This window comes from Carboxydocella thermautotrophica, from assembly GCA_003054495.1.
Classification (GTDB): domain Bacteria; phylum Bacillota.
Window position 1 is genome coordinate 284,297 of the sequence record CP028514.1, and the last position, 56,470, is coordinate 340,766.

The following is a 56,470-nucleotide window of genomic DNA, read 5'->3' on the forward strand; positions in this document are numbered from 1 at the left end:
GGTTCAGGGTACAGCCGAACGCAGCCAGGCGCCTCAGCAGTGGCAGCAGAAACAGCAACAGCAGGCAGGACAGGGAAGACCCTGGCAGGAAAAAAAGGAGGTTTTGTTAAAAGGGGCCGGAGGGCAACTGGCATCCCTGAATTTAACCACTGCCAATCTGGAGTGGCGGCTTTACCTGGAATTGTTGCGGGAATGGGAAAACGCAGGTCGACCGGCCCTGGTTTATGCTACTCCTGCCAATATGGAGTTATTGAAACAAAAGTATAAAATTGATGTACAGCGCTGGGAAAAGGAAAAGCAGCAAATACTGGCTGCAGCCCGGCGGCACAACTGCCGTTCCCTGGACTACAGCCAGCTGATAGAGAGTAATTGGTTTACTGATGAGATTCACCTCATGGCAGAAGGTAACCGGAAGGTAGCGGAGCATCTGGCTCAGGAGCTGGCCAGTTTGCCTGCCGCCCGGGCCAGTTTGGCCGGGATGGGCAACTGATAGGGGCATTTCTCCTGACACTGGCCACAGGCCTGACACTGGCTGGCTGGAACGGGGAGGGCGGCATAGCGCTCCTGGGCCCATTCCTTGAGATCATAACGGTCATAATAGCCTTCCAGTAGAAAAACCATGGGGATATCGATTTGCTGGGGGCAGGGCAGGCAATAGCCGCAGCGGCGGCAGAACTCCTGGCCAGCTGCCTGGGCCCAGGTCAGAAGTTTCTCTTCTTCTTCAATACCAAGAGCACCCTGGGCCAGAGCCTGGACATTAGCAGTGACTTCTGCAGCAGAAGCCATTCCCACCAGCAGGCAATCGACAGCTGGATCGGCGGCTAACCAGCGCAAAGCCTGATCTGCCGCAGGGATAAAACCGCCAGCCAGGGGCTTCATGGCCAGAGTGAGAAGGCCATGCTCCCGGGCTGATTGAAAGAGGCCCCGGTTTTGTTGTTCTACCACATTGTAGGGGAACATCATGCTGGCGAAAAGGCTGGACTTGATGGCCTGGGCCATGATTTCCGCTGAATGAGAAGTTACTCCAACCCAGCGGACCCAGCCCCGCTCTCTGGCCAGAAACAGGGCTTCCAGGGCTCCGCCGGGGGCGGTGACCCGTTGCCAGTCCGCAGGAGTTCTGAGATTGTGTAACTGGTAGAAGTCAAGATAGTCGGTTTGTAATAGGCGCAAACTGGTTTCAATATCTTTCAGCATGGTTTCCCGCTCCCGGGCCATGGACTTGCTGGCCAGCAGAAAACGGGAACGATAGCCTTTCAGGGCCTGGCCCAGCAAGGTTTCACTGGCACCATAACCACGGGCGGTATCGATAAAGTTTATGCCGTGGTCAGCGGCGGCAGCCACTAGATTGGCTACCTGTTCAGGTTCTGCCTTTTGCAGGGGAATGCCGCCTAAGCCCAGGCGGGAGACAGCGATATCTGTTCCTGAAAGTTGACGATATTCCATATTATCACCTCAAAGGACTTAATTCCACATCGATGCTAAAAATCCTGTCTGAGGAGGTAAGCGGCTTGGCAATCACAGCAGAACGACTACCCCGGGAGTTTGTACAGAGGCTTGAACCCTTGCTGGGAGAGGAATGGCCGGAGTTCCTGGCCGCCCTGGCGGGAGAGAGTCAGCACGGCCTGCGCCAAAATCCCTTGAAAATTCAGCAGGCTGAGTGGGAAAAAATCGCTCCTTTTCCTCTGGAGAGGGTGCCCTGGTGTCGGGAAGGTTATTATTTACAGGAAGAAGAGCGACCGGGGAAACACCCTTACTACCATGCCGGACTTTATTATATCCAGGAACCCAGTGCCATGGCGCCAGTGGAAGCTCTGGAGGTTCAGCCAGGGGAGAAGGTATTGGATCTCTGTGCAGCTCCGGGGGGCAAAACCACCCAGATTGGAGCCAAATTGCAAGGAAAAGGGATTCTGGTAGCCAATGATAATAATCCCCAGCGCATCCGGCCCATGGTTAAATATGTTGAGACTTTTGGTTTAACCAATTGCCTGATTTTCAACGAACGACCAGAGCGGCTGGCCCGCCATTTTCCCGGCTATTTTGATAAAATTCTGGTGGATGCACCCTGTTCAGGAGAAGGGATGTTCCGGCGGGAGCCGGAGAGCATGGGGGCATATCAGAAGTTTGGTCCGGAACGCTGCCGGCAGATGCAGAGGGAGATCTTGCGGGCAGCTGCCCGGATGCTGAAACCCGGGGGAGTAATGGTTTATTCTACCTGTACCTTTAATCCATATGAAAACGAAGGGACAATCCAGGAGTTTTTGCAGGAACATTCCGAATTTCAGCTGGAGCCGGTGCCTCAGGCCCATCTCTATAGCCCGGGCCGCCCCGACTGGGTGGTAGGGGGCAGGCCGGAACTGGCCCTGGCTTGCCGGATCTGGCCGCATAAAAACAGAGGAGAAGGACATTTTCTGGCCAGATTGCGCAAAAATAACAATGGAAGCAGATTGGCTGGAGCAGGCAGACCCGGTGGTACTGATCCCTACCTGGCCGAAGGAGCCAAGGAACTGGCCTCCTGGCACCGCTTCCGCCAGAACTATTTAAAAACAGAATTGAATGGGCGTTACTGGTTGAATGGCGGGACCCTCTATCTTGTACCCCCGGAATTGCCGGTATTGCAGGGATTAAAACTGATTCGTCCCGGATTGACCCTGGGTAATCTCTATAAAGGCAAATTTTATCCTGATTATGCCCTGGCGATGGCTTTAAAACCGGAACAGTTTGCCCAGCCGGTCTATTTCACCCTGGATGCTCCGGAGCTGAGGAAATACCTGAAAGGCGAGACCTTGACGGCTGGAGCGGCAAAAGGCTGGCATTTGCTCTGTCTGGACCGGTGGCCACTGGGCTGGGCCCTGGCAGTAGATGGCTATTTAAAAAATTATTATCCTAAAGGCTGGCGACTTCAGAGTTAGTTTGTCCGGGAAAATTCCCGGAGTTTTTTTTATATTCTTTACCTCCAGGCAGGAAAAGAAACAATACTATCGAATATAATAAATTGAGTACTTACTCGAAAAGGAGGGAGGGGAAGTGGCCAGAACCCGTAAAGGAGAAGAAACCAGGCAGCGGATCCTGGCAGCAGCCCTGAAGCTATTCAGTGCCAGAGGTTATGCCGGTACTTCTACAAGAGAGATTGCCCGGGAGGCAGGGGTGGCAGAGGGTACTATTTTTCATTATTTTCCTACCAAAAAAGCTCTCCTGCAGGGTGTACTGGAACCGATTATGATCAGCAGTCTGATGCGAACCTGGGCGGAGACCGAACAATTGCCCCTGGCCCAGGCGCTGGAGAAGATTCTGCGGCAGCGGCTGACTATCATCGAGAAGAATCAGGAGCTGTTCAAGCTGATTTTGCTGGAAGCAGCTCTGCAGCCAGAATTGAGGGAGTATTTGCTCAAGGAAATAATCTTGCCTCTACGGGCAGCAGTACTGGAATTTCTGGAGAAGAAATTGGACAGAGAAAAGCTGAGGCCTGTAAATCGAACGGCCCTGGTTCAAATATTACTGGGGGCGATGGTTTCGTCTTTAATGTATAAGGGCTTGCTCAAGCCTGCTTTGCCTGAAGAACCGGAGATGGATAAGATGATAGCTGAAATGATAAAAATTATCATGGAAGGGGTGACTAATGATGAAGGGAGTTAGAATTGTGGTGGTCCTGCTGGTGCTGGCAGGACTGGGCTGGTATGGCTGGCTGAAACAGCAGGGAAAACCAGCAGAAGATGTTTATAACGGCTGGGTTGAAGGCGAGGAATACCGGGTAGTGGCGGAAACGGCCGGCAAGGTCAAGGAGGTACTGGTAAAGGAAGGGGAGCTGGTCAAGGCTGGCCAGGTAGTGGCTAAACTGGATGATGAAGCGGCCCGCCTGCAGCTGGCGCTGGCGCAGGCTAACCGGGCAGCGGCCGAAGCCAGGGCTGGTGATGTGAAAGCAGGTAGCCGTCCGCAACAAATCGCCCAGGCCCAGGCCCAGGTACGGGCTCTGCAGGCTTCTTTGCAGGGAGCTCTGGAGAATTTGAAGCGTTTGCAAAGTCAGCGCCAGGATGTAGAGGAGCTGGTCCAAACCGGGGGAGCTACCGCTGACCAGCTGGAAGCCGCAAAAGCGGCAGAAGCCAGTGCCCAGGCCGCTGTAAATAGCCTCAAGGCTCAGATTGATGCTGCCAGGGAGCAAGTCCGCTTACTCCAGGCGGGAGCTACCTCCTATTCCCTCTCTGCCCAGGACGCCCAGGTGGAGGCAGCTCGTCAACAGGAGGCCCTGGCCCAATTGCAGGTGAATAAGGCCCGGGTAGTAGCTCCGGTAAGGGGAGTGGTTCAGAATATCCTTCTCAAGGTGGGGGAGCTGGCCAATCCCGGTTCTACCCTGTTAAATCTGGTAGATCAGGACCGCCTTTATGTAAATATCTTTGTACCCCAGAGCCAGCTGGACCGGGTGCAACTGGGAAGGAAGGCGATAGTGGAGGCGGAAAATGGCAAGCTCAAAGGGGAAGGCAAAATCGTCTATATTTCTCCCCAGGGGGAATTTACACCTAAAAATATTCAAACCAGGGAAGAAAGAGCCACTCAAGTCTTCAAAGTAAAAGTTGAAATCACTTCCTGCGGGTCCAGTGGCTTTAAACCGGGCCAGGCGGTGGAAGTCAGGCTGAAATAGGGGGAGTGGCCAGTGGAATATGCCATCAAGGTAGAAAACCTGACCAAGATTTTTGGTGACCGCAAGGCAGTAGATAACCTTTCCTTTGCCATCAAGCCGGGACAAATTTTTGGCTTTCTTGGCCCCAATGGTTCCGGCAAATCCACCACCATCCGCATGTTGTGCGGAATTCTCACTCCGACCTCAGGCAAGGGGACAGTGCTGGGCATAGACCTGAAGGATGGGGAAAAGATTAAACAGCATATAGGCTATATGTCGCAGAAGTTTAGCCTTTATGAGGATTTAACTGTCAGGGAAAACATGCGCTTTTATGGCGGGGTATATGGGTTAAAGGGCAAGAAACTGGAGGAGCGTTACCGTTATCTCCTGGACTTGACCGGTTTGGGGGACCGGGAGGAACAGCTGGCGGGTACACTATCAGGGGGCTGGAAACAACGACTGGCCCTGGCCTGTGCCCTTTTACATGAGCCCCAGCTGCTGTTTTTAGATGAACCTACTGCCGGGGTTGACCCCTTGTCCCGACGCATTTTCTGGCAGTTGATTCACCGCCTGGCAGAAGAGGGAGTAACAATCCTGGTCACTACCCACTATATGGATGAGGCAGAACAATGTGATGTCCTTGGCTTTATCTTTCAAGGGCGTTTGCTGGATTTCGGTGCCCCGGCGGAAATCAAGGCCCGGCACGGAGGACAATCAGTGGAGGATATATTCATCAATTTTGTGGCTGGGCAAGAGGCTAAGGCGGGTGAAAGCCGATGAGCTGGGTGCGACTGAAAGCGATAATATGGAAAGAATTTATTCAAATCAGCCGGGACCGACCCAGTTTGGCCATGATTTTTGGGGTACCGGTTATGATGATGCTGCTTTTTGGTTATGCCATCAGTACTGATGTGGAAAACATCGCGACCCTGGTCTGTGATCAAAGTAAAACCAGAGCCAGCCGGGAGCTGGTGAGTGCCATGGCCAATACCGGTACCTTTGATTTACGCTACTGGACCGAAAATCCCGGGGAAGTCCGCCGTTATCTGGATGGCGGGATAGCCAGGGTGGCTCTGATTATTCCTCCAGATTACAGTAAGCGTTTAGCCCGGGGAGAAATGGCCCAGGTTCAGGTTTTGCTGGATGGATCTGATCCGCTGGTGGCCCGCACTGCCCTTTCGGCAGCCCAGATGCTGGCCCAGTCTCTAAATCTCAATCTGGTTACCCAGCGTCTGGAACGGCAGGGAGCCGGGCCGGGGTTGAATTTGGCTCTGGATATGAGGACGAGAGTTTGGTATAACCCTAATCTGGAAAGTCTGCGGTTTAATATCCCGGGGCTAATGGGTCTGGTTTTGCAGAACATAACAGTGATTCTCACCGCTTTTGCCCTGGTGCGGGAGCGGGAACGGGGGACTCTGGAGCAAATCATTATTACTCCCATCAAGCCGGTGGAACTGATTATCGGCAAACTGGTTCCTTATGTATTTATCGGCTTTTTTGATCTCTTGCTGGTACTGGCGGTGGCGGTTTTCTGGTTCGGGGTGAAAATTTCTGGCAGCGTGGCGTTGCTGCTGGCGTTAGCTACTATCTTTCTGGCCTGTGCGCTGGGGATGGGTATGTTTGTTTCTACCGTTGCCCGAAACCAGCTGCAGGCTATGCAGATGGCCTTTTTGATTCTGTTGCCCAGTATTCTTTTGTCCGGGTTTTTGTTTCCCCGGGAATCCATGCCTAAAATCATCTATTGGATTGGGCAGGTTCTACCATTAACCTACTTTTTGCAGATTGTCCGCGGCATCGTGCTGCGGGGAGCGGATTTTTCCCATCTCTGGCAGGTATCATTCTGGCTGGCTGTGCTGACGGCAATCATCTGTACTCTTTCCGTTTTGCGCTTCCGTAAACGGCTGGATTAAAAGAGATTGAGCAAAGCCTCTACCACCCTGGCGTCAAAGCGGCCGGCAACCGCTTCCTGGCGCAAGAGGTGGTAAATTTTTTCCCTGGGCAGGGCAGCCCGATAGGGACGGTCATCAGCCAGGGCCTGATAATAATCAGCTACTGCCAGGATACGAGCGGGCAAGGGCAGTTGGTCTGCCCGCAGACGGGAAGGATAGCCACTGCCATCCAGTTTTTCGTGATGAGCGGCGGCCCAGAAGGCCAGCTCCTCCAGACCGGGGATTTCCATCAACAGCCGTTCGGTATAATAGGCGTGGGCAATGATGCGGCTGTATTCCTGGGGGGTGAGCTGGTCTGGCTTATCCAGGATAGCCGAGGGGACAGCCAGCTTGCCCAGGTCATGTAAGAGACCAGCCAGATAGAGCTGACGGCACTGAGCGGTTGGCAGGCCCAGGGTCTGGCCCAGGTAGAAGGCGGTATTGGCAACCCGGCGGCTGTGGGTGGCGGTATAGGGGCTTTTGGCATCCACCAGGTCAGCGAAAAGGAGGGCTAAATGTTCCAGGGATGCTAGCTGGATATCCTGTTCAAAAACCTGGCTGCGGCGGCGGATGGCCTGGGCTAAATTGCGATGGGCCAGGTCATAATAAACACGAGGTTCCTGCAAAAGTTCCAGACAGGCATCGGCTACTACAGGAGCCAGGCGTTTGCCTTTTTCCTTTTCCACAAAGGCGACAATCCGTTCCTGCACCGGTAGCAGGTCATAGTCCTGGCCAAACTGGTTTTCAATCTGATCGGCCAGGAAAAGGAGCTGGGCTTCTATGGGAATCTCCTCACCGCTCAAGCCCAGTGGGAAACCGCTGCCATCCCAGGCTTCGTGATGAGCAGCGATAATAGGAGCGATTTCAGTTAACAAAGGGAGCTGGGTGGACCAGCGGGCCCCGGCCAGAGGGTGAGATTCTACCGGGAGCTGAGCATTGACTTTGCCGATATCATGGAGCAGACCGCCATAAAAAACCAGGCGCAGGCGGTCAGGAGCAAGTCCCAGTTTTTCGCCGGTGCGTAAGGCCAGATAGGCTACCCGCTGGGCGTGCTCCAGTTTTTTGTTTTCCGCCAGGTCCAGGGCCAGGGAGAAGGTACTGATTAAAGTGAACAAAGATACTTTCCAGCTATCCATTTTTTTGCCACTCCTTTGCAGGTATTTGCTGCCTGATGAAGAATATCTTAACATAAAAACTTTTGACAATCTATGATTTTTTCTATATGATATAACTAATAATAATTCCTAATAAGCTAAAATGCAAGGGGGTATTTTAAATGGACAGAGTTGGAGCGATCAAAATAAAAGAAGGGATTTACTGGGCAGGGGCCCTGAACCCGGATTTAAGGGTATTTGATATTGTGATGGAAACAGCCCATGGCACTACATATAACTCTTATGTTGTCAAAGGGGAAAAGATAGCGGTATTTGAAACTGTCAAGGAGCGCTTTTTCTCCGAATACCTGGCCCGGCTGAAAGAGGTAGTGAACCCTGCTGATATTGATTATATTATCGTTGACCATACTGAACCGGATCATGCTGGCAGCGTCTTTGCTCTGCTGGACCTGGCTCCTAATGCCAAAGTGGTGGGGTCCAAATCTGCTTTGCGCTTTCTGAAAGCCATTACCAACCGGGAATTTCCGTCGATTGAGGCCAAAGAGGGCATGACTATAGACCTGGGAGGGAAAACCTTGCAGTTTATTATGGCCCCTTTCCTGCACTGGCCGGATTCTATGTATACCTACATTCCCGAGGATAAAGTGCTGATCACCTGTGATAGTTTTGGCAGCCATTACAGCAGCCCTATGATTTTCGATGACCTGGTCGGGGATTTCAGTTCTGACCTGCGTTATTACTATGATGTAATCATGAGTCCTTTCGCCAGTTACGTGCTGGAGGCCATCAATAAAATCCGCAATTTGCCCATAGATGTATTCTGCCCGGGACATGGTCCTGTTCTGCGCAGCAAGGGCTGGGAAATTGTTGACCTCTATGAACAGTGGAGCAAGCAATTGCTGGCAGAGCAGCACCAGGGTCCGGTGTTGATCGCCTATATTTCAGCTTATGGCTACACCAAGGCGATGGCTGCAGAGATCGCCCGGGGGATTGCCAGTGTCAATAGCTGTGAAGTAGAAGTGGTGGATATTACCGAAATACCGCTGAGCGAGTTGAAGACAAAAATAGAACGAGCCCGGGCTTTTCTGGTCGGCTCCCCTACCATTAACAGGGATGCTGTCAAACCCGCCTGGGATTTGCTCTCGGTGGTATGTCCCATCAAGAATAAAAACAAACCTGTTGCCGCCTTCGGTTCCTATGGCTGGAGCGGGGAGGCAACCAGAATGCTGGAGGAACGGATGAGTGCCCTGGGCCTTAAGGTAGTGCAACCGGCATTGCGGGTCAACTTTAAACCCAGTGAGAAGGAGCTCAGGGATTGTTTTGAGTTCGGGGTTGCCTTTGCTCAAAGCCTGGGCAAAGATGAAACCGGTCGTTAGAGGAGACAGGAAAGGGGTATGGCCTATGGCAATAGTAATTTTGGGCGGCGGGGTAGCTGCTGTCAGTGCCATAGAAGGCATTCGCCAGCAGGATAAGGAGCAACCGGTTACGCTGGTAGCAGCGGAGAAGTACCCACCTTATTACCGCTTGCGCCTTTCCTTTCTGCTGGGCCAGGAGTTTGAGGTGGAAAAGTTTTTGTTAAAACCTCTGGCCTGGTATCAGGAAATGGGTGTGGAGCTAAGGCTGGGAATAAAGGCGGAAAGGATTGATCCCGCTTCCCGTCAGGTGCGGTTAGAAGACGGAAGTGTCCTTTCCTATTCATCCCTGATTATAGCCACCGGAAGCCGGGCCTTTTTGCCGCCGGTACCGGGCAATCAGCTGGCAGGAGTTTTTACCCTGCGCACCGCTGAGGATGCCCAACGAATCAATGAATTCGCCCGGCCAGGCCAAAAAGGGATCATCATCGGAGGGGGACCGCTGGGGCTGGAAGCGGCCTGGACTCTCAGTCAGCGCGGTATTCAGGTGGCGGTATTAGAACACAATCAGCGTTTGTTGCCTCGCCAGGTGGATGAAAAAGCTTCAGCCTACCTCCACCGGGCTGCCCAGAGAGCGGGGATTGAACTGGTGCTGGCTGCCCAGGCCCAGGCCATTACCGGCACGGAAAAAGTAGAAGCTTTGCAACTGGCCGATGGCCGACAGCTGCCGGCGGATTTTATTCTCTTTTCCACCGGAGTACGGCCCAATCTGGAAATAGCCCAGGCTGCCGGACTTGCCTGTCAGCGGGGGATTGTGGTCGACCGGTATCTTCGCACTTCCCAGGACCAAATCTGGGCTTGCGGGGACGTGGCGGAATACAATGGCCAGGTCTGGGGGCTGTGGCCAGTGGCTCAGGCTCAGGGGCGGGTAGCCGGGATGAATGCTGCTGGCGCTGAGGAAAAATATGTAGAGGTGCCGCCGCCATCGATTCTTAAAGTCATGGGCACATCCGTCTTCTCCATAGGCAACTGGGCTGAGAGTGGTAGCCAGAAAGTCAAGGCAGACGAAGAGGGTTTTTATTGCAAATTGTGTTTCCAGGGCCGTCAGCTCACTGGTGCCATAGTCATTGGAGATGAGGGCCTGGCCCGGCAGTTAAAACGGGCGGTGGAAAAAGGCATGGAAACGAACCCGGAAGCAGATTTTTCCCGGATTCTGGCGGATCTGGGACAGGGATAAAAAGAAAGGAGATGTTCTTATGGAAAAATACGTCTGTGTTATTTGCGGCTATGTCTATGACCCGGCAGTTGGGGATACGGATAATGGGATTGCTCCTGGCACTCCTTTTGAAGCTCTGCCGGCAGACTGGGTTTGCCCCATGTGTGGCGCTGGCAAGGAAGATTTCGAAAAAGAGTAAGGCTTTTGGCCCCGGGAAAGCCCGGGGCCTTTCTGGCAAGGAGGATTAGATTAGCATGCGCAAGCTATTGTTGCTTGTAATCGTATTGCTGGTCATCATTACTGGCTGTGCCAGACAGACTACCTCTCCTCCGCAGCTGGATAATAAAACGGCGGCCATAGTGAACGGCGAAAAGATCAGCACCGTTGACTTTGAACGCCGGGTAGAGAAGAAAAAGTTTGTCCTCACGGCTCAGGGCACGGATTTTAGCGGGCCCAGCCGGGAGCATGCCCTGACCATGCTCCGGGAAGAGGTAATCGCTGACCTGGTCAGGGAAACTTTATTAATGCAGGAGGCGACCAGACTAAAGCTGATAGCTACTGATGCGGAAGTAGAGGCGGTTATCAAGGAAATCCGGGCCAATTTTCCCGATGAGGCCACCTTCCAGGCTACAATTCAGGCCCGGGGGCTGACAGTGGAGGCGATGCACAAATATAACCGGCTTCAGCTGACACGACAGAAGCTGGTGCAATACTGGGGCGGGGAGGATAAACTGCAGGAAAGTTTGGCAGAGGTGGAAAAAAAGGCGAAGATCCGTATTAATGATCAGGTAGTGGAACGGATATTGCAAGAAATTTAAATATAATTCCCACTAACTATATTGACATACTCAGATATACATGCTATTGTTATACTACACAAATAAATAGGCGACTCTTATCGCGAGTGGTGGAGGGACTGGCCCGATGAAGCCCGGCAACAGCCGCCTGAAGGCGGAAATGTGCCAAATCCTGCAGGCAAAAGCCTGAGAGATGAGAGGGAAGCATGGTTATGCCAGGCGCCTCTCGGGCGCTTTTAATTTTTTCAAGAAAGGGGAAAGGATAATGAACAAAAAACCAGGCTTTGATACGATTGCACTTCATGGCGGGCAACAACCTGATCCTGCTACTGGAGCCAGGGCTGTGCCCATTTATCAGACTACATCCTATTGCTTCCGTGATTCCCAGCATGCGGCCGACCTGTTTGCCCTGAAGGAAGCGGGCAATATTTATACCCGGATTATGAATCCCACTACTGATGTGTTTGAACAGCGGATGGCCCAGCTGGAAGGAGGAGTAGGGGCACTGGCTGTTTCCTCCGGTCAGGCGGCTATCACTTTCTCCATCCTTAACCTGGCCCAGGCCGGTGATGAAATCGTAGCTTCCAGCAGTCTTTATGGCGGGACCTATAACCTGTTTGCCCACACCCTCCCTAAACTGGGGATCAAGGTGATTTTCGTCGACTCCCGGGATCCGGAAAATTACCGACAGGCTATTACCCCTAAGACCAAAGCCCTTTATGGAGAACTGATCGGGAACCCGCGCCTGGATGTGCTGGATATAGAAAGGGTGGCGGAAATCGCCCATGAAAACGGGATTCCCCTGATTGTGGACAACACCCTGGGGACGCCTTACCTCTGCCGGCCCATAGAACATGGAGCGGATATAGTGGTCCATTCGGCCACCAAGTTTATCGGGGGCCATGGGACTTCTATTGGCGGGGTCATTATTGACGGGGGCAAATTTGACTGGTCGGCCAGTGGTAAATTCCCCGGTCTGACTGAACCCGATCCCAGCTACCACGGGATGAAATACCATGAAGCCCTGGGGCCGCTGGCTTATATCGTTAAGGCCAGAGTGCAGTTATTGCGGGATCTGGGTTCCTGCTTGAGTCCCTTCAACAGCTTCCTTTTCCTGCAGGGTCTGGAAACCCTGTCCCTGCGCATGGAGCGGCATAGCAGCAATGCCCTGCAAGTAGCCCGCTGGTTGGAACAGCATCCCCTGGTAGAATGGGTTAACTATCCTGGTTTGGCAAGCAGCCCGGAATACGCCAGGGCACAAAAATACCTGCCCCGGGGCCAGGGAGCTATCCTGACCTTTGGCATTAAGGGCGGTCTGGAGGCAGGCCGGAAATTTATCGATAGCCTTGAATTATTCTCCCATCTGGCCAATGTAGGGGATGCCAAATCCCTGGTCATTCATCCGGCCTCTACTACCCACCAGCAATTAACTCCGGAACAGCGACTGACAACCGGGGTAACGGAAGAAATGATCCGCCTCTCCATTGGTTTGGAAGATGTCAATGACCTGATCGCTGACCTGGATCAGGCCCTGCAAAAAGCCCAGGCCTAAGGCCTGGGCTTATTTTTGCAGTAATAGACGGGCACCGATAACCAGGAGCAATAGACCGGCCAGGTGGGTCCAGTGGGGCTGTTTGGGCGTAAGACCGGCCAGGCCCAGATAATCCAGCAAGGCGGCGGTGCTGACCTGGCCGACGATAATTGCTGTAGTTGCGGAAATGGCCCCCAGGCGGCTAATGCCCAGCACGACGGTAGCAATAATGGCTACATTGATAAAACCCCCCAGATAGGCATACCAGGGGACTGTACTGATTTTCCCCCAGGTTGGAAAACCGGTACCGGTAAAAATCAGCACCGCCCCCACTCCCGCCAGTCCCAGCAAATGTACCAGCAGGGTGGCAGGCCAGAGGCCGAGGTTTTTGTTGAGCAGGGTGTTAAGTACCCCTTGTACAGCCATCAGGGACCCGGCTGCCACCGGAATCAACAGTGCAGTCCAATTGCTCATTATCTCCCCTCCCGTGTCGAAAAAGATAATTACATTTATTATTCTGGCTATTAATGTAATGTTTTATGTAAAAAGAGGATTTTTTTGCAGCAGGGAGAATACAAATAAATTATTAGATAGCAGGCAGAATAACTCGGGCTCATAGCGGAGAAAGGGGCTTGGGGAGATGAAACTGAATCTGAGGACCAGGTTAACGCTGATTCTAGCGGTGCTTGTCTTCTTTTCCTGTGGTCTGACGGGCTGGCTGGCGGTCTATCGGGCTAAATCAGTGATTGAAGACGAAATGCTGGACCAGGTTAAACGGATATCCTTGCATTTGGACAAAAAAATAGAAGGGGATTTTGAAATGATCATGGCCCGCCTGGGAGTAATTAATGCTGCCGAAGGGACCAAGTGGCAGGAACTCAAGGCGGAATTGCAACGGCTGGTCACTGCTGAGCTGGTAGGCAGCGCAGATGAGATGGGAGCAGCCTACCATGTGGAAGGTCGGGACTGGCTGGTGGCGGTAAAGGAACCGCCGGGCGGAGAACTGTTTTTGCGCCAGTTATTGCGCAGGGTACATCAGCTGGAAAACAAAAACATCTGGGAAGAACACCTTTTTACTGAAAATGGTGTACAGATGATTGTGCGTCCCCTGATCCGTAATGACCAGATAATTGGTCATGTCTTTGTCTGGCGAACTATTGAACCCATTGAAAATCTGGTCGATAAACTGAAAACCGAAATTTTACTGGTTTTTATTTTAACCTTTGTTATGGGCCTGGCGGGGGTTTTCTGGTTATCCCGGGCCCTGCTGACAGATGTAGACAAAATCAAGGAAGGGATTCAGAGGTTGAAATTTGATTTGCATTCTCCTCTGCCCAAAGTAGGAAGTGAGCTGGAGGAGATTGCGGCTGCTATTGAAACCCTGTCGGTTTCCCTCCTGAACTTGCAGGAAGCCAGCAAGGGGCTGGTGGCTTCCCGCTATCTGGACGAAACCCTGCAACGAGGCCTGGAAATGATAGAAAGAGTATTCGGGGCCAAATATGCCGCTATTTTCCTGTATGATGAAAAGGCTGATGAGCTGAGCATTAAAGCATCCATTGGCTTAAGCAGGGAATATGTCAAAACCGTAAGGATGAAAAAAGGGGAAGGTTATAGCGGCAGGGTCATGTTGACCGATTTGCCATCTGCAACCGATGATTTGCGCAGGGATGAACGCACTGTCTGGGTGCAGATGGTACGCTTTGAAGGGATCGTTTCCCTGCTGGTGGTACCTTTAAGGGGCAAGGGGGGGCTGCTGGGAACCATTGAGGTCTATACCAAACATAAACACACTTTTACCCCCAGTGAGATCAGTCTGCTTTCATCTCTGGCTCACCAGATCGGGTTATCGGTGGAAAATGCCATGCTCTTTGAGGAAATGCAAACCAGAGCAATTACCGACCGTTTAACTGGTTTATATAACCAGAAGCAATTTTATGAACTACTGCAATCAGAGATTGCGGCTGCGCAGTTATATAAAAAGCCTCTTTCCTTGTTGATGCTGGATGTCGACTTTTTCAAGCAGTACAATGATACCTTTGGCCATCCGGCCGGGGACCGTCTGTTAAAGGAATTTGCCCGTATTCTGGTGGAGAATGTGCGACCTGATGATATTGTCGCCCGTTACGGGGGTGAGGAATTTGCCATTATCCTGCGGGAGACTTCCCTGGAACAGGCTCTGGACATTGCGGAACGCATACGCCAGAAAGTGGCTGATTCCAGGTTTGAAGGCCGGCTCCAGCAACCCAGTGGACGGATAACCTGTTCCATCGGGATTGCCCAGTATCCCGTTCATGCCAAAACCCTGGAAGACCTGGTCAAACGGGCAGATGAAGCTCTGTACCGGGCCAAGTACAATGGCCGTAACCGGGTGGCTTACCACCTGACCTTTATGGATGCTCTGCTGGAGTCTCTGCCGGCGGAAGAGAAAAACAAGCTGGAACGGCTAAAGACTATGATTACAGTCATCAATGCCCGGGACCGCTATACTTTCGGGCATAGCGAACGGGTGATGATGCTGGCCTGTAAAGTAGGAGAACGAATGGGTCTGACGGCAGAACGCCTTAATCTGTTACAACTGGCAGCCTATTTCCATGATATTGGTAAAATGGAAGTAACCAAGGAGATTTTGTGCAAAGAAGGCGATTTAACAGAAGCAGAATGGGAACAGTTAAAACAACACGCTGTTGCCGGTGGGGCAGTGGTCAAGACCATACCGGTTCTGGCAGAAGCAGCCCTGATTATCCGCCATCACCATGAACGCTATGATGGTTCCGGATATCCTGACGGATTGGCGGGAGATAATATACCTCTGGAGGCCCGGATCCTGGCGGTGGTGGATGCCTGGGATGCCATGACCAGTACCCGGGTGTTCCGGGAAGCCAAAGGTCCGGAACAGGCTCTGTTGGAAATCAGGGAACAGAGCGGGAAACAGTTTGATCCCCGAATTGTAGAAATCTTTACTGCCCTGGTTGAAGGAGGTGAGCTAAATGGCCCAGGTAGTCATCAATGTCGAGGGCATGAGCTGCGGCCATTGTAAAATGGCAGTGGAAAAGGCGCTGAAGCAGGTTGGTGGGGTCACTGAGGCTGTAGTGGATCTGGCAGCCAAACAAGTGACAGTTACCTATGATGAAAATCAAACTGGTTTAGCTGCTTTGCATGCTGCCATTGAAGAGGCCGGCTATGATGTAGTCAAGTAAGTAAAAGGGCAATACCTGAATACGGGTATTGCCCTTTTACTTTTTTGGCAGAATATAACCTGAGGTGGTAAGATTTGTACAGCAGAGTGGATCGTACCGGGGAAATAGCCTGGAAAATAGCCAATTACCTCTGGCGTTACCGGCATTTGCGGGAATTGAAGGCCATTGGCGAGGTGGTCAGGGGTTTGCTGCAGGAACTGGGTCCGACTTTTATCAAACTGGGACAGGTAGCCAGTACCCGGCCGGATCTTCTGCCGGAAGAATTGTGTCAGCAGTTGCGGGAGTTACAGGATCAGGCCGGCTTGATGAGCCCTGAAGAAGTAAAGGTTCAGGTCCAGCGCGGCTTAGGCCGCTCGGTAGAAGAGCTTTTTGCTTATTTTGACTGGCAACCTCTGGCCTCTGCTTCCATCGCCCAGGTGCATTTTGCTATTTTGCCCAGCGGGGAAAAGGTAGCTGTTAAAATCAAGCGGGCCGGGATTGAACGACAGATCAACGGGGACCTGGTTGCCCTGGAGCGGCTGCTGCCTTATCTGCAAAAAGTGAGAGTAATCCAGGAGACGCTGGATAGTGAGCAGCTTTATCAGCAATTCCGGCGCATTATCCGACGGGAACTGGATTTCTCGGCAGAAGGACTGGCGGTAGAACATTTTGCCTTTCTCTATCGGGAATGTCCCTGGCCTGTGCGCTTGCCCCGGGTTTTCTGGGAATATAGCAGTAAGGATGTACTGACTATGGAATATATCGCGGGAGAAAAACTATCTGTCCTGGCTGAGCGGGAGGAATGGGAACAAAGACGGCAGCTGGCACGGCACTGGCTGGGGGTTTTTCTTTATCCCCTGTTTAATGCCGGGGTTTTTCATGCCGATCCTCATCCCGGCAATATCCTGGTGGATGGAGAGGGCAAAATAGTTCTGCTGGATTTTGGGGCTGTAGGCCGGTTTGATCAACAGTTTCGGGAACAGGTAGCACAGCTGATGGTAGCTTTATGGCGGCAACGGACTGATGAGGTAGTGGAATTAACCCTCAAGATGGGTCAACCCCGGGGCCGGGTGGATTTTTACCGGTTATTCGAGGATCTGGCCTGCCTGCTGGAGCGAACCAGGGGCATGGGGAGAGGGAAAATCTCCTTTGGCCAGATCATTCAGGGCATGGTGGGAATTGCGGTTAATCATCAGATTCGCATGCCGCCTCCTTTTTTTCTGCTGGGTAAGGCTCTATTGCTGGCTGAGGGGCTGGCGGTTCAGCTGGATCCGGAAATCAATATCCTGGAGGTAGCGGAACCCCTGGGCCGTCAGGCTCTGGTCCGGGAATGGCAGGGGTGGTGGCAGGATTTGCCCCGCTGGTGGGGGGAATGGCAGAAACTGAATCGGGACCTGCCCCGACAGATGCATGTAATTCTGGAGCAATTGGCCAGGGGGGAAATGCGCTTTATTTTTCATCACCGTAATTTACAGTGGTTATATGATATGCTGGAAGTTATATCCAGTCGGTTGGCTTTGAGTATGATTGTAGCGGCCATTACTGTTGGTTCGGCCCTGATTTTGCATGCCGGTTTTGGCCCCAAGGTATTTGGCTATCCTGTTCTGGGGGTATCCGGTTTTCTGGTTTCCACTTTATTTGGCGCCTGGATGGCCATGATTTTACTGAAAAAGGTAAAATAGGGGTTGTAGAGGTACTGACCCAGCTGTTATAATATACAAAAGTAAAAATCAGCTGTTATAAAGGGGAGGGAGTGGCTTGGATAAAAACATGGAAAGGGAAATTCTTGAGCTACTGGAACAGAATAGCCGCTACACGACGGCGGAAATAGCAAGCTTGCTGGGAGAACCGGAGGTGGAGGTGGCCCAGGCTATCGCCCGACTGGTGGCGGACAGGGTAATTGTCAAATACCATACCATCATTAACTGGGAGAAATTCGGTGATGATGCTGTTTCCGCCATGATCGATGTCAAGATCACTCCCCAGCGGGATAAGGGCTATGATGCCGTAGCCCGGCGCATCTACCGCTATCCGGAGGTCAAGTCGGTTTTTCTGATGTCAGGTGCTTATGACCTGGCGGTACTGATCGAGGGACGCACTCTGAAGGAAGTAGCCCTGTTTGTGGCGGAAAAACTGGCTACTCTTGAAGATGTGCAGAGTACCACCACCCATTTTGTGTTAAAAAAGTACAAACAGGCCGGTGTAATTCTGGATGAGGATGCCGGTGATGATGAGCGGCTGGTGGTGTCACCGTGATTGAGAAGGTGGCCACTCTGGTCCGGGAGCTTCCGCCTTCCGGGATCAGGCGCTTTTTTGACCTGGTAGCAGAAACTCCAGGGGTGATTTCCCTGGGGGTAGGGGAACCGGATTTCGTCACACCCTGGGCGGGCCGGGAGGCCTGTATCTGGGGTCTGGAAAAGGGAAAAACCCATTACACCAGTAACCACGGCTTGCTGGAACTGCGGGAAGCCATTAGCAGGGATGTGGAAGCAAACCTGGGAGTAAAGTATGACCCCAGACAGGAGATTATGGTGACAGTTGGGGTCTCGGAGGCACTGGATGTCGCCTTAAGGGCCCTGCTCAATCCCGGGGAGGAAGTAATAATCCCGGAACCCTCATATGTTTCCTATCAGCCCTGTACTTTACTGGCAGGGGGGCAACCGATAACGGTAGCGACCCGCTGGGAAGACGGATTTCGGCTGACTCCGGCGGCGCTGGAGCGGGCCCTCACCCCTCGTACCAAAGCATTATTGCTTTGTTATCCCAACAACCCTACCGGTTCCACCCTCAGTCGCCAGGACCTGGAAGGGATCGCCGAAATCGCCCGGGCCCGTGATCTTATCGTTATTGCCGATGAAATTTATCATCATCTGACCTATGGGCGGCAGCATTTCAGTATCGCGGCTTTACCGGGCATGAAAGAGCGTACCATTTTGCTAAATGGTTTCTCCAAAGCCTATGCCATGACAGGCTGGCGTCTGGGCTATGCCTGCGGTCATCCTGATTTGATCAATGCCATGGTGAAAATTCACCAGTATACCATGCTCTGTGCCCCGATTACAGCGCAGCTGGCCGCACTGGAAGTGCTGAAGAGCTGCCGGGGGGAAATGGAGGCAATGGTACGGGAATATGATCGACGGCGGCGACTGGTAGTGGCTGGATTGAGGGAAGCAGGCCTGGAGTGCCATGAACCGGAAGGGGCCTTTTATGTCTTTCCTTCCATTCGCAGTACAGGACTAACTTCCGAGCAGTTTGCCACCGAGTTGCTGCGGGAGCAAAAGGTGGCGGTAGTGCCGGGGTCGGCTTTTGGGGCAGCCGGCGAAGGCTGTATCCGTATTTCCTATGCCTATTCCCTGGCCCAGTTACAGGAGGCTTTAAAGCGTATCAGGATGTTTGTGCAGTCCAGGATGGCAGGATAGTAGAGCTGAGCATGAGCAGGAAGCCAGGAAAGAGCAGAACGGAGGTATGGTAGAATGATGAAATGGGTGTTGCTGGTTCTTTTTGTTTCAATCCTGATCGGCAGTGGTTGGTGGGCGCGCAGCAAAAACAGGACACCGGGAGACTTCTTTCTGGGAGGCAGGAAGGTCGGGCCCTGGATGACTGCTTTTGCTTATGGTACCACTTACTTTTCTGCCGTTCTTTTTGTTGGTTATGCCGGTAAAGTAGGATGGGGGTTTGGTTTAAGCGCTCTCTGGGTCGCTCTCGGCAATGCCCTGCTGGGCAGTTGGCTGGCCTGGAAGGTGCTGGCCCGTCCCACCAGGCAAATGACAGAGCGCCTGGGAGTGATGACTATGCCGGAATTTTTCCGGGCCCGCTATCAGAGTCCGCTGATGAAGGTACTGGCATCCAGTTTGATATTTGTTTTCCTAGTGCCTTATTCTGCTTCCGTTTACATGGGCTTAAGCTACCTTTTTGAACAAATCTTTGGTCTTCCCTACGCCCTGGTGGCCTGGCTGATGGCTGCCGTGACGGCAGTATTTCTTATTCTGGGCGGTTATCTGGCAGTAGCGGTTACAGATTTTATTCAGGGGATTGTCATGCTGGGGGGAGTCGGAGTGATGACCTGGTATATCCTCCATGCTCCCCAGGTAGGCGGTCTGGCTACCGGTATCAGCCGGCTGGCAGAGAAGGGGAGCCAGCTGGTCAGTTTTTTTCCCCAGGGCCCGGGTCTGGAGCAATTGCTGGCCCTGGTCTTGCTTACCAGCTTTGGTACCTGGGGGATGCCCCAGATGGTGCAAAAATTCTGTGCAATTCGCGATGAGAAAGTGGTCTACACCGCTACTCGTATCACTACCTTATTTGCCCTGTTGATTTCCGGAGCAGCTTATGGCATCGGTGCCTTCAGCCGCCTCTTTTTTGACCAGATTCCCCTGGATCCGGTCACAGGGAAACCTTCTGCCGACCTGATCATGCCCCTGATTTTAAAACAGGCCCTGCCGGAATGGGCAGCAGCGGTCATCTTGCTGCTGGTCTTATCCGCTTCCATGTCGACTCTATCTTCTCTGGTACTGGTGGCCAGTTCAGCCCTGACCATGGATGTGATCCATAGCTGGCTGGCCCCTGGTTTAACCCCCCGTCGGGTTTTGCAGCTGTTGCGTTTGTTCAGCCTGGTTTTTGTCGGCTTTTCCCTCTATATTGCCCTGCAAAAACCCGCAATTATCCTGACCCTGATGGCTTTATCCTGGGGGACGGTGGCCGGGGCTTTTCTGGGACCCTATCTCTGGGGGCTGTACAGCCGCCGGGTCAATCAAACGGGGGCTCTGGCCGGGATGGTGGCAGGAGCGGCATTCTCCATTATCTGGGCCTGGTATTTTCAGATGGATGCCAAATATATACCTCTAGGCGGTTGTCTGGCCATGTTGACCTCTGTCCTGACGGTACCGGTGTTCAGTCTGGTGGGTCAACAATTACCGGCGGATCACCTGGCCCTGGTATTCGGTGAGGAAGGTGGAATCAACCAGGGAGAGGAAGGAGCAATGGTGGATGTGGGATAAGGAAGAGAGCTTGAACCGGGAAGAGCTGCAGGCAATACAGCTGGAACGTTTACAGGCAACAGTGAAAAGAGCCTATGAACGGGTACCCTATTACCGGGAACTGCTGGATGAGCAGGGAGTAACTCCGGCGGATATTCGGAGCCTGGAAGATGTGCGTTTGTTGCCTTTTACTACCAAGGATGTTTTGCGGGAGCAGTATCCCTATGGTCTGTTTGCCGTACCGCTGGAGGAAATCGTGCGTTTGCACGCCTCCTCCGGTACTACCGGCAAGCCTACTGTTGTCGGTTATACCAAACAGGATCTGAAAACCTGGGCCAATCTGATTGCCCGGATTGTAACCATGGCCGGAGTTGAGCGGCGGGATATCGCCCAGATCTGTTTTGGCTACGGCTTGTTTACCGGTGCTTTTGGATTGCATTATGGTCTGGAAGAGGTGGGGGTTACCATAGTGCCGGCTTCTACCGGCAATTCCGAGAAACAGATAATGTTGATGCAGGATTTTGGCACTACAGTGCTGGTCAGTACGCCTTCCTACGCCCTTTACCTGGCGGAAGTAGCCCGGGGGATGGGGGTTGAACCCCGTTCCCTGGGCTTAAGAATCGGCCTGTTTGGCTCCGAGCCCTGGTCGGAGGAAATCAGGCAGCAAATTGAGGCGGAATGGGGCCTGTTTGCTACTGACAATTACGGATTAAGTGAAGTGATGGGACCGGGTGTAGCGGGGGAATGCCAGGCGCGCCAGGGATTGCATATTAATGAAGACCACTTTCTGGTGGAACTGATCAATCCCGAGACCGGTGAACCGGTTGGTCCGGGTGAACAGGGGGAACTGGTGTTTACTCCGCTGACCAAAGAGGCCTTGCCTATTTTGCGCTATCGGACCCGGGACCTGGCTACCCTTGACTATGCTCCCTGTGCCTGTGGACGTACTCTTGTGCGCATGAGCCGGGTTTGTGGCCGTTCTGATGACATGCTGGTGATTCGAGGTGTCAATGTTTTCCCCACCCAGGTGGAAAGCGTTTTGTTGACTGTGCCGGCCGTAGCCCCCCATTACCAGCTGGTGGTACGGAAAAAGGGATTTCTGGATGATCTGGAGGTTCGGGTGGAAATAAAAGAAGAATACTTTACTGATGATTATAAGAAACTGGTGGAAATCGAAGAGGAAATTCGCCACAAGTTGCAAAATGTTTTATCTATTGGCACCAAAGTCAGTCTGGCAGCACCGGGAAGTATTGAGCGTTTCACCGGCAAAGCCAGAAGGGTGCTGGATTTACGGCAAGAGGGGAAGGGGAGAAAGAATGAAGGAACTGCTGACAGGCAATGAGGCCATTGCCCGGGGAGCTTATGAAGCCGGGGTTGTGGTAGCTGCCGGTTATCCGGGCACACCCAGTACAGAGATTCTGGAAAACATGACCAAATACCCGAACATCAAGGCCCAGTGGTCTCCCAATGAGAAGGTGGCCCTGGAAGTGGGGGCAGGGGCGGCTATTGCCGGGGCCCGCACGATTGTGACCATGAAACACGTTGGGGTTAATGTGGCTGCTGACCCCTTGCTGACTCTGGCTTATACCGGTGTTAATGGTGGCTTTTTGCTGGTAGCTGCTGACGACCCGGGGATGCACAGCTCCCAGAATGAGCAGGATTCCCGCTATTACGGGCGTCTGGCTAAAATTCCGGTATTAGAACCGGCAGACAGCCAGGAATGCAAGGATTTTGTCCTGCTGGGACTGGCTCTCTCCGAACAATTTGATACCCCGGTTATGCTCAGAACTCATACCCGTATTGCCCATAGCCAGACGCTGGTAGAGCTGGGAGAACCCCTGGTTATGGAAGTAAAACCCTACCAGAAAAACCCGCAGAAATATGTGATGATTCCTGCTTACGGACGGCAGCGCCATCTGGTAGTGGAAGAAAGAATGCGCCAGTTGGCTGCCTGGGCGGAAACGGCGGAGATTAACCGCCTGGAGTGGGGAGACCGGGATATGGGTATTATCACTTCCGGTATTTGTTATCAGTATGTTCGGGAAGCTTTTCCGCGGGCAACAGTGTTGAAACTGGGACTGACCAATCCCCTGCCGGTAGAAAAAATAAAGGAACTGGCCGCTGGGGTGGAACAGGTCTTCGTTGTGGAGGAACTGGATGGTTTGATTGAAGAACAGGTCAAGGCCATGGGGATTATGGTGCAGGGCAAAAAGCTCTTCCCGCCGGTGGGGGAATTGAGCGCAACCCTGGTGCGGCGGCAAATCCTGCTGGCTTGTGGGCGGCAGGAGGAGGCAGAATATTTGCCCCGGCAACCGCAAGACCAGGAAGTGTCCAATCGGCCACCGGTATTGTGTCCTGGTTGCCCGCACCGTGCTACCTTTTTCATGCTGCGGGAATTGAAGCTGCGGGTGGCCGGGGATATCGGCTGCTACACCCTGGGAGTATTGCCGCCTCTCAATGCCATAGATACCTGTATCTGTATGGGTGCCAGTATCGGCGCGGCCCTGGGGATGGAAAAGGCCAATCCGGAAGAATTTAAAGGGCGGACGGTAGCGGTGATCGGGGATTCCACCTTCCTGCATTCCGGTATTACCGGTTTGCTGGACCTGGTTTATAATGGCGGAACCGGCACGGTGCTGATTCTGGATAACCGGACGACAGCCATGACGGGACACCAGCCTCACCCTGGCACTGGCCAGCGGCTGAGCGGGGAAGCGGCTCCCCAGGTGGACCTGGCGGCGATTGCCCGGGCCTGTGGGGTTAAAAGAATAGCTGAAGTGGATCCCTTTGAACTGAAAGCATTCCGGCAAATCCTGAAGGAAGAACTGGCTGCTGCTGAGCCTTCAGTAATAATCGTACGGCGCCCCTGTGCCCTGATCGTCAAGGAGAAAAACCCGCCTCTGGTTATTGACCCGGAAAAATGCCTTAACTGTGGGCGCTGTATCTCCCTGGGTTGTCCCGCCATTAGCAAGGGAGAGGACAAGCCGGTGATCGATCAGGCTTTATGTAATGGCTGTGACCTCTGTGCCCGGGTATGTCCGGTGGAGGCCATCAGCAGCAAGGGGGGCGAGGCATAATGGCAGATATACTGAATATATTGCTGGTAGGAGTAGGTGGTCAGGGAACCATTCTAGCAGCCAAAGTTCTGGCAGCGGCGGCCCTGGCCCAGGGGCTGGATGTAAAGATGTCGGAAATCCACGGCATGGCTCAGCGGGGGGGAAGTGTGATCACTCATGTTCGGGTAGGGGAAAAAGTTTTTTCACCCCTGGTGGAAAGCGGGGAAGCCGATATCATTGTAGCCTTTGAGGAACTGGAAGCCCTGCGCTATGCTCATTATTTGCGGCCCGGTGGAATAATCATTGTCAATCAACGGCAAATTCCCCCGCTACCGGTGGTAATCGGGGCGGCCCCGTATCCGCAAGAAGTTACCGGGAAACTGGCAGCCTATGGGCAGGTGCAGGTAATAGCGGCCGAGGAACTGGCCGGCCAGGCGGGTAACCCCCGGGGTGCCAACCTGGTTTTGCTGGGGGCCCTGGCAGCCCGGTTGCCCTGGGCTCTGGCTGACTGGGAAGCAGCCATTCAAGCGAGAGTTCCAGCCCGTTTCCTGGAAAGCAATTTAACAGCCTTTCAACTGGGTTTCGCGAAAAATGTCGATTAATGTCGAAAAAGGACTTGGCAAATTCAAAAAGTTTTGCTATTATGTTAGTGGTTATGCATAACATCTTTTCAGTCCCCCTTGAAACCGGGTATCATAAACAATGATACCTGGTATTTTTTTTAGCTCGGGTGAGGTGATCAGGGTGTTAACGGTGAAAATTCAGCTGCGCAGTTATCAGCAGGAAAAAGGGGGAGAATATAGCGGGGGAGAGTGGGAAACCACTGGCTATTATCTGAGGGAAAACAACCAGTATCGCCTGTTCTATCAGGAACCGGCGGAAACAGGGCTGGATACCCGGACGGAAATCACGGTGGATGGGGAGGAATTGACAGTTCGCCGCCGGGGAGCTGTGGAAATGGAACAGAGCTTTTGCCGGGGGGGACATTGCCGGGGGAATTATCGCACTCCCTACGGACAGTTGGCCCTGGAAACCAGAACGATTCAGACAGAGGTAAACTTGACAGAGACCGGTGGAAATATTAAGCTAAAGTATGAACTTTTTTTGGCAGGAGAATACATAGGCATCCACTGGTTGGAAATAAATTTCCAGGCAGAATGAGTGGGTAGGAGGAACAGTGTATGGATAATTTGATTGCCAGCTTGCGCCAACAGTTGAATGAAGCCATCCTTTATGCGGTGGAAGAGAGCCGTGAGCGGGGAGAGCTGACCCTTGAAAGTATACCCGAATTTGTGCTGGAGATACCGCGGGAAAAAGCTCACGGTGATTTTGCTACTAATATCGCTATGTTACTAACCCGTCAGGCCAGAAAAGCGCCCCGGCAGATTGCCGAAACCTTGCTGCCTTACCTGCAAGCAAAACTGGGGGAGACAGTTACTGCTATTGAAGTAGCGGGACCGGGTTTTATCAATTTCCGCTTAAATCCTCGCTGGCTGCAACAGGTGGTACCTCTAGTGCTGAACAAAGGGGCAGATTACGGGCGCACTCAGGTCGGTGGTGGCAAAAAGGTTCAGGTGGAGTTTGTTTCCGCTAACCCTACCGGTTTGTTGCATATGGGCAATGCCCGGGGGGCGGCTTTAGGAGATACCATTGCGGCTTTACTGGATTTTTCCGGTCATACTGTGACCCGGGAGTTTTATATCAATGATGCCGGTAACCAGATCGAAAACTTCGGCAAATCCCTGGAAGCCCGTTATTTGCAATTACTGGGCCAGGATGTAGAATTTCCGGAAGAGGGCTACCATGGTCGGGATATTATCGAGACTATGCAGAAACTGATCGATCAGGAAGGGGACAAATGGCTGACAGTTGCTCCTGCTGAGCGCCGGGCTTATTTTATCCAGTTTGGCCTCAAGGAAAAACTGGGGGCGATCAAAACTGTCCTGGAGCGCTTTGGCGTTCACTATGATGTCTGGTTCAGTGAGCAATCCCTTCATGACTCCGGGGCGGTGACCAATGTCATCGAGGAACTGCGGCAGAAAGGCTATATTTACGAAGAAGACGGGGCTCTCTGGTTTAAAGCAACCGCTTTCGGAGATGACAAGGACGAAGTAGTGGTTCGCAAAAATGGAGTACCTACCTACTTCGCGGCCGATATCGCTTACCATAAGAACAAGTTTGACCGCGGGTTTGAACGGGTAATCAATATCTGGGGGGCTGATCACCACGGCCATGTAGCCCGGATGAAAGGGGCTATGGCGGCTTTAGGTTATGATCCGGACAAGCTGGATGTGGTGATCATGCAGCTGGTGCGCCTTTTCAAAGGCGGCGAAATTGTCCGCATGTCCAAGCGTTCCGGGGAGTTTGTAACCCTGGAGGATTTGATTGAAGAGGTAGGGGTAGATGCCGCCCGTTACTTCTTCATCATGCGCAGTGCGGATAGCCACCTGGATTTCGACCTGGACCTGGCCAGGACTCAATCCAGTGAAAACCCGGTCTATTATGTCCAGTATGCCCATGCCCGTATCTGCAGTATTCTGCGCCAGGTCGAGGAGAAGGGGCTGAGCTTGCCGGCAGTGGAAAAAGCGGATTTTGCCTGCCTGCAGCAACCGGAAGAGCAGGATCTGCTCAAAAAACTGGCGGAACTGCCGGATGAGATTGCTTATGCGGCTATTAACCTGGAACCCCACCGGATTGCCCGTTATGCCCACGAGCTGGCAGCGGCTTTCCACAGTTTCTACAATCATTGCCGGGTGATCGGGGAGGAAGAGAAAATCTATCAGGCCCGGGTCTTACTGGTGAAGGCTACTCAGATCGCTCTGGCCAATACTTTGCGGCTGCTGGGAGTAACTGCTCCGGAACGGATGTAAAAAGCACTTGTCAAAGGTCTGACCTTTCCGTATAATAAGAATTGCCTTCTGTTAAAGGAGGCGGTTGGGTGTGAGGGGCTGAAACGGCGGAAAGGAGGATGACCGATGAAAGAACTGCTGATGGCCACTTTGTCCGGCGCCATCGTAGGCCTGGTTTTTGGTTTCATGAAACTGCCCATTCCAGCTCCCGCTAGTTTGACGGGGATTATGGGCATAGTCGGCATCTTTCTGGGCTATATTGTTTCGCAAAACTTGCGCTGACCTGCTGGTTGGCGCTTTTGTTTTTTTGGTGAGAGCAGCAGGAAATCGTTGACAAACGGCGAATATTGTATCAAACAATATCCCCGAAAGCGGGAGAGGAGTTGGGAGCAGTGGCAAAATACTCCTATGCCGAATTGGCTTATCGCATCCTCAGGGAGGCACAAAGACCCTTACCGGTACGGCAATTGCTGGAACAGGTAGTGGCTGAACAGCAAAAAAATGAAGGCCAGCTCAAGGGCAGTTTGCCCCAGCTGATGGCTAGTGCCTATACGGAAATCAACCTGGACCAGAGATTTGTTCACCTGGGTGAAGGGCTGTGGAGCATACGGGAACTGGTAGGTACCAGGACCACCCCTGATGACAGCTGGGATATCTAACTTGACAATTATCGACGCCACAAGCTAAAATAGTACAGTATGGAAAAAAAACAAATCAGCTGGTACACGGCTGATTTGTTCTTTTTGTGAGGGGGCAAAATTATAATGACCAAGTACATCTTTGTGACGGGCGGAGTAGTTTCATCACTGGGAAAAGGGATCACTGCGGCCTCTTTAGGTCGGCTCCTGAAAAGCAGAGGCCTGAAGGTGGCTATCCAGAAGTTTGATCCCTACATCAACGTGGATCCCGGCACCATGAGCCCCTACCAGCACGGTGAAGTCTTTGTTACCGATGACGGAGCGGAGACAGACCTGGACCTGGGGCATTATGAGCGCTTTGTCGACATCAGTGTTACCAAAAACTCCAATGTGACCACCGGCAAAATCTACTGGTCGGTAATCAGCAAGGAACGGAAAGGGGACTATCTGGGCGGAACAGTACAGGTTATTCCCCATATCACCAATGAAATCAAGGACCGGATTTACCGGGTAGCCAGGGAGTCCAATCCTGATGTAGTGATTACAGAAATCGGTGGTACTGTCGGTGACATCGAGTCCCTGCCTTTTCTAGAGGCCATCCGGCAGATTAAAGGGGATATCGGTAAGGAAAATGTCCTTTACATTCATGTTACCCTTGTACCTTATATTAAAGCTGCTGGTGAGCTGAAAACCAAGCCCACCCAGCACAGTGTCAAGGAGCTGCGCAGTATCGGGATAAAGCCGGATGTTATCGTTTGCCGGACCGAACGGCCTTTGTCCCGGGAGATGGAAGAAAAACTGGCCCTGTTCTGTGACATCGATCCTGAAGCAGTGATTCAGGCAGTAGATGCTTCGTCCATATATGAAGTGCCGCTGATGCTGAAAAAAGAGGGCCTGGATGATATCGTGATCGAAAAACTGGGCTTAACCTGCGGGGAAGCGGATTTGCGGGAATGGGAAGAAATCGTGGAAAAGGTCAAGAATCCCCGCGCCTTTGTCAATATCGCTGTCGTCGGTAAATATGTGGAGCTGCCGGATGCCTACATGAGTGTGGCTGAGGCCCTGCGCCATGGCGGTATTTATCACGAAGCTGCTGTTAATATCCTCTGGGTCAGTGCCGAGGAAATGGAACGCCGGGATCCGGCCGAGTTGCTGGCTGAAGCTGATGGTATCCTGGTACCCGGTGGCTTTGGGGATCGGGGAATTGAAGGCAAAATCCGGGCCATCAATTATGCCCGGGAGAAAGGGATTCCTTTCCTTGGTATTTGTCTGGGTATGCAATGCGCTGTGATCGAGTTTGCCCGTAATGTAGCCGGATTGAAGGGAGCTAACAGTTCCGAGTTTGGTGACACTCCCTATCCTGTTATCGACCTGCTGCCGGAACAGAAGGATATCGAGGAAATGGGAGGAACCATGCGATTGGGCATCTATCCCTGCAAGCTCGCCAGTGACAGCAGGGCTTATACGGCCTACGGGGAAGAGCTGATTTATGAACGCCATCGCCATCGTTTTGAATTCAATAACGAGTTCAGGGAACAGCTAACTGAGCTGGGCCTGGTGATTTCCGGTACCAGTCCGGATGGGCGGCTGGTAGAAATTGTGGAATTGCCGGATCACCCCTGGTTTGTGGCTACCCAGTTCCACCCTGAATTCAAGTCCCGGCCTAACCGGCCCCATCCCCTGTTCCGGGATTTTGTCGGTGCAGCTCTGAATAGGGCATAAGCCAGCAAAGCCCGCCATAAGCTGTAAGGAGAAGGGTGGGAACAGCATGAAAAAAAGGCTCATAGTCCTTGTGTTGCTCGCTGTGATCGTAATCCCGGTACTGCTGGCCATTAAACAAAATGGTTTGGGAGGAGAAGGAAAGAAAAAGGCTGCACTCCCTAAAGGCGGGGATAAAATCGGAATTATATATGTCGAAGGGCCCATTGTAGGCGGTCGCTCAGAGGATGGAATCTTTGGCCAGGCGGTAGCTGCTGGTGATGATTTGATGGAGCAACTAAGGGAGGCCCGGGAAGATGATAGCATCAAGGCGGTAATCCTGCGCATAAACAGCCCGGGCGGCAGTGCAGCTGCTTCCCAGGAGGTAGGCGAAGAAATCGACCGCCTGCGGGAAGCCGGTAAGGTGATAGTCACTTCCATGGGGGATGTGGCGGCATCTGGCGGTTACTGGCTGGCTGCCAAAACCGATTATATTGTGGCTAATCCCGCTACAATGACCGGCAGTATCGGTGTGATTATGCGGTTTCAGGAACTAAAAGGCCTGTATGACAAGCTGGGCATTACCGATAATACCATCAAATCCGGGCCGTTGAAGGATATTGGCAGTGAAGCCCGGCCTATGACTCCGGAGGAAAAGGCTTTGCTGCAGGGCATGGTCAATGACATCTATGAACAGTTTGTGGATGTAGTGGCTGAAGGGCGCAAATTGCCCCGGGAAAAGGTCAAGGCCCTGGCTGATGGCCGGATTTTCACCGGCCGCCAGGCCAAAGAGGCCGGGCTGGTAGATGAACTGGGCAACTTCTATACCGCAGTGGAAAAAACCAGGGAGTTGGCCCATCTGGATGAAGAAGCAGAACTGGTAGAACTGGGTAAACCTTCCCCCTGGCGCAAGATCTTCGGCAGCACTGAAACTGTCGGACTGAGCGGGCCTTTGCGCCTGTCTCCTGCGGAAGAAGTCGCTCTTAAGAAGCTGTTGAGTGGAATCAAAGGGGGAGAATAGCGTGGGTTTTCTGGATTTAATTTATGGTGTATTTGTGCAGCCCCGGCGTCTTTTTCGCTCTCTGGCGGAACAGCCCCGGCCGGGTGCGGCATTTCTGGCTGTAATCATAGTTGCGGTCCTGAATCTGGTTACTCAGGTTTATGTGGTTTTACCGGGGGAATTGAATAATGTTCCTCAAGGGGCAGAGGAGCTGGCCCTCGTTCAGGAGTTTTTTCGCCTGCCTTCCATGCAGATTTTGATGATCATTGCAGGGGCGTTGTTTTCCCTGGTCTGGTTAGTAATGCAAGCGGGGTATTTTCAGGTACTGGCGGAGATGTTAGGGGGAATACCCCGCTCTGCTCTGGCGCTGTTTTCAGCACTTGCATTGGCCCAAACGGTGCAAGTAGTAATGATCCCCCTGCAGGCGCTGGTGGCAATAGGGGTGCTCAATCAATTGTTACTGGGGTTAGGAGCACTGATTGTATATATTTACAGTTCCCTGATCCTTCCCTACTGGGCTATGCGGGAAATCAGCGAACTCAGCAGTGGTCGCACCTTGTTGGTTGTATTTTCGCCTCTGTTGATTTTCCTGGCGTTCCTGATTTTAATCGGGGCAGGTATTGGGATAGCTGTTCAGCATTTTGGCGATTTTTTCAATTCTCTATGAAAAAGACTTTACCTCAACCGCAGTGCGAACTGCGGTTTTTGTTTGTCCAGCATAATATATGATTGTTTATAAAATTCCTGCCTTTTTGGCAGGAAAAGTTGTTTTTGTGCAGAATATGGAATTAAGCTAGTGAGATTGGGGGGACTAAATTTGGCAGAAAAGAAAATTTTAATTGTGGATGTCCAGGTAGGAATTCGCATGTTAATGCGAGAAGCGCTCAAGGATTTAACCAGTCAGCTGGAAATGGCAGCTAGCGGCCAGGAAGCGATTGAAAAATTTCTTAGTTTTCAGCCAGACATCATGTTGATTGACTTGAAAATGCCGGGGATGAATGGTTTGGAAGTTTTAGAAGCATTGCAGGATAAACGCGAAAAATGTCGAATTATCTTAATGACGGCATACGGGGAGCTAGATGTGATGTCCCAGGTGCCTAAAATAGGCATTGATGAGTATTTGACCAAACCTTTTGATATCAACGAGTTGCGCCAGATCATAACCAGATACCTGTGATAGTGGGACAAAATTTTTATGGGTGGGACCAAAAACGTAGCAGGAATTTGGGGGTTGATGGCGAATACTCAATTTCGAGTGAGGTGTAAAAGCAATGGTCATTACAACCCAGGCCAGTGTTGCGATCAGGTGTCCTGCCTGTGGACGGCTGGAACTGCATAGTTTGTCGCTTTTTCAACTGAATAAGGGTCAGAGCCTGGAAATTTTCTGTTCCTGCGGAGCACGGGTAGCAACTTTTAAGATGAAAAAAGGACAGGAAGTTTATTTGCAGGTGGATTGTGTCCTCTGTGATGCCAAACATCTCTACCAGTTCCACCGCAAACAGGTATGGGGCAAGAAGGTGCTGAACCTGATCTGTGCTGACAGCAAACTGGATCTGGGGCACCTGGGCCCGAAAGAGCAGGTAGCCCGCCTGGTGAAAAACCACGAGGCCGAGTTGCTGAAATTGCTGCAGGAGATAGAGGATGCCGACTATTTTCGGGCCCCGGAAGTGATGTTACAGGCGGTCAGTTATCTGCAGGACCTGGCGGTAGATGGGGCGGTTTATTGCAGTTGTGGCAATCCCCATATCGGCATGGATCTTCTGCCTGACCGAATAGAACTGCATTGCCGGGATTGTGATGCGGTAGGGGTAGTTTATGTGGAGAATGAACAGGAATTAGCTGCTATCAAAAGCCTAAAGGAAGTAGAATTGACTGCCGGCAGCCTGTCAATTATTGAACCGCCGCTGTTTTCTCCCTATCCCCAGGGACAAACCAAAAAATAAGCATAGAAGAGTTTGGGCTGGTCATATACTAAACTTGCAGGGACAAGTTTAGTATTTTCCTTTTTCAGCCTATTTAAAAATATTAAGGAGGTTATCCGTATGGCACTGGTACCGATTACCGAACTACTGAAAGAGGCAGAAGCTGGCGGATATGCCGTCGGTGCCTTTAACTGCAACAACATGGAAATTGTCCAGGCGATCATCGCTGCAGCTGAAGCGGAAAAGGCTCCGGTTATCATGCAGGCCAGTCAGGGAGCCATCAAATATGCTGGATTGGATTACATAGTGGCAATGGCCAGAACAGCAGCGGAAAAAGCTACTGTGCCGGTGGCCCTGCATCTGGACCATGGCACCAGCTTCGAACAGGTGATGAAATGCATCCGGGCGGGCTTTTCGTCCGTCATGATCGATGGTTCCAAATTACCCCTGGAAGAAAATATTGCTCTTACCAAAAAAGTTATTGACGTGGCCCATGCAGTAGGTGTTTCCGTAGAAGCGGAACTGGGTAAAATCGGTGGTACTGAGGATGATATCTCTGTAGATGAAAAAGAGGCTTTGTTCACCGACCCGGAAGAAGCCCGCATTTTTGTAGAGCGCACCGGCGTAGATGCTCTGGCTGTGGCTATCGGTACTGCCCATGGTCAGTACAAGGGAGTGCCCAGGCTGGATTTTGAGCGGTTGAAGAAAATTCGCTCCCTGGTAAATGTTCCCATCGTTTTGCATGGTTCTTCCGGTGTACCTGATGAAGCCATCCAGGAAGCCATCCGTCTGGGGGTGCGCAAGGTAAATATTGACACCAATATCCGGGAAGCCTTCGTCGCCGCCATGCGGGAAGTGCTGGCTCGGGATGAAAAGGAAATTGATCCGCGCAAGGTGCTGACTCCGGCCAGGGAAGCGGCTATTGAAGTAATCCGGGAAAAAATACGGGTATTCGGGAGCAGTGGTAAAGCATGAGATTGTTTATTGATACAGCCAATATCGAAGAAATTAAAGCAGCTAACGATTTAGGAGTCATTGCCGGAGTTACCACTAACCCGTCCTTGATTGCCAGAGAAGGACGAAATTTCGAAGAGGTAGTACGGGAAATCTGCGCTATTGTGGATGGGCCCATCAGTGCCGAGGTAATCAGCACTGAAGCGGAAGGGATGCTGGTTGAAGCCCGGCAGCTGGCAGCTATTCATCCCAATATCGTGATCAAAATCCCCATGACCGGCGAAGGTTTGAAAGCGGTTAAGGTGCTGGCTAAAGAAGGGATTCGCACCAATGTCACTCTGATTTTTTCCGCCAGCCAGGCCTTGCTGGCTGCCCTGGCGGGGGCCACTTATGTCAGCCCCTTTGTCGGGCGCCTGGATGATATCAGCCATGATGGTATCCAGCTGATTGCCGATATCGCTGCCATTTTCGACTTGCACGGACTGGAAACGGAAATCATCGCTGCTTCCATCCGTCATCCCATGCATGTAGTTGAGGCAGCCAAAGCGGGTGCCCATATTGCCACCATCCCATACGGGGTATTGCAACAAATGCTGAAGCATCCATTGACTGACATCGGGATTCAGAAGTTCCTGGCCGACTGGCAAAAGGTAGCAGGCAAGTAAAATAAGGCCCTTCCCCGCGGGGAAGAGGCCTTTTTTGTTTTAGGAAATTATGCTTTAAGGCTTGATGTGGATAACTTAGAGTGTTAAGGTAGAAATATGAGGACAAGTGATGAAAGAAAAGAGACAAGCAATAAAGATAGTAGACATACTCAAGAACCATTGAAAGTGTCATTAAAGCAGTAGAAAAAGCCAGTTTTTCCGCTTATTTCGAGAGTTTGCTTGGTTTTCAGACATGCGAAAGTTGAGTTAGTAAATTATGAGTCCTGTTTGCTTTTGACTGCAGGCAGTTTTTTGTTTTTCTAGATTAATATTGTTAAAATTAAAAAAGTTCTAGGAGAGGAGGGAGGAGAACTTTGAAAAAAATATATTCTAAGGGCTTAATTTTTCAGATTTTAGTTTTAATAGGAATGGTATTGTTGATAACATCAGTTCTGTCTTTTTTTATACTTTGGGAAATAAATCAAACACAAAAAGTTTTATTAGAGCAACAGAAAAGTAATCTTAATAAGATTTTAGAAATAGTTATCTCTAAAACGATTCCATTATATGAATTTAAAAAGACCAATTTTAAAATAATTGGAAAGAAACAGAAAAAAATAAATATAACTGTACCTAAGATTAGCATATCAAAACCATTTGGATTAGAAATTAAAAAAGTTATAGATTCTATTAGTAATAACTTTCCTAAAACAGAGATTGGATTTTATTCTTTAGAAAATCAGATTATTATAAGTAATAGTCTGCCTGGCGAGATTTCTTTAATTGAAACTTTTACACCAAATCAACAAAATATTTTTATAAATGTAATTAGAAGTAGAAATAAAATAATAAGAGTAAATAATCAGAACGGTAGTATAGAGGGTTATTCACCTGTTTATGTAAACGGTAAAATTATTGGTGTAGTTTGGGTACGAGAAAATTTACAACCATCAATACAAAATCTTGAAAATAGCAGGAATAAAATTTATAAAATAATTATATTAGGTTTTTTAGTTGGTATTAGTGGTAGTGTTTTTTTAATAAATAATTTTGAAAAAGAGGTAAAAAAAATAAAATATGGCCTGTCACAGTTAAAACAAAATTTAAATACTTTTATACCTGTTAGTGTAGGCCCGATAGGTGAGATCGCCAAAGCAATTAATAGTTTATCTGAAGAATTAAGAAGAGTTTATGGTTATAACAAAATAATATTAAATAGTATTGATGAAGGAATATTGGCATTGGATTTTGACAAGAAAATAATTTTAATTAATAGAGCTTTTATAAACATATTACAGATAAACCCGGTTATTGAAATGAACAATAAAAAGTATACTGAAATAATAATTGAAGATGAAATTAAACAGGTGATAGATGAAACGTATAAATATGAACAAGGAATAAAAGATAAAAAAATAACATTAACAAATAGAGCAAAACAACAAATAGATTTATTGATAGGAACAGCAATATTAAAAGATTTCAATGAAAAATTCTTGGGTATAGCTTTAACAATAAGAGATATAACTGAAAGAGAAAAAATGCTTAGCATTATCAGACGAAGTGAAAGGTTAACATCTTTAGGGACGCTAGTGGCTGGGGTTGCTCATGAAATTCGCAATCCTCTTACTGCGATACATGGTTATATTCAATTTTGGCTAAAAAAAGGAAATCAAATTCCTAGTCAAAAAGCTTTAAAAACGATAACTAGAGAGATTGAACGTTTAAATAACCTGGTTGAAAAACTGCTTTTTTTTGCTAAACCACAACAGATAAATCTGATAGAACAAAATGTAAATCATATAATTAAAAAAGTTTTGGCTTTTGTCCAAGAAATTATTCCAACTTCTATAAAAATAAAAATTGATTTACAGCAAAATTTACCCTTGATTAGATGTGATGAAAGTCAACTGGAAATTGTTTTTAATAATATAATTTACAATGCTATACAAGCTATGCCAGATGGTGGGACATTACATATTACTACCTGGTTTGATGAAAAACAGCAAGCCATAAAAATTAGTTTTAAAGATACTGGAGTGGGCATACCAACTCAGTTATACTCTAGGTTATTTGATCCTTTTTTTACTACAAAACCTAAAGGTATGGGATTAGGTTTGGCTATCGCATATGAAATTGTAAAAAATCATGGTGGGGAAATAGAAGTTCATAGTATGGAAAATAAAGGCAGTGAATTTGTTGTAATATTATCCTTAAACCACCCTGTTCCCCAAGAGTGTTGGGAATAAATCACAAATAAACGGCCGATGATGGCGGCAGCGTATAAACGCCCACCGCAAGAGGCCATTATACACCACGCTCCTTTTCGCCTGTCAAGGGCGAGCGGAGCTGCTGTGTGGCCCTTGTCAGGCTCAAGACCGCGGCGTCAGGGGCAGTCAGGCGGTGTGCGGAAAGGAATGATTCTGTTTTTCTTGCTTAATCAATAAAGATTAGCACTTTGACAACCAGGAGTCGGGATAGTCAGGCTAACATCCATTCGGGCTAAGACCCTGTAAAGGAGCATTTCTGACATTCCACCTCCAGTGCAGGCAGAACGAGGGAAATTAGGGCAAAGACCCTGTGAGACATGGGAGGGTTGCCGCTGGAGAATATGTGGAATTCTACCGACCAGATATTGTAAAATGCATAAGCGGTCTGGTTGTGGTTACCCATATTCATCCAAGATTATGCACTGCCGTTATAATCAGCCAAATGGTTGGTTATTGTCAAAGTGAAATCTGAGATTAAGCGAGAAAAACGGAGAAATTTAAAACCTTATGAAGGAGGGATCAGTACATGAATATATTAATAGTTGATGATGAAGATAGTGTGCTTGATTTTTTAGAAGAAGTACTTGAGGAAGAAGGTTATAAAGTTTTCAAGGCTGTAAACGGGCAGTTGGCTTTGGAATTAATAAACAAGCATCAAATTAGTGTAGTATTGATGGATATAAAAATGCCAGGTTTAAGCGGTTTTGATATTTTAAAGAAAATACAAAATGAAAACAAAAACATTAATGTAATTCTAATGACTGCCTATTCTACAACAGAATTAGCAATTCAGGCTATGAAGCTGGGGGCATTTGACTATATTGTTAAACCTTTTAACATTGAGGAATTATTATTAATAATCAAAAAAGCATTAGAAATGCAACAATTAGCTAGTGAAATAAAAGAGTTACGTTTGCAACTAGAACAGGTTTATCAACCAGAAACAATTATAGGAAATAGTTCAGCTATGCAAGAGGTTTATAAAATTATAGGTAAGGTTGCTAACACAAATGCTACTGTCTTAATAACTGGAGAAAGCGGAACAGGTAAAGAATTAGTAGCCAAAGCAATTCATTTCAATAGTAACCGTCATAATGGACCATTTATTAAAGTAAACTGTGCAGCTCTACCAGAAAATTTATTAGAAAGTGAATTATTTGGTCATGAACGTGGAGCATTTACGGGTGCAGTTAGTAAAAAATATGGATTATTTGAACTGGCGAATAATGGAAGTATTTTTTTGGATGAAATTGGGGAGATAAGTTTACCTATTCAGGCTAAATTATTGAGAGTTTTACAGGAAAAAGAAATTCAACGAGTGGGTGGAACTGAATCAATTAAAATAGATGTAAGGATTATTGCTGCAACAAATAAAAATTTGGAGAGAATGATAAAAGAGGGTAGTTTCCGAGAAGATTTATATTTTAGATTAAATGTTATTCCTATCTTTTTACCTCCGTTAAGAGAACGCAAGGAAGATATACCACAATTGGTACAATATTTTTTGAATAAATATAGCATTGAATTTAACAAAAAAATTAAGGGTATATCTAATGATGCGCTGAGGATTTTGCAAAATTATGATTGGCCTGGAAATATAAGGGAATTAGAAAACGTTTGTGAAAGAGCGGTAATTATGACACAATCAAATATAATTTTGCCAGAACATTTACCTATAAATTTAACAGATTTTGAAATTGAAAACGATTTTAAGCATTTGCCTCTTAAAGAGATAATTGCTGATATTGAAAAAAAGATAATATTAAAGGTTTTAGAGGAAACTAATTGGAATAGAACTTTAGCGGCAAAAAAACTTGGGCTTAATAGACGTTCTTTATATGCTAAGATGAAAGAGCATAAATTACAGGATTAAAAAGATCGTGGGTAATTTTTGCCCAAAGGTATGGGCGAAAATTACCCATTTTTTTCAAAAGTATTACAAGCAAGTCCTGTTAAATGAATAATTCGGCGACAATTTGTTTTGGCATAGAATTTGCTTAAAAAATATATGCATGCCAAATAAATTTAAATTTAAAGGAGGCGTATTTTTATGTTAAAAACAACCAAAAAAATTATCTTAGTAGGCACCTTAGCCAGCTTTATAGGTTCTAGTATGGCATTTGCAGCTGCAACACCGGCAAAACCGGCAACTCCGGCAACTCCTACAACTCCTACTAAAAAAGTTGAATTAACTGTTAAAAAACCTGTTAAAAAATCCACTAAAAAAGCGGTAAAAAAAGCAAAAAAAATAAAGGCAACTAAAAAAGGAGCAAAAAAACAAGTGAATAAGAAAAAATAAACATAAAGAAAGGAGTCTGACTGCCAGACTCCTTTCTTTTGTGCTGTACGCCCAGCATGGGCGTCATCTATAGAGTAAAAGTCTTGAACTGGGGCTGGCGAGCGCCTACCGTTAGCCAAAGGCAAGGGTGTGCTTCGCGAGGCGGAATCTGAAGGAAGCCGTAGGCAAACGCACGGCTTGAGGTACACGAACCCAATTTGAGGCCGTTATAGTCGGATGAGTTGCCAACGCACAACAAAATCCAAAGCCGCCAAAGGCTGTAGCGGTAAACTTGGGCAAGCGCAGGAGGAAAGATGATGTTCTTATCTGAGGAGGCCTGTGGAATACGCCAAGTGATTTGGTAACCAGAGTCGAAAGATTCTACTGAATCCGCAGGAGTCAGCAGAGGCTATAGTACGCCAGTATGGGACGCCGGAAAGCGGAAGGGCCGAACCGAAAGGTGAAAAGGAACCGATGCGTTCGTACGACGAGCACGACAGCGTCAACCATAATATACTCATGGCTCGAGTGGTCCGCAAGGTGAGAGATAAATTTGTGCTAAGGCTGATACGCGCTTATCTGAATGCCGGAGTGATAGTGAACGGGGTCGTCCGGGAAACGGAGGAAGGAACGCCACAAGGAGGACCTTTAAGGCCTCTGTTAGCCAATATTCTACTGGATGACCTGGTTTTTAGCGCAAAACAAGAGGCTGAGGGAAAAATTCACCCCAGCCTCAAATGTTGTAAAAAATAAGCAACAGGCATCCACCTGTGGTAAAATTGAAGTTGAAAGACAAACAATCCTACCCAGGGAGGGATGCCTGTTATGGCTATTATACCACAAATTAAGCTATTTGAGTGGACAGAAACACAAACAATTGGAGATTTAGTTCGTTTACGGCTGGTTCTGGATTACATGCCAGACGAAGAATTGATGAGGACCCTTGAGAGAAGCCGGGGTAAAGGGCGAAACGATTATCCGGTTCGGGCAATATGGAATTCCATACTAGCGGGTATTGTGTTCTAGCATGAGAGTGTGGAAAAGAATAAAGCCTGTTATTGACATACGTAACTTGTGGAGAGATGGGGAAAAAACCAGGCTTCTGACCAATTACAAGAACGTGGCCTACAATTACAAGGGCAATGTATATTGCTATTGTCCGGAAACCGGAACGCAACGAGAAATGAGTAATGGTGGTTTTGAAAAAGACAGAGGGACACTAAAGAAGTTATGTCCGGCAAAGCGATACGGAATCAAGTGTCAGGGAATGGAACAGTGTTCAGTTAGTCATGGAATACGTATACCGCTAGCGGAAAACCGACGGATTTTCACGTCGATCGACCGGGCAAGTTATAAGTGGGAAAAAGAATATAAAAAACGCACCGCAGTAGAACGGGTAAATAGCAGACTCGATGTATCCTTTGGATTCGAACAGCATACCATTCGGGGCATGGCCAAAATGAAGCTGCGGTGCGGACTGGCCCTATGTGTTATGCTAGCAATGGCGATAGGGCGAATCCGGGAGAACCAGGCAGAGAAGATGCGGAGCCTGGTAGCTTAAAAATGAGAATAAAAGTATTCTATATGAGTAAAAATTTGCAGGCCAAATGATTTTAAAATCATTCTGGTGCTAAAGGGATTAGTGCGCCCTTTTTTGGGTTTAAATCAAAGAGAGATACCGATACTCTAGCAAAACGACTCATAAATTTGTTTAAACTACTAATTTTTATATTAACTTTTCGCAGTTATCATTCTGAAAATGGGTACATCGCAAAAAGCATGTACCGGGAGAAAGGTAGGAAAAGAGGGTATGAAGTAGTATAATAAAGTAATACACACTTTTGGACGGGATCTAAAATTCAACCCACATGTTCATGTCTTGGTAACCGAAGGAGCGATAGACAAGAACAAGATAGGGAAAGGAGTAAGTTTTATTCCGTACGAGTATTTAAGAAAAGCCTGATAAAAAGGTATTGCTGGACTGGTTGAAACAGAAATATTCGAAAAGCATAAAAGAGCAAGAACAAATAAATATGTTATATAAAGAATAATCAGAAAGAATTTTACGTATATGCAGAGCGGCGGATGAAAAATGTAAAAGGGGCAGCCTAATACATAGGAAGATACCTGGCACGGCCAGCGATAAAAGAACTTTAAGATGGTGAGACTGTATGGGTTGTACCGGCGAAATCTGAACAAACTGGTGCAAAAAATAATTGGACTTTGGAACAGGGTAAACCACAAAGTAAACGCAATAAAAACCAAAGCAAAGCAAGGTAAAAAGTTGGAAAGAGCGGATGCAAGAGGCATTTGGGAAAAACCCATTAAAATGCCCCTGTTGTGGGCAAGAGATGGAATTATGGTGGATATGGCATTACAAATATAGGACCATATGGTCATTTGAGTTTGTTCCAAAGAAAGGGGGAAGGGATATGGCCAAACTGGATTATCTGGATTACCAGATTGTTATCAACAAAAAACCGGATATACGGGAACTGTATCTGGAGCTGACCACTGCTTGTAATCTTAACTGCCAGAATTGTTATCGGCACAGCTGGCAGCAAGCGGGCGGGATGATGGCCCGGGAAACCTGGCAGCAGGCCCTGGCTGCAGCCCGGCGGTTGCCGGAATTGAAGCGGGTGGTGCTGGGAGGAATCGGTGAACCTCTGTTACATCCCGATTTCAAGGAAATAGTTACTGCTATCAAAAGAGAAGGCTGGTCACTAACCATTACTAGCAATGGTTTTTTGCTGGAGGAAAAACTGGGGCGCTTTCTGGTAGAACAACAGGTAGATGAGATTGTTGTTTCCATTGATGGCTATAGCCCTGAGGTTTTTGCCCGCAATCGCGGGGAGAGTCCTGACCCGCTCTGGGCCAACCTGACTGCTTTGCATAAGGTTAAACAGGAGCTGGGGAGTCAGTGGCCCCAGGTGGCAGCGGAAATGGTGGTGACCAGGGAAAATTATCGGGAGATTCCAGCTTTGCTAGCTGCCCTGCCCCGCTGGCAAATCAATACTCTCTATCTCAGTCAGCTGCTGCCGGTAACGGCAGAGCGAACCGGGGAAGTTTTTTATCAGCTTTATCCGACGGAAGAACTACTGAGCTGGCGTCGGGAAGTGATTACCCTGGCCATGCGCTATGGCATCAGGGTGGTTTTGCCCCAGGTAGGCCTGAATACCAATCGTTCCTGCCGCTTTGTGGATGAGAAGAAAGTGGTTATTCGCTTTGATGGGGAAGTGGCTCCCTGTTACCGTTTTCTCCATTGCGGGAAGGAGTATGTGTTTGGCCGTCCCAAAGATCTGGAGGCGGTTACCTTCGGCAATATCCTGAAGCAGGACCTGGCGGCTATCTGGATGCAGGATGAATATGTTAAATTCCGTTTCCTGGAATATCTCAACCTTTACCCCTCCTGCCCTGATTGCGAATGGGTGGATGGCTGTGATATGGTCTGGCATAACCGGGAGGATTGCTGGGGTAATACCCCCTCCTGTGCTGATTGTCTCTGGGCCAGGGGATTGATTTTCTGTCCCTAGCAGGAATTCGGGCAAAGATGGCGAAATAGCATATAGGATAACATATTGGCATATATTGTGTTATACTATATTCTGTTTTAGTATAAAAGGAGTGATATTTTATGGGGCGTAAACTGGCGCTGGAATTTGCCCGGGTGACAGAGGCGGCAGCCCTGGCCTCGGCTCGCTGGATGGGACGGGGCAATAAAATGGCAGCTGATGATGCTGCTACTGAGGCAATGCGGGCTGTTTTCGATACGGTGGATATTAAAGGGACAGTAGTAATCGGTGAAGGGGAAATGGATGAAGCCCCTATGCTCTATATCGGGGAGGAAGTAGGGACAGGCAAAGGCCCGGAACTGGATATCGCCGTCGACCCGCTGGAAGGCACCAATCTGGTGGCCAAAGGGTTAAATGGCGCCATCGCTGTACTGGCTGCGGCACCCCGGGGCAGTCTCCTGCATGCCCCTGATATGTACATGGAAAAAATTGCCGTGGGACCGGAAGCAGCAGGCAAAATCCATCTGGATGCCCCCGTTCAGGAAAACCTGAAAGCCATTGCTGCGGCCAAAGGCAAACGGCTTTCCGACCTGACGGTAGTAATTCTGGACCGTCCCCGCCACAATCAGCTGATTGCCGATATTCGGGAAGCAGGAGCCCGGATTATGCTGATTTCCGATGGAGATGTCTCACCGGGAGTAGCGGTAGCTTTTGAGGAATCGGGCGTGGATTTGATGATCGGCATCGGTGGGGCGCCGGAAGGGGTAATTACTGCAGCTGCTCTCAAGTGCCTGGGCGGGGAAATGCAGGGGCGGCTGGTGCCAGAGGATGAAAGCGAATGGACTCGCTGCCAGGCCATGGGCATTACCGACCCCAAAAAGATATTGACCATGGATGATCTGGTCAAGGGGGATGACATTTTCTTTGCTGCCACCGGAATCACCCCTTCCAGCTTGCTGAAAGGAGTGGCCTTTACCGCCATTGGAGCCAAAACCCATACGCTGGTCATGCGAGGTAAATCGGGAACTGTGCGGTTTATTGAAGCCATACACCGCTTTGATAAGAAACCTAAATATAATCTGGGGCACTAAAACAGGGCATGGCGCATTGGTTGACGCCATGCCCTTCTTCCGTTATACTGAAAGTTAGTGACTGACGAGGGCGAGGGGAGAATATGCGGCTGGGGCGGCGAATCCGCTTATTCTTATTGCTATTTTTTCGTATTAAGGACATGCCCGCAAAAGTGGCACTGGGATTTGCTGTAGGCTCCTGTGTCAATTTTTATCCTACCTTCGGGGTAGGGGTTCCCATCGCCCTGGCCGCAGCCCGGCTGGCCCGGGGGAATGTTTTCGCCGGTTTATTAGGAGATCTCCTTTTCAAGCCTCTCTTTCCCTTCTTTTTTTATCTGGATTTACTGGCAGGCAACTTTCTGCTCGGTGAAAAAAAAGCCGCTATTTCTCAGCAATTACTAGGCCTGGTCAAGATGGAATGGCAGGCCTTTGTTCAGGTAGGCAAAGCTTTTTTTCTGGGAGCACTGGTCAACAGCTTGCTGCTGGGGCTGATTCTTTTTCTGGTGATCTGGCGGACTTTTGCCCGTCTGCAGCCATGGTGTCTGAACCGTTTGCGGCATTCAAGGAGAAAGGAAGTATCAGATGCGCATTAACCGCTATTTTCGTTATCAGTATCTCCGTATTTTACGCCTCAAGGATGCACCTGATAAAATCGCCAGGGGAGTGGCGCTGGGGGTGGCCCTGGACTTTTTACCCCTGCCATTTATCAGTTTGTTTGTAGCCTGGATAGTGGCCAAACTGGCGCGCTGGAATACCCTGGCGGCAGTGATTACGGCAGCGGCTTTAAAACCGGCGGTGTTCACTATTTTTTTTCCACTCAATATACTGGTGGGCAGCCTGTTTGTAGAAGGCCGGACTGTTCATCCCCAGCAGGTACAGGTACCGGTGGCTGAACCGGGGATGGACCCCCATTCTCTGGCCAATTTTTTCTCACTGGCTACCCTGAAAAGCCTGGGTTGGCCTTTTCTGGTGGGTTCTTTTATTAATGCAGGAGTCAGTTTCTTGCTGGTTTACCTGCTGGTTAACCGCACCCTGATCTATCGGATGGAGAAAAGACTGGCCCGTTTAAAAACCGGGGTATCCGGGGAAAATAATAATTCAGAAAATCAACAGGAGGGTTGAGATTTTGACAACGCAACTGAATATGCAGGAGCTGGAGGCCATGACTCTGCAGGAGCTGTACAAGGTGGCCCGGGAACTGGAGATTCCCGGATACCGGCAGCTGCGCAAAAAAGAGCTGGTCTTTGAGATTTTGAAAGCCCGTACCGAAAAGGATGGGCTGCTGTTCGCCCAGGGAATTCTGGATATCCTGCCTGATGGCTACGGTTTTTTGCGTCCCTTCGCTTATACCCCCAGTTCCGATGATATCTATGTCTCCCCATCCCAGATTCGCCGTTTTGATTTGCGCACCGGTGACCAGGTGGCGGGCCAGGTCCGGCCGCCCAAGGAAAATGAACGCTTTTTTGCCCTTTTACGGGTAGAATCGGTTAATGGCTTTCCGCCGGAATCCTCACCGGAACGCTTGCCTTTCGATGCCCTAACACCCTTATACCCTGATGAGAGGCTGACTTTAGAAACCACTTCCGATAAACTGGCTTTACGCCTGATTGACCTGCTGGCCCCCATCGGTAAGGGACAGCGGGGATTGATCGTGGCTCCTCCTAAGGCAGGGAAAACTACGTTGCTGAAAGAAATCGCTAATGCCATTACTGCCAATCATCCGGAAGTGCATTTGCTGGTGTTACTCATTGATGAGCGGCCGGAGGAAGTCACTGATATGGAGCGCAGTGTCAAAGGGGAAGTGGTGGCTTCCACCTTTGATGAACCGCCGGAACATCATGTCAAGGTGGCAGAAATGGTGTTAGAAAGAGCGAAACGGCTGGTGGAACACAAAGAAGATGTAGTGATTTTGCTGGATTCCATTACCCGGCTGGCCCGGGCCTATAACGTGGTAGTTCCGCCCAGTGGCCGTACCCTTTCCGGTGGTGTAGATCCCACAGCTTTGCATAAACCCAAACGCTTTTTTGGGGCAGCCCGCAACCTGGAGGAGGGAGGCAGTCTCACCATCCTGGCTACGGCGCTGGTGGAAACGGGCAGCCGTATGGATGATGTGATTTTTGAGGAATTCAAAGGCACAGGCAATATGGAGCTGATTCTGGATCGCAAACTGGCGGAACGCCGGATTTTCCCGGCCATTGATGTCCAGCGCTCCGGAACCCGCAAGGAAGAGCTGCTGCTGAGCAAGGAGGAACTGGAGTTTGTCTGGAACCTGCGCCGGACTTCCAGCGGGGTGCCTTCCGCAGAAGTGGTGGAAAAAATGCGGGAATGGCTGAAAAAGTCCAGCTGCAATAAGGAACTGGTGGAGATGATCAAATGGGGATAAGGATGCTGGTAGCGGATGCCAGGGGACGGGTTATGGATATCCCGGGCTGGGGTATGGCCGGGCGCAGTGGCCGCTTTTTTACTGAGCCGCACCCGGAAGAAATGATACCCTTGCCACCGGGGGCCAGTCTGACGCTGTTGCCAGGCTGTCGTCCAGTGGGGGTGGACCGCCTGGGTAAAATTCGGGTCTATGAGCGCTATTATGCGGTAGCGGCCTTATTGCCTCAGGGTTATACCCGGACCTTATTGCCGGCTTATCAGCGGGTGGAAGGGGACAAGCCTTTACCGCTGCTGGGCTATACGGCGGTGGGCTGGGCCAAAGGCCGTTACTGGGTAGCAGCCAGCAAAACGGACCGGCCCCGGAAGTGGAATCCCCTGCTTTATAATACCCCTGACCTGGCGGAGCGGGTGGCCCGCATCCGGAAGGAACTGCCCCATAACCGTATTATCCGTCAGTTGGCCCGTTGTAGCCTGGATTATGGCTGTCTGACAGCCCAGAATATTTTCTACCGCCGCTGGGAAGGGGGAATTCCCGTTTCCCCGGCCTGTAATGCCCGCTGTGTAGGCTGTATCTCCCTGCAGCCAGCAGAATGTTGCCCCTCCCCGCAGGAGCGGATTGGTTTTTCGCCCACTAGAGAGGAAATTGTGGAAGTGGCCCTGCCCCATCTTCAACAGGCGGAAGGAGCAATTGTCAGTTTCGGCCAGGGCTGTGAAGGCGAGCCCAGTTTGGCGGCTCCTCTGATTGCGGAGGCAATCAAAGAGATCAGAACCCGAACCAGCCAGGGGACCATCAATATGAATACCAATGCCGGATATACCGAGGGTATTAGGCTGATAGCGGAAGCAGGAATCGATTCCCTGCGGGTAAGTCTAAACAGCGCTCAGCCCGACTGGTATCAAGCCTATTATCGCCCGCCCGGTTATACCCTGAGGGATGTGCGGGCATCCCTGAGCCTGGCGGCCAGGCAGGGGGTGTTTCTTTCCCTCAATTATCTGGTTTTCCCGGGGGTCAGTGACCAGAGAGCAGAGCTGGAAGCACTGGTGGAACTGGTCAAATCCACGGGCGTGAAGCTGATCCAGCTGCGCAATCTGAATATCGATCCAGACCTGTATTGTCAGCTGACCGGGGTGCAAGAACCGGGGATGGGGATGGTGGCTTTTCTGAAGGAGCTAAGGCGGCAATTGCCCGGGGTCAGCCTCGGCAATTTTTCCCGCCCTCTGCGCTAAAGCTCTTGTCACTCTCAGGGCCTTATGATATAATCTTAAAGGCGTAATTTTGGACTTCCCAGGAAAGAGGTGAATCGAGATGAAAGAAAATATCCATCCCAAATATCAGGAGACAACCGTAACTTGCGCCTGTGGTGCCAGTTTTGTTACTGGTTCAACCAAACCCGTTTTGCGGGTGGAAATTTGTTCTAATTGCCATCCATTCTTCACCGGGCAACAGCGTCTGGTGGATACCGGTGGCCGGGTAGACAAGTTCAAGAAAAAATACGGTCTATAAGCAGAAAAGAGGCAGAGCCTACGGCTCTGCTCTTTTCATAAATTTCTGCCGAACTAAAGGCGGTGTGTTTATGTCTAAAAAAGAATGTTTTCAATACGGTGGACAGGCGGTTATCGAAGGGGTAATGATGCGAGGGCCGCAGGAAATGGCCATCGCAGTCCGTTTGCCCGATGGCACTATTGAAGTAGAAAAACAGCAACTCTCTTCCTGGCTGACCAAATGGCCCTGGCTGAAATGGCCGGGCTTTAGGGGTGTGGTGGCATTGCTGGAGGCCCTGGTGGTAGGGACCCGGGCTCTGGCCTGGTCGGCCAGTAAAGCCATGCCGGAGGAAGAAGGGGAACTGAACACGAAAGAGCTGGTCCTGACCATTGCCTTTGCGCTGGGACTGGGGATTTTGCTGTTTGTTATCATCCCCACCGGAGCGGTGAAACTGGTGGAAAAATGGGTAACCACCCCGCTGGGACAGAATATAGCTGAAGGGGGACTGAGGATTGCCATTTTTCTGGCCTATATTGGCCTGATCTCCCGGATGAAGGATATTCAGCGGGTCTTTCAGTATCACGGGGCTGAGCATAAGGTAATTCACACCTATGAAGCCGGGCTGGAATTGACGGTGGAAAATGCCCGGGGCTTTTCTCCTTTGCATCCCCGCTGTGGCACCAGCTTTTTGCTGGTGGTAATGGTGGTGAGTATTTTTGTCTTTGCCTTTCTGGGCCATCCACCCAATCTGCTCTGGCGAATAGGCAGCCGCATTTTGCTAATGCCCCTGGTGGCAGCTATTTCCTATGAATTTATCAAGCTCTCAGGCCGCTATGGAGACCGCTGGTGGCTGAAATGGCTGGTAGCCCCTGGCCTGGGATTGCAGAGACTGACCACACGAGAACCAGATGACAGTCAGCTGGAAGTAGCTATCCATGCTTTAAAAGCCGTATTAAGAGGTGAAGAACATGCTGGATAAACTGCAAGCAATTGAAGAAAAATACCTAGAACTGGAACGGCTGATTGCCGATCCGGAAGTGATTGCCAACCAGAGCGAGTGGCAAAAACATGCCAGGGCCCATGCAGCTATGACGGAAATTGTTACCGTTTATCGGGAGTATAAAAAAGTGGTAGCCGGGATCGAGGAAGCCCGGGCCATTCTGGCCGAAAAAGGGGACCCGGAGATGATGGAACTGGCCAGAATGGAGCTGGATGAGCTTGAAGAAAAGCTGCCCGAGCTGGAACAGAGGCTCAAAATCCTGCTCCTCCCCAAAGACCCCAATGATGAGAAAAACGTTATTATGGAAATCCGCGCCGGAGCCGGGGGTGATGAGGCCGCTCTCTTTGCCGGGGACCTTTTCCGCATGTACACCCGCTATGCGGAACGCCAGGGCTGGCGGACGGAAATCCTGTCGGCTAATGAGTCGGATTTACGCGGGTTCAAGGAAGTCATTTTCCTGGTGGAAGGCCAGGGTGCCTATAGCCAGTTGAAATATGAATCCGGAGTACACCGGGTGCAAAGGGTACCGGTGACGGAATCAGGGGGTCGCATCCACACTTCTACTGCCACCGTGGCGGTTTTGCCAGAGGCGGAAGAGGTGGATGTGCACATCGATCCCAATGACTTGCGTATAGATGTGTTCTGTTCCAGCGGTCCGGGGGGACAGTCGGTAAACACTACCCAGTCGGCAGTGCGCATTACCCACATCCCCACCGGGCTGGTGGTCAGCTGTCAGGATGAAAAATCCCAGCATAAAAACAAGGAAAAAGCCCTGCGCGTCTTGCGGGCTCGCTTGCTGGAAATCGCCCAGCAGGAACAGCAGGCCAAACTGGCTGATGACCGCCGCAGCCAGGTGGGAACGGGCGATCGCAGCGAGCGCATCCGCACCTATAACTTCCCGCAGGGCCGGGTGACTGACCATCGCATCGGCCTCACCCTGCACAAACTGGATATGGTGCTGGACGGGGAATTGCAGGAGATTATCGATGCCCTGATAACAGCTGACCAGACGGAAAAACTAAAGAATATGGAGTAAGGTGACCGGGGATGACGGTAAAATTAGGGCAGGCGCTGCAGGATACAGTAAAGCAATTGCGAGCAGCAGGGGTAGAGGCTGCCCGGCTGGAAGCCGAACTGCTTTTGATGCGGATTACGGGTTTAAGCCGGGCCCAGCTCTGGACCCGGGAGGAGACGGTGCTCAGCCCGGTTCAGCGACAGGCGCTGACAGAGCTGGTGGCTGCCCGTTGCCAGCGCCGGCCGCTGGCCTATGTTCTGGGGGAAAAGGAGTTTATGGGCCTGGCATTTCGCGTTACGCCGGCGGTGCTGATCCCCCGGCCGGAAACGGAACTGCTGGTGGAACGGATTGTGGCCGATCTGTCTGACCACCCTGCTCCCTGGATCGCCGATGTGGGGACAGGCAGCGGTGCCATTGCTGTCAGCCTGGCGGTCTTACTACCCCGGGCCCGCCTCTGGGCTACCGACTACTCCGGGGAAGCCCTGACCGTGGCCCGCCTCAATGCCTGCCGTCACCGGGTAACGATACGCTGCAGCTGGCAGCAGGGGGATTTGCTGGGCCAGTGGCAGGCCACCCTGACCGAGCGCCTGGACTGGGTTGCTGCTAACCTGCCTTATATACCCCGCGGGGAACTGGGACAATTGCAGCCGGAAGTGCAGTTTGAACCGCGCCTGGCCCTGGATGGAGGCGAGGATGGCCTGGATTTGTACCGCCGTCTTTTGCCCCAGGCCTGGCGGGCGCTCAAGCCTGGCGGCAGGCTGGGCATGGAGATCGACTGCCGCCAGGGGGCAGCCCTTTCCGCTCTGTGTCGGGAGGTGGGCTGGCGGGAAGTAGAAATCGTCAAGGATTATGCCGGTCTGGACCGGTTTGTACTGGCCCGCAAACCGGAAAGGGAGGGGTAGGTGCATGGATACGCTTTGGTTAAAACCGGAAGAAATTTCTGTGGCAGCCCGGTTGTTACGGGAAGGTCAGCTGGTGGCCTTTCCTACGGAAACAGTCTATGGTCTGGGGGCCAATGCCTGGTCGGAAGAGGCTGTTGCCGGTATCTTTCTGGCCAAAGGCCGGCCTCAGGACAACCCTCTGATCGTACATATTGCCGGGCGGGCCCAGGTGGAGACTCTGGCGGCAGACATCCCTCCGGAGGCAGAAAAACTGATGGAGCGCTTCTGGCCGGGGCCGTTGACCCTGCTCTTTCCCAAAAAGGCGGAAGTGCCGGAACTGGTCTGTGCTGGCCTGGAAACGGTGGCCATCAGGCAACCGGCCCATCCCCTGGCGCTGGAGTTGATCCGGCAGGCCGGGGTGCCGCTGGCGGCCCCCAGTGCCAATCTTTCCGGGCGCCCCAGCCCTACCTGTGCTGAGCATGTCTGGGAGGATCTGGCGGGCAGGATTGCTGCCATTCTCGATGGGGGCCCGGTGGGAGTCGGGGTGGAGTCTACGGTAGTGGACCTGTTAGGACCGGAACCCATGATCCTGCGCCCGGGAGGGATTACCAGGGAGGAACTGGAAGAGGTGCTGGGACGGCCGGTCCTGCTGGATCCGGCCCTGCTGGGGGCAGAGGAACGGCCTCGTTCGCCGGGGATGAAGTACCGCCATTATGCTCCTGCAGCTCCTCTGGAAGTGCTGGACGGGCCGGAGCGGGAGTTGATCTGGCAGACCATCTTGCAGGAGGCCACTCCCGACACGGGTTTACTCCTTAGTGAGGAAGGGGCAGCCTATCTGGCTGGTCGCTGTCCCGGCCAATTCCTGGTTCTGGCTCCTCTGAACCAGCCGGAAAAGGCAGCCCAGAGGCTGTATAGCGCTTTGCGCACCATGGACAAGGCCGGGGTTAAGCGCATCCTGGCCGAGGCCTGGCCCCGGCAGGGTCTGGGGCTGGCCCTGATGAACAGGATGGAAAAAGCGGCAGGAGGACAATGCCGCCGGGTGGAGGTGCAGTAGGATGAGTAAAATTCTCTTCGTCTGTACAGGCAATACCTGTCGCAGTCCAATGGCTGAGGCGCTGGCTCGCGCCCTCTGGCAGGAGGCGGGAATAGAGGCGGAATTCCTCTCCGCTGGCCTGGCGGCCTGGGGGGAAAACCCGGCCAGTCCGGAAGCTCAGAAAGTGATGGCTGAAAAGGGTCTGGATCTATCTGAACACCGCTCCCGCAGTTTAACGGCGGAAATGGTGGCGGAAGCGGATCTGGTGCTGACCATGACCAGGGGCCATCGGGATTTAATCATCGAACGCTGGCCCCAGTTTGCCCATAAAGTCCACACCCTCTGGTATCATGCCCGGGGGGAAGATCGGGATGTTCTCGACCCCTTTGGCGGTACGGTGGAAGAGTATCGGCAGGTGGCCGGGGAAATTGAAGAGCTGCTAAAAAGGATTCTGGAGCAGGAAAAAGGCGTTTAATGTAGAATTATTGGAGGTGGTCTGATGAAAATCGCAATCGGCAGTGACCATGGCGGCTTTTTTTTAAAGGAGGAAATCAAGCGCCTGCTGGAAGAGTTGGGCCTGGAATATCAGGACTTTGGCTGTCATTCTCCGGAATCGGTGGATTATCCTGATATTGCTGAGGCTGTAGGGGAGGCAGTGGCCCGGGGTGAATACCCCAGGGGCATTCTCATCTGCGGTACCGGCATCGGCATCAGCATTGCCGCCAACAAAATTCCAGGGGTACGGGCTGCCCTCTGTCATGATACTTTTTCAGCCCGGGCCACCCGGGAGCACAATGATGCCAATATCCTCTGCATGGGGGAAAGGGTCATCGGGTTTGGACTGGCCCGGGAGATCGTCAAAACCTGGCTGGAAGGTTCCTTTGCCGGAGGCAGGCATCAGCGCCGGGTGGACAAGATCAGGCAACTGGAACAAAAACACAGCAAATAAGGCAGACAGGTAAGGGGGAAAGGTGATGAGGAAGTTTTTGCCACAACAGGATCCTGAGGTTTTTCGCGCCATTGAACTGGAATTAAACCGGCAAAGGAGCAAGATTGAGCTAATCGCTTCGGAAAACTTCGTCAGCCCGGCGGTTTTAGAGGCCCAGGGTTCGGTACTGACCAACAAATACGCGGAAGGCTATCCGGACAAACGTTACTATGGCGGTTGTGAATATGTAGATATTGTGGAAAAACTGGCCATTGAGCGGGCCAAGCAGCTTTTTGGTGCTGAGCATGTCAATGTTCAGCCCCATTCCGGCGCCCAGGCCAATATGGCTGCTTATTTTGCCTTGCTGGAACCGGGGGATACGGTGCTGGGCATGAACCTGGCTCATGGTGGGCACCTGACCCATGGCAGCCCGGTCAATGCTTCCGGTAAGCTGTATAATTTCGTTGCTTACGGGGTGGAACCCGATACCGAAAAAATCAATTACGAGAAAGTGTTTGCCCTGGCTTTTGAACACAAGCCCAAACTGATAGTGGCCGGGGCCAGTGCCTATCCGCGGGTAATCGACTTCGTTCAGTTGCGGGAAATCGCCGATGAAGTGGGCGCGCTGCTGATGGTGGACATGGCCCACATAGCCGGCCTGGTGGCGGCAGGTCTGCATCCCAGTCCGGTGCCCCATGCCCATGTGGTGACAACTACCACCCACAAGACCCTGCGGGGACCAAGAGGTGGCCTGATTCTCTGTCAGGCTCGCTTCGCCCAGGCTATTGATAAAGCGGTATTCCCCGGTATGCAGGGTGGACCGCTGATGCATGTCATTGCCGCCAAGGCGGTGGCACTGGGTGAGGCCTTGAAGCCCGAATTCAAAACCTATCAGGAACAGATTATCAAAAATGCCAGAGTGCTGGCTGAAGCTCTGATGGCCAAAGGCTTCCGCCTGGTCTCAGGGGGTACGGATAATCACCTGATGCTGGTGGATGTACGCAATTTTGACCTGACCGGCAAGGAAGCGGAGCACCTGCTGGATGAAGTAGGCATAACCGTAAATAAAAATGCCATCCCCTTCGATCCGGCCAGTCCCTTTGTTACCAGCGGTATCCGCATCGGTACGCCAGCGGCTACCAGCCGGGGCTTCAAGGAAGAGGACATGCGGGAAATAGCGGAAATCATTTATCTGGTGCTCAGCCGCAAGGGTGATGAACAAGCTCTGGCGGAAGGACGGGCCCGGGTCAATGCCCTGTGTGCCAAATACCCCATGTACCCTGAACTGGGATAAGGGATAGAGGAGGAATTGATTGTGGCGAAAGTGCATGTGTTTGACCATCCCCTGATTCAGCACAAGCTCACCTATATCCGGGACAAGCGGACCGGTTCCAAGGAGTTCCGGGAACTGGTGGAAGAGGTAGCCATGTTGATGGCCTATGAAGTAACCCGGGACTTACCTCTGGAAGAAGCGGAAGTGGAGACCCCGGTGGGCCCGGCCAAAACCAAAGTGCTGGCAGGCAAGAAGCTGGGAGTAGTCCCCATTTTGCGGGCCGGGCTGGGGATGGTCAACGGTGTTCTGAAACTGATTCCGGCAGCCAAGGTAGGACATATTGGCCTCTACCGGGATCCGGAAACTTTGCAGCCGGTGGAATACTATTGCAAGCTGCCCACTGATGTGCCGGAACGGGATCTGATTGTGATTGATCCCATGCTGGCCACAGGAGGTTCCGCTGCTGCAGCCATTACATTCCTGAAGGAAAAAGGGGCGAAGAACATCAAACTGATGTGCCTGATCGCCGCTCCGGAAGGGATTAGAACTGTGCAGGAAGCTCATCCCGATGTGGACATTTATGCTGCTGCCGTGGATGAAAAGCTGAATGACCACGGCTACATCGTCCCTGGTCTGGGTGATGCCGGTGACCGCCTCTTTGGCACCAAGTAGGGGGGAGTGAAGATGAATCGTCCCTCCTGGGATGAATATTTTATGGAAATAGCCCGGACGGTGGCCAGCCGCTCCACCTGCCTCAGACGGCAGGTGGGGGCGGTCATCGCCCGGGATAATCGTATTTTAACCACCGGCTACAATGGCGCTCCCCAGGGCCTGCGCCACTGCCTGGACCGGGGGGGCTGCCGGCGGGAGCAGCTGCAAATCCCCTCCGGAGAACGGCATGAACTCTGTCTGGCTGTACATGCCGAGCAAAATGCCATTATCCAGGGAGCCCTGCATGGTGTGGAACTGGCAGGGGCTACCCTTTATGCTACCACTCAACCCTGTGTCCTCTGCGCCAAGATGCTGATCAATGCCGGTATCCGCCGCATCGTTTTTCTGGGGGATTATCCCGATCCCTTTGCCAGAGAATTGCTGGCGGAAGCTGGAGTGGAGCTGTGCCGGCTGAAGGAGGAAAAACTATGACCCAGCAGGTAGATTTCAAGGAAATTCGCCTGCCCCGCTTGCGCGGACTGGATAAGGTAACTCTGGAAAGCACTTTGATCAAGCTGGCGGAGGAACTGGGGGAACTGGCCCAGTATATCGGCAAGTTTCGCGGCCTCAATGGGGAAAATATCGAGAAACAGGAAGCCGAGGTGCTGGATGGGCTGACCTCGGAATTGCTGGATGTGGCCCAGACCGCCATCACCATGATGTATGTGCTGGAAGATACCTATGGCGTGGATATTGCCGCCAAAGTTGAGCAACATATAGATAAACTCCAGCGCAAAGGATATCTCCACAAAAAATAGGAGTGAGAAGGCTTGAAAAAGGTAATGCTAATATTCGGGACCAGGCCGGAGGCCATTAAGATGGCACCTCTGGTCAAGGAATTGGCCCGAGCGGAAGGGATACAGCCCCTGGTGGCGGTAACGGCCCAGCATCGGGAGATGCTGGACCAGGTACTGGAGCTGTTCGGGATTGTGCCGGACTTTGACCTGAATATTATGCAGGCCGGGCAGACTCTCTATGATATTACCGCCCGGGCCATCAAAGGCCTGGAAGAGGTGCTGGCCCAGGCCCAGCCTGATCTGGTGCTGGTCCATGGGGATACTACCACCACCTTTGCGGCCGCTCTGGCGGCTTTTTATAAGCAAATTCCTGTCGGGCACGTGGAGGCCGGCCTGCGCACCGGGAACAAATACTCTCCCTTTCCGGAGGAGATGAACCGGCGACTGGCCGGTGCCATTGCCGACTGGCATTTTGCTCCCACTGCCACCAGTGAACAGAACCTGCTGCGGGAAGGGATACAGCCGGAACGGATTTTTGTTACAGGTAACACGGTAATCGATGCCCTGCTGCAGACGGTAAAGGATGACTATCGCTTCCATGATGAGCAACTGGCAGCTATCCCCTTCAATCAGCGCCGGGTGCTGCTGGTGACTACCCACCGGCGAGAAAACTGGGGTGAGCCCTTGCGGCAGGTTTACCTGGCCCTGCGCCAGCTGGTGGAGGAATTTTCCGATGTGGAAGTGGTTTTCCCGGTCCATAAAAACCCTGCGGTACGTCAGGTGGTGGAGGAAGTATTAGGAGGGGTGGAACGGGTTCATCTGGTCGAGCCCCTGGATTATGAACCCTTTATTAACCTGATGGCCAGGTCTTACCTGGTGCTGACTGATTCCGGGGGGCTGCAGGAGGAAGCTCCCAGTCTGGGCAAACCGGTGCTGGTCCTGCGGGATACCACCGAGCGGCCGGAAGCGGTGGTGGCAGGGACAGTACGGCTGGTCGGTACTGACCGGGAGCGGTTGTATGCCAATGTGAAGGAACTGCTTACCGTTCAGGAGGCGTACCAGCGCATGGCCCAGGCGGTCAATCCATACGGTGACGGGCAGGCATGCCGGCGAATTAAACAAGCAATTGACTGGATTTTCGGTTTTTCCGACCAAAAACCTGCAAAATATGACTATTCAGTATAATTGTATAAAAAAAAGTCCAAAATTTCTTCGTCTGGAAAAAGGATTTTTCGCAATTACATAGAATATTATTGCTTGGTAATATCGGGTCAAAAAAGGACCCTCGTCGAGCGCCGACCCGTCCGGGAGGCAAAAGCATGGCTGAAAATGGCAATTGGCAGGATGTGAAGGCCCTTGGTGTGATCATGTCTCTTGGCGGTACTATAGCTGGAGGCGTACTGGTAGGCTTCTGGCTGGGCCGCTTTCTGGACAAGAAACTCCATACTGAGCCCTGGTTGACGGTAGTCATGCTCTTAGTAGGGATAGCAGCTGGTTTTAAAGCAGCCTATGATACCATGACCACCGTTCGGAAGGGGGATGAATGATCCCCGTGCTAACCGATCTTTATCACAGCAAAGGTAAACGCAATTTAGGGTTGCTGTTAGGCCTGATAGCTGTCATCTTACTTGCAGGCGGAGAGCGGTTGGCAGCATTGGGCTTCTTTTTTGGCTTTCTTGCTGGCTGGCTCAATTTGCTGGCTCTGCAGTGGTCATTAGGCCGGGCCCTGAATTTAAAAGGGGCAGGCTGGGTAAAGATTTATGTTTTTCTCTCCTACACCCTCCGCTGGTTAGCCCTGGGAGCGGTGACCTATGGAGTGATATCTGCAGGAGGTCGCAAGGCTGGGATAGCCTTTTTGCTGGGGCTGGCAGCTCTAAAGCCTTTGTTCTTTTTCAATTTTAGAGAGGTAAGAAATATCAGGAAAAAGGAGGTGGATGAGGATGTTCGGTAGTGCTGAAGCTCTTTTTCACATCGGCCCCCTGGAAGTAACCAAGTACACAGTAACAGCCTGGGGAGTTATTGCGTTACTGGGCCTGATCAGCTGGTTAGGGACCAGGAACATGCAAAAACAACCATCAGGTCTGCAGAATGTGCTGGAGCTGTTTGTAGAAGGGTTGTACAACTTCTTTGAGGGCATGCTGGGCCCGGAACGGGTAAAACGCTATTTTCCGCTCCTGTGCACATTCTTCCTATTTATCCTAACCTCGAACTATGTGGGGCTGTTGCCGTTGTCCGGCCATGAAGGGCCCTATATTCCGCCGACAGCTACCTTGAGTACCACGGCGGCTCTGGCAATCATTGTTTTCTTTTCTACCCATATTTTCGGGATGATGACCCATGGAATCGGTTATTTCAAACATTTTGTTCAGCCCATGGCCTTTATGCTGCCACTGAATATTGTCGAAGAAATCGTCCGCCCGGTCTCGCTGGCCATGC

Annotated in this window: 60 protein-coding genes, 1 pseudogene and 1 riboswitch (2 of these 62 cut by a window edge); of the genes and pseudogenes, 58 read left to right on the top strand and 3 right to left on the bottom strand. The window is 51.0% G+C overall.

The genetic code is table 11. The features are described from left to right. Positions 1-490 carry the 3' portion of an SGNH/GDSL hydrolase family protein gene (locus CTH_RS01450; protein WP_107752789.1) on the top strand. It extends 611 nt beyond the left edge of the window, so 490 of the gene's 1,101 nt are visible here — the last part of the coding sequence; the start codon falls outside the window, past its left edge; it ends in the stop codon at positions 488-490. Here the strand turns inward: CTH_RS01450 and CTH_RS01455 are convergent. Next, entirely contained in the window at positions 433-1,443 is a 1,011-nt protein-coding gene (locus tag CTH_RS01455) for an aldo/keto reductase (RefSeq protein WP_079906462.1), read from the bottom strand. The genes CTH_RS01450 and CTH_RS01455 overlap by 58 nt on opposite strands. A gap of 65 nt (positions 1,444-1,508) precedes the next feature. On the opposite strand from CTH_RS01455, the gene CTH_RS01460 reads away from it, so the two are divergent. The 5 genes from CTH_RS01460 (at position 1,509) to CTH_RS01480 (ending at position 6,522) form a co-directional block, all read left to right on the top strand. Further along, a complete protein-coding gene (locus tag CTH_RS01460; protein ID WP_175577334.1) occupies positions 1,509-2,909 on the top strand; it encodes an RsmB/NOP family class I SAM-dependent RNA methyltransferase in 1,401 nt (466 codons plus the stop codon). A 115-nt stretch (positions 2,910-3,024) separates the two neighbouring features. Further along, complete coding sequence (locus CTH_RS01465; protein WP_159071776.1) at positions 3,025-3,633, top strand: TetR/AcrR family transcriptional regulator; 609 nt, start codon at positions 3,025-3,027, stop codon at positions 3,631-3,633. Beyond that, positions 3,620-4,633 (top strand): HlyD family secretion protein, encoded by a 1,014-nt coding sequence (locus CTH_RS01470; protein ID WP_159073790.1) that lies wholly within the window; start codon positions 3,620-3,622, stop codon positions 4,631-4,633. Before CTH_RS01465 ends, CTH_RS01470 begins: the two co-directional genes overlap by 14 nt. A 12-nt stretch (positions 4,634-4,645) precedes the next feature. Further along, on the top strand, positions 4,646-5,392 hold the full coding sequence (locus tag CTH_RS01475; RefSeq protein ID WP_078665402.1) for an ABC transporter ATP-binding protein: 747 nt from the start codon (positions 4,646-4,648) through the stop codon (positions 5,390-5,392). Continuing rightward, the gene (locus tag CTH_RS01480) at positions 5,389-6,522 is read left to right on the top strand and encodes an ABC transporter permease (protein WP_078665401.1); all 1,134 of its coding nucleotides are present in this window, start codon (positions 5,389-5,391) and stop codon (positions 6,520-6,522) included. The genes CTH_RS01475 and CTH_RS01480 overlap by 4 nt, the downstream gene beginning before the upstream one ends. Here CTH_RS01480 and CTH_RS01485 read toward each other — a convergent pair. After that, entirely contained in the window at positions 6,519-7,676 is a 1,158-nt protein-coding gene (locus tag CTH_RS01485; RefSeq protein WP_159073791.1) for an HD-GYP domain-containing protein, read from the bottom strand. The two genes, CTH_RS01480 and CTH_RS01485, sit on opposite strands and share 4 nt — an antisense overlap. A gap of 140 nt (positions 7,677-7,816) precedes the next feature. Here CTH_RS01485 and CTH_RS01490 point away from each other — a divergent pair, with 140 nt between their 5' ends. The 5 genes from CTH_RS01490 to CTH_RS01510 all read left to right on the top strand — a co-directional run bounded on the left by CTH_RS01490 (position 7,817) and on the right by CTH_RS01510 (position 12,572). Next, positions 7,817-9,031 carry an FprA family A-type flavoprotein gene (locus CTH_RS01490; RefSeq protein ID WP_078665399.1) on the top strand — a complete coding sequence of 405 codons (1,215 nt, stop codon included), beginning with the start codon at positions 7,817-7,819 and terminating at the stop codon, positions 9,029-9,031. Between the two features lie 25 nt (positions 9,032-9,056). Next, complete coding sequence (locus tag CTH_RS01495) at positions 9,057-10,244, top strand: NAD(P)/FAD-dependent oxidoreductase (protein WP_159073792.1); 1,188 nt, start codon at positions 9,057-9,059, stop codon at positions 10,242-10,244. 19 nt (positions 10,245-10,263) lie between these two features. Further along, positions 10,264-10,422: a rubredoxin gene (rd, locus tag CTH_RS01500; RefSeq protein ID WP_078665397.1), complete on the top strand. Its 159-nt coding sequence runs from the start codon at positions 10,264-10,266 to the stop codon at positions 10,420-10,422. A 55-nt stretch (positions 10,423-10,477) separates the two neighbouring features. Beyond that, positions 10,478-11,041 (top strand): SurA N-terminal domain-containing protein, encoded by a 564-nt coding sequence (locus CTH_RS01505; RefSeq protein ID WP_107752801.1) that lies wholly within the window; start codon positions 10,478-10,480, stop codon positions 11,039-11,041. Between the two features lie 74 nt (positions 11,042-11,115). Next, positions 11,116-11,220, top strand: a riboswitch (SAM riboswitch). A gap of 65 nt (positions 11,221-11,285) precedes the next feature. Next, entirely contained in the window at positions 11,286-12,572 is a 1,287-nt protein-coding gene (locus CTH_RS01510) for a homocysteine synthase (protein WP_177592991.1), read from the top strand. A 9-nt stretch (positions 12,573-12,581) separates the two neighbouring features. On the opposite strand, the gene CTH_RS01515 is transcribed toward CTH_RS01510, so the two are convergent. After that, positions 12,582-13,025, bottom strand: a complete 444-nt coding sequence (locus tag CTH_RS01515) for a DMT family transporter (protein ID WP_078665394.1) — start codon at positions 13,023-13,025, stop codon at positions 12,582-12,584. Positions 13,026-13,191: 166 nt separating this feature from the next. Between CTH_RS01515 and CTH_RS01520 the strand changes: the two genes are divergently transcribed. From CTH_RS01520 to atpB, 47 genes and pseudogenes are all read left to right on the top strand, one after another. Beyond that, complete coding sequence (locus CTH_RS01520) at positions 13,192-15,588, top strand: diguanylate cyclase (RefSeq protein ID WP_107752803.1); 2,397 nt, start codon at positions 13,192-13,194, stop codon at positions 15,586-15,588. Then, the gene (locus tag CTH_RS01525; RefSeq protein ID WP_078665392.1) at positions 15,539-15,748 is read left to right on the top strand and encodes a cation transporter; all 210 of its coding nucleotides are present in this window, start codon (positions 15,539-15,541) and stop codon (positions 15,746-15,748) included. The genes CTH_RS01520 and CTH_RS01525 overlap by 50 nt, the downstream gene beginning before the upstream one ends. A gap of 74 nt (positions 15,749-15,822) precedes the next feature. After that, positions 15,823-17,409 carry an ABC1 kinase family protein gene (locus CTH_RS01530; RefSeq protein ID WP_107752805.1) on the top strand — a complete coding sequence of 529 codons (1,587 nt, stop codon included), beginning with the start codon at positions 15,823-15,825 and terminating at the stop codon, positions 17,407-17,409. A gap of 88 nt (positions 17,410-17,497) precedes the next feature. Then, a complete protein-coding gene (locus CTH_RS01535) occupies positions 17,498-17,983 on the top strand; it encodes an Lrp/AsnC family transcriptional regulator (RefSeq protein ID WP_107754234.1) in 486 nt (161 codons plus the stop codon). Next, the gene (locus CTH_RS01540) at positions 17,980-19,146 is read left to right on the top strand and encodes an aminotransferase class I/II-fold pyridoxal phosphate-dependent enzyme (RefSeq protein WP_107752807.1); all 1,167 of its coding nucleotides are present in this window, start codon (positions 17,980-17,982) and stop codon (positions 19,144-19,146) included. The genes CTH_RS01535 and CTH_RS01540 overlap by 4 nt, the downstream gene beginning before the upstream one ends. Positions 19,147-19,200: 54 nt before the next feature. Further along, complete coding sequence (locus CTH_RS01545) at positions 19,201-20,721, top strand: sodium:solute symporter family protein (protein WP_318262723.1); 1,521 nt, start codon at positions 19,201-19,203, stop codon at positions 20,719-20,721. Beyond that, positions 20,711-22,042, top strand: a complete 1,332-nt coding sequence (locus CTH_RS01550) for a phenylacetate--CoA ligase family protein (protein WP_107752809.1) — start codon at positions 20,711-20,713, stop codon at positions 22,040-22,042. Before CTH_RS01545 ends, CTH_RS01550 begins: the two co-directional genes overlap by 11 nt. Next, on the top strand, positions 22,017-23,777 hold the full coding sequence (iorA, locus tag CTH_RS01555) for an indolepyruvate ferredoxin oxidoreductase subunit alpha (RefSeq protein ID WP_107752811.1): 1,761 nt from the start codon (positions 22,017-22,019) through the stop codon (positions 23,775-23,777). The genes CTH_RS01550 and iorA overlap by 26 nt, the downstream gene beginning before the upstream one ends. After that, entirely contained in the window at positions 23,777-24,358 is a 582-nt protein-coding gene (locus tag CTH_RS01560; protein ID WP_078665386.1) for an indolepyruvate oxidoreductase subunit beta, read from the top strand. The genes iorA and CTH_RS01560 overlap by 1 nt, the downstream gene beginning before the upstream one ends. A gap of 142 nt (positions 24,359-24,500) precedes the next feature. After that, on the top strand, positions 24,501-24,917 hold the full coding sequence (locus tag CTH_RS01565) for a YwiB family protein (RefSeq protein WP_159073793.1): 417 nt from the start codon (positions 24,501-24,503) through the stop codon (positions 24,915-24,917). Between the two features lie 20 nt (positions 24,918-24,937). After that, on the top strand, positions 24,938-26,626 hold the full coding sequence (gene argS, locus CTH_RS01570) for an arginine--tRNA ligase (RefSeq protein ID WP_107752815.1): 1,689 nt from the start codon (positions 24,938-24,940) through the stop codon (positions 26,624-26,626). 105 nt (positions 26,627-26,731) lie between these two features. Beyond that, positions 26,732-26,887 carry a XapX domain-containing protein gene (locus CTH_RS01575; RefSeq protein WP_078665383.1) on the top strand — a complete coding sequence of 52 codons (156 nt, stop codon included), beginning with the start codon at positions 26,732-26,734 and terminating at the stop codon, positions 26,885-26,887. 110 nt (positions 26,888-26,997) lie between these two features. Beyond that, positions 26,998-27,264: a DNA-directed RNA polymerase subunit delta gene (gene rpoE, locus CTH_RS01580; protein ID WP_159071782.1), complete on the top strand. Its 267-nt coding sequence runs from the start codon at positions 26,998-27,000 to the stop codon at positions 27,262-27,264. Positions 27,265-27,369: 105 nt separating this feature from the next. Continuing rightward, positions 27,370-28,965, top strand: coding sequence for a CTP synthase (locus tag CTH_RS01585; RefSeq protein ID WP_078665381.1), 1,596 nt, complete (start codon positions 27,370-27,372; stop codon positions 28,963-28,965). Positions 28,966-29,011: 46 nt separating this feature from the next. Then, entirely contained in the window at positions 29,012-29,962 is a 951-nt protein-coding gene (sppA, locus tag CTH_RS01590; protein ID WP_078665380.1) for a signal peptide peptidase SppA, read from the top strand. Between the two features lies 1 nt (position 29,963). After that, positions 29,964-30,608 (top strand): YIP1 family protein, encoded by a 645-nt coding sequence (locus CTH_RS01595; RefSeq protein ID WP_159071783.1) that lies wholly within the window; start codon positions 29,964-29,966, stop codon positions 30,606-30,608. A 150-nt stretch (positions 30,609-30,758) separates the two neighbouring features. Further along, entirely contained in the window at positions 30,759-31,118 is a 360-nt protein-coding gene (locus CTH_RS01600; protein ID WP_107752819.1) for a response regulator, read from the top strand. 94 nt (positions 31,119-31,212) lie between these two features. Continuing rightward, positions 31,213-31,884 carry a hypothetical protein gene (locus CTH_RS01605; RefSeq protein WP_078665377.1) on the top strand — a complete coding sequence of 224 codons (672 nt, stop codon included), beginning with the start codon at positions 31,213-31,215 and terminating at the stop codon, positions 31,882-31,884. Between the two features lie 99 nt (positions 31,885-31,983). Then, the gene (locus CTH_RS01610) at positions 31,984-32,838 is read left to right on the top strand and encodes a class II fructose-1,6-bisphosphate aldolase (protein ID WP_078665376.1); all 855 of its coding nucleotides are present in this window, start codon (positions 31,984-31,986) and stop codon (positions 32,836-32,838) included. Next, positions 32,835-33,482, top strand: a complete 648-nt coding sequence (gene fsa / locus CTH_RS01615) for a fructose-6-phosphate aldolase (protein ID WP_078665375.1) — start codon at positions 32,835-32,837, stop codon at positions 33,480-33,482. The genes CTH_RS01610 and fsa overlap by 4 nt, the downstream gene beginning before the upstream one ends. Before the next feature lie 353 nt (positions 33,483-33,835). After that, the gene (locus CTH_RS01620; protein WP_078665374.1) at positions 33,836-35,710 is read left to right on the top strand and encodes an ATP-binding protein; all 1,875 of its coding nucleotides are present in this window, start codon (positions 33,836-33,838) and stop codon (positions 35,708-35,710) included. A gap of 547 nt (positions 35,711-36,257) precedes the next feature. Continuing rightward, positions 36,258-37,604 (top strand): sigma-54-dependent transcriptional regulator, encoded by a 1,347-nt coding sequence (locus CTH_RS01625; protein WP_079933517.1) that lies wholly within the window; start codon positions 36,258-36,260, stop codon positions 37,602-37,604. Positions 37,605-37,781: 177 nt separating this feature from the next. Next, entirely contained in the window at positions 37,782-38,030 is a 249-nt protein-coding gene (locus tag CTH_RS14050) for a hypothetical protein (protein WP_079933518.1), read from the top strand. 474 nt (positions 38,031-38,504) lie between these two features. Next, positions 38,505-38,696, top strand: a pseudogene (locus tag CTH_RS14320) (group II intron reverse transcriptase/maturase); the annotation flags it as partial. A 340-nt stretch (positions 38,697-39,036) separates the two neighbouring features. Next, positions 39,037-39,570, top strand: coding sequence for a transposase (locus CTH_RS01640; protein ID WP_318262724.1), 534 nt, complete (start codon positions 39,037-39,039; stop codon positions 39,568-39,570). Positions 39,571-39,840: 270 nt separating this feature from the next. After that, positions 39,841-39,972 (top strand): transposase, encoded by a 132-nt coding sequence (locus tag CTH_RS14490; RefSeq protein ID WP_079933519.1) that lies wholly within the window; start codon positions 39,841-39,843, stop codon positions 39,970-39,972. 469 nt (positions 39,973-40,441) lie between these two features. Further along, positions 40,442-41,542, top strand: coding sequence for a tungsten cofactor oxidoreductase radical SAM maturase (locus CTH_RS01650; protein WP_159073794.1), 1,101 nt, complete (start codon positions 40,442-40,444; stop codon positions 41,540-41,542). 101 nt (positions 41,543-41,643) lie between these two features. Further along, positions 41,644-42,612, top strand: coding sequence for a class II fructose-bisphosphatase (gene glpX, locus CTH_RS01655; protein WP_078666145.1), 969 nt, complete (start codon positions 41,644-41,646; stop codon positions 42,610-42,612). Positions 42,613-42,695: 83 nt separating this feature from the next. Then, positions 42,696-43,184 carry a DUF2062 domain-containing protein gene (locus CTH_RS01660; RefSeq protein ID WP_107752825.1) on the top strand — a complete coding sequence of 163 codons (489 nt, stop codon included), beginning with the start codon at positions 42,696-42,698 and terminating at the stop codon, positions 43,182-43,184. Further along, positions 43,174-43,713 carry a DUF2062 domain-containing protein gene (locus CTH_RS01665; protein ID WP_078666143.1) on the top strand — a complete coding sequence of 180 codons (540 nt, stop codon included), beginning with the start codon at positions 43,174-43,176 and terminating at the stop codon, positions 43,711-43,713. Before CTH_RS01660 ends, CTH_RS01665 begins: the two co-directional genes overlap by 11 nt. 22 nt (positions 43,714-43,735) lie before the next feature. Then, on the top strand, positions 43,736-44,974 hold the full coding sequence (rho, locus tag CTH_RS01670; protein ID WP_174183007.1) for a transcription termination factor Rho: 1,239 nt from the start codon (positions 43,736-43,738) through the stop codon (positions 44,972-44,974). Then, positions 44,965-46,200 carry a radical SAM family protein gene (locus CTH_RS01675; protein ID WP_079933521.1) on the top strand — a complete coding sequence of 412 codons (1,236 nt, stop codon included), beginning with the start codon at positions 44,965-44,967 and terminating at the stop codon, positions 46,198-46,200. Before rho ends, CTH_RS01675 begins: the two co-directional genes overlap by 10 nt. Positions 46,201-46,279: 79 nt before the next feature. Beyond that, complete coding sequence (gene rpmE / locus CTH_RS01680) at positions 46,280-46,477, top strand: 50S ribosomal protein L31 (protein WP_078666140.1); 198 nt, start codon at positions 46,280-46,282, stop codon at positions 46,475-46,477. Positions 46,478-46,547: 70 nt separating this feature from the next. After that, positions 46,548-47,435, top strand: coding sequence for a DUF1385 domain-containing protein (locus tag CTH_RS01685; RefSeq protein ID WP_078666139.1), 888 nt, complete (start codon positions 46,548-46,550; stop codon positions 47,433-47,435). Then, positions 47,425-48,492 (top strand): peptide chain release factor 1, encoded by a 1,068-nt coding sequence (prfA, locus tag CTH_RS01690; protein ID WP_078666138.1) that lies wholly within the window; start codon positions 47,425-47,427, stop codon positions 48,490-48,492. Before CTH_RS01685 ends, prfA begins: the two co-directional genes overlap by 11 nt. Positions 48,493-48,503: 11 nt before the next feature. Then, positions 48,504-49,373: a peptide chain release factor N(5)-glutamine methyltransferase gene (gene prmC / locus CTH_RS01695; RefSeq protein WP_107752827.1), complete on the top strand. Its 870-nt coding sequence runs from the start codon at positions 48,504-48,506 to the stop codon at positions 49,371-49,373. 4 nt (positions 49,374-49,377) lie between these two features. Continuing rightward, positions 49,378-50,406, top strand: coding sequence for an L-threonylcarbamoyladenylate synthase (locus tag CTH_RS01700; protein ID WP_078666136.1), 1,029 nt, complete (start codon positions 49,378-49,380; stop codon positions 50,404-50,406). Position 50,407: 1 nt separating this feature from the next. Further along, complete coding sequence (locus CTH_RS01705) at positions 50,408-50,860, top strand: low molecular weight protein arginine phosphatase (RefSeq protein WP_107752829.1); 453 nt, start codon at positions 50,408-50,410, stop codon at positions 50,858-50,860. A 24-nt stretch (positions 50,861-50,884) separates the two neighbouring features. Next, positions 50,885-51,334, top strand: coding sequence for a ribose 5-phosphate isomerase B (rpiB, locus tag CTH_RS01710; protein WP_078666134.1), 450 nt, complete (start codon positions 50,885-50,887; stop codon positions 51,332-51,334). Between the two features lie 25 nt (positions 51,335-51,359). Beyond that, complete coding sequence (locus tag CTH_RS01715) at positions 51,360-52,607, top strand: serine hydroxymethyltransferase (protein ID WP_078666133.1); 1,248 nt, start codon at positions 51,360-51,362, stop codon at positions 52,605-52,607. A 21-nt stretch (positions 52,608-52,628) separates the two neighbouring features. After that, on the top strand, positions 52,629-53,258 hold the full coding sequence (gene upp / locus CTH_RS01720; RefSeq protein WP_078666132.1) for a uracil phosphoribosyltransferase: 630 nt from the start codon (positions 52,629-52,631) through the stop codon (positions 53,256-53,258). 12 nt (positions 53,259-53,270) lie between these two features. Then, positions 53,271-53,729, top strand: a complete 459-nt coding sequence (locus CTH_RS01725) for a deoxycytidylate deaminase (RefSeq protein WP_078666131.1) — start codon at positions 53,271-53,273, stop codon at positions 53,727-53,729. Next, on the top strand, positions 53,726-54,055 hold the full coding sequence (locus tag CTH_RS01730) for a MazG-like family protein (RefSeq protein ID WP_078666130.1): 330 nt from the start codon (positions 53,726-53,728) through the stop codon (positions 54,053-54,055). Before CTH_RS01725 ends, CTH_RS01730 begins: the two co-directional genes overlap by 4 nt. 12 nt (positions 54,056-54,067) lie before the next feature. After that, positions 54,068-55,219, top strand: coding sequence for a non-hydrolyzing UDP-N-acetylglucosamine 2-epimerase (wecB, locus tag CTH_RS01735; RefSeq protein ID WP_107752830.1), 1,152 nt, complete (start codon positions 54,068-54,070; stop codon positions 55,217-55,219). Between the two features lie 134 nt (positions 55,220-55,353). After that, on the top strand, positions 55,354-55,581 hold the full coding sequence (locus tag CTH_RS01740) for an AtpZ/AtpI family protein (RefSeq protein WP_107752832.1): 228 nt from the start codon (positions 55,354-55,356) through the stop codon (positions 55,579-55,581). Further along, entirely contained in the window at positions 55,578-55,985 is a 408-nt protein-coding gene (locus CTH_RS01745) for an ATP synthase subunit I (RefSeq protein WP_107752834.1), read from the top strand. The genes CTH_RS01740 and CTH_RS01745 overlap by 4 nt, the downstream gene beginning before the upstream one ends. Continuing rightward, positions 55,975-56,470, top strand: the 5' portion of a protein-coding gene (gene atpB / locus CTH_RS01750) for a F0F1 ATP synthase subunit A (protein WP_078666126.1). 179 nt of this gene lie beyond the right edge of the window; only the first 496 of its 675 coding nucleotides appear in the window; the start codon lies at positions 55,975-55,977; the stop codon falls past the right edge of the window. Before CTH_RS01745 ends, atpB begins: the two co-directional genes overlap by 11 nt.

Bases quoted from the DNA above. Each gene is read 5' to 3' on its own strand.
- CTH_RS01455 (WP_079906462.1), bottom strand. From the start codon at position 1,443: ATGGAATATCGTCAACTTTCAGGAACAGATATCGCTGTCTCCCGCCTG.
- CTH_RS01470 (WP_159073790.1), top strand. From the start codon at position 3,620: ATGAAGGGAGTTAGAATTGTGGTGGTCCTGCTGGTGCTGGCAGGACTG.
- CTH_RS01480 (WP_078665401.1), top strand. From the start codon at position 5,389: ATGAGCTGGGTGCGACTGAAAGCGATAATATGGAAAGAATTTATTCAA.
- CTH_RS01485 (WP_159073791.1), bottom strand. From the start codon at position 7,676: ATGGATAGCTGGAAAGTATCTTTGTTCACTTTAATCAGTACCTTCTCC.
- CTH_RS01490 (WP_078665399.1), top strand. From the start codon at position 7,817: ATGGACAGAGTTGGAGCGATCAAAATAAAAGAAGGGATTTACTGGGCA.
- CTH_RS01495 (WP_159073792.1), top strand. From the start codon at position 9,057: ATGGCAATAGTAATTTTGGGCGGCGGGGTAGCTGCTGTCAGTGCCATA.
- rd (WP_078665397.1), top strand. From the start codon at position 10,264: ATGGAAAAATACGTCTGTGTTATTTGCGGCTATGTCTATGACCCGGCA.
- CTH_RS01505 (WP_107752801.1), top strand. From the start codon at position 10,478: ATGCGCAAGCTATTGTTGCTTGTAATCGTATTGCTGGTCATCATTACT.
- CTH_RS01510 (WP_177592991.1), top strand. From the start codon at position 11,286: ATGAACAAAAAACCAGGCTTTGATACGATTGCACTTCATGGCGGGCAA.
- CTH_RS01515 (WP_078665394.1), bottom strand. From the start codon at position 13,025: ATGAGCAATTGGACTGCACTGTTGATTCCGGTGGCAGCCGGGTCCCTG.
- CTH_RS01520 (WP_107752803.1), top strand. From the start codon at position 13,192: ATGAAACTGAATCTGAGGACCAGGTTAACGCTGATTCTAGCGGTGCTT.
- CTH_RS01525 (WP_078665392.1), top strand. From the start codon at position 15,539: ATGGCCCAGGTAGTCATCAATGTCGAGGGCATGAGCTGCGGCCATTGT.
- CTH_RS01535 (WP_107754234.1), top strand. From the start codon at position 17,498: ATGGAAAGGGAAATTCTTGAGCTACTGGAACAGAATAGCCGCTACACG.
- CTH_RS01545 (WP_318262723.1), top strand. From the start codon at position 19,201: ATGATGAAATGGGTGTTGCTGGTTCTTTTTGTTTCAATCCTGATCGGC.
- CTH_RS01550 (WP_107752809.1), top strand. From the start codon at position 20,711: ATGTGGGATAAGGAAGAGAGCTTGAACCGGGAAGAGCTGCAGGCAATA.
- iorA (WP_107752811.1), top strand. From the start codon at position 22,017: ATGAAGGAACTGCTGACAGGCAATGAGGCCATTGCCCGGGGAGCTTAT.
- CTH_RS01560 (WP_078665386.1), top strand. From the start codon at position 23,777: ATGGCAGATATACTGAATATATTGCTGGTAGGAGTAGGTGGTCAGGGA.
- argS (WP_107752815.1), top strand. From the start codon at position 24,938: ATGGATAATTTGATTGCCAGCTTGCGCCAACAGTTGAATGAAGCCATC.
- CTH_RS01575 (WP_078665383.1), top strand. From the start codon at position 26,732: ATGAAAGAACTGCTGATGGCCACTTTGTCCGGCGCCATCGTAGGCCTG.
- CTH_RS01585 (WP_078665381.1), top strand. From the start codon at position 27,370: ATGACCAAGTACATCTTTGTGACGGGCGGAGTAGTTTCATCACTGGGA.
- sppA (WP_078665380.1), top strand. From the start codon at position 29,012: ATGAAAAAAAGGCTCATAGTCCTTGTGTTGCTCGCTGTGATCGTAATC.
- CTH_RS01605 (WP_078665377.1), top strand. From the start codon at position 31,213: ATGGTCATTACAACCCAGGCCAGTGTTGCGATCAGGTGTCCTGCCTGT.
- CTH_RS01610 (WP_078665376.1), top strand. From the start codon at position 31,984: ATGGCACTGGTACCGATTACCGAACTACTGAAAGAGGCAGAAGCTGGC.
- fsa (WP_078665375.1), top strand. From the start codon at position 32,835: ATGAGATTGTTTATTGATACAGCCAATATCGAAGAAATTAAAGCAGCT.
- CTH_RS01625 (WP_079933517.1), top strand. From the start codon at position 36,258: ATGAATATATTAATAGTTGATGATGAAGATAGTGTGCTTGATTTTTTA.
- CTH_RS14050 (WP_079933518.1), top strand. From the start codon at position 37,782: ATGTTAAAAACAACCAAAAAAATTATCTTAGTAGGCACCTTAGCCAGC.
- CTH_RS01640 (WP_318262724.1), top strand. From the start codon at position 39,037: ATGAGAGTGTGGAAAAGAATAAAGCCTGTTATTGACATACGTAACTTG.
- CTH_RS01650 (WP_159073794.1), top strand. From the start codon at position 40,442: ATGGCCAAACTGGATTATCTGGATTACCAGATTGTTATCAACAAAAAA.
- glpX (WP_078666145.1), top strand. From the start codon at position 41,644: ATGGGGCGTAAACTGGCGCTGGAATTTGCCCGGGTGACAGAGGCGGCA.
- CTH_RS01660 (WP_107752825.1), top strand. From the start codon at position 42,696: ATGCGGCTGGGGCGGCGAATCCGCTTATTCTTATTGCTATTTTTTCGT.
- CTH_RS01665 (WP_078666143.1), top strand. From the start codon at position 43,174: ATGCGCATTAACCGCTATTTTCGTTATCAGTATCTCCGTATTTTACGC.
- rho (WP_174183007.1), top strand. From the start codon at position 43,736: ATGCAGGAGCTGGAGGCCATGACTCTGCAGGAGCTGTACAAGGTGGCC.
- CTH_RS01675 (WP_079933521.1), top strand. From the start codon at position 44,965: ATGGGGATAAGGATGCTGGTAGCGGATGCCAGGGGACGGGTTATGGAT.
- rpmE (WP_078666140.1), top strand. From the start codon at position 46,280: ATGAAAGAAAATATCCATCCCAAATATCAGGAGACAACCGTAACTTGC.
- CTH_RS01685 (WP_078666139.1), top strand. From the start codon at position 46,548: ATGTCTAAAAAAGAATGTTTTCAATACGGTGGACAGGCGGTTATCGAA.
- prfA (WP_078666138.1), top strand. From the start codon at position 47,425: ATGCTGGATAAACTGCAAGCAATTGAAGAAAAATACCTAGAACTGGAA.
- prmC (WP_107752827.1), top strand. From the start codon at position 48,504: ATGACGGTAAAATTAGGGCAGGCGCTGCAGGATACAGTAAAGCAATTG.
- CTH_RS01700 (WP_078666136.1), top strand. From the start codon at position 49,378: ATGGATACGCTTTGGTTAAAACCGGAAGAAATTTCTGTGGCAGCCCGG.
- CTH_RS01705 (WP_107752829.1), top strand. From the start codon at position 50,408: ATGAGTAAAATTCTCTTCGTCTGTACAGGCAATACCTGTCGCAGTCCA.
- rpiB (WP_078666134.1), top strand. From the start codon at position 50,885: ATGAAAATCGCAATCGGCAGTGACCATGGCGGCTTTTTTTTAAAGGAG.
- CTH_RS01715 (WP_078666133.1), top strand. From the start codon at position 51,360: ATGAGGAAGTTTTTGCCACAACAGGATCCTGAGGTTTTTCGCGCCATT.
- CTH_RS01725 (WP_078666131.1), top strand. From the start codon at position 53,271: ATGAATCGTCCCTCCTGGGATGAATATTTTATGGAAATAGCCCGGACG.
- CTH_RS01730 (WP_078666130.1), top strand. From the start codon at position 53,726: ATGACCCAGCAGGTAGATTTCAAGGAAATTCGCCTGCCCCGCTTGCGC.
- CTH_RS01740 (WP_107752832.1), top strand. From the start codon at position 55,354: ATGGCTGAAAATGGCAATTGGCAGGATGTGAAGGCCCTTGGTGTGATC.
- CTH_RS01745 (WP_107752834.1), top strand. From the start codon at position 55,578: ATGATCCCCGTGCTAACCGATCTTTATCACAGCAAAGGTAAACGCAAT.